This is a genomic window from Halioxenophilus sp. WMMB6, from assembly GCF_033283405.1.
GTDB lineage: Bacteria > Pseudomonadota > Gammaproteobacteria > Pseudomonadales > Cellvibrionaceae > Halioxenophilus.
The window spans coordinates 1-57,671 of record NZ_JAWMQR010000010.1; the positions used below are offsets into that span (position 1 = coordinate 1).

The 57,671-nt window shown below is 57.6% G+C and carries 50 protein-coding genes and 1 pseudogene; 28 read left to right on the plus strand and 23 right to left on the minus strand.

Going from position 1 to position 57,671, the window contains the following annotated elements:
• Positions 1-619 precede the first annotated feature (619 nt).
• The 3 genes from SBL51_RS19365 to SBL51_RS19375 all read right to left on the minus strand — a co-directional run bounded on the left by SBL51_RS19365 (position 620) and on the right by SBL51_RS19375 (position 4,039).
• Positions 620-2,425: a GGDEF domain-containing protein gene (locus tag SBL51_RS19365; protein ID WP_317932784.1), complete on the minus strand. Its 1,806-nt coding sequence runs from the start codon at positions 2,423-2,425 to the stop codon at positions 620-622.
• Positions 2,426-2,525: 100 nt separating this feature from the next.
• Positions 2,526-3,221 carry a thiol:disulfide interchange protein DsbA/DsbL gene (locus tag SBL51_RS19370; RefSeq protein WP_317932785.1) on the minus strand — a complete coding sequence of 232 codons (696 nt, stop codon included), beginning with the start codon at positions 3,219-3,221 and terminating at the stop codon, positions 2,526-2,528.
• Between the two features lie 170 nt (positions 3,222-3,391).
• Positions 3,392-4,039 (minus strand): c-type cytochrome, encoded by a 648-nt coding sequence (locus SBL51_RS19375; protein ID WP_317932786.1) that lies wholly within the window; start codon positions 4,037-4,039, stop codon positions 3,392-3,394.
• 237 nt (positions 4,040-4,276) lie between these two features.
• On the opposite strand from SBL51_RS19375, the gene yihA reads away from it, so the two are divergent.
• On the plus strand, positions 4,277-4,915 hold the full coding sequence (yihA, locus tag SBL51_RS19380) for a ribosome biogenesis GTP-binding protein YihA/YsxC (RefSeq protein WP_317932787.1): 639 nt from the start codon (positions 4,277-4,279) through the stop codon (positions 4,913-4,915).
• 277 nt (positions 4,916-5,192) lie between these two features.
• Here the strand turns inward: yihA and SBL51_RS19385 are convergent, their stop codons facing one another.
• The 3 genes from SBL51_RS19385 to SBL51_RS19395 form a co-directional block, all read right to left on the minus strand.
• On the minus strand, positions 5,193-5,768 hold the full coding sequence (locus tag SBL51_RS19385) for a glutathione S-transferase family protein (protein WP_317932788.1): 576 nt from the start codon (positions 5,766-5,768) through the stop codon (positions 5,193-5,195).
• Positions 5,769-5,865: 97 nt separating this feature from the next.
• A complete protein-coding gene (polA, locus tag SBL51_RS19390) occupies positions 5,866-8,583 on the minus strand; it encodes a DNA polymerase I (RefSeq protein ID WP_317932789.1) in 2,718 nt (905 codons plus the stop codon).
• A 49-nt stretch (positions 8,584-8,632) separates the two neighbouring features.
• Positions 8,633-9,547, minus strand: coding sequence for a metal ABC transporter solute-binding protein, Zn/Mn family (locus SBL51_RS19395; protein ID WP_317932790.1), 915 nt, complete (start codon positions 9,545-9,547; stop codon positions 8,633-8,635).
• 122 nt (positions 9,548-9,669) lie between these two features.
• On the opposite strand from SBL51_RS19395, the gene znuC reads away from it, so the two are divergent.
• Together znuC and znuB are read left to right on the plus strand one after the other, a co-directional pair.
• Positions 9,670-10,407 carry a zinc ABC transporter ATP-binding protein ZnuC gene (znuC, locus tag SBL51_RS19400; protein WP_317932791.1) on the plus strand — a complete coding sequence of 246 codons (738 nt, stop codon included), beginning with the start codon at positions 9,670-9,672 and terminating at the stop codon, positions 10,405-10,407.
• On the plus strand, positions 10,395-11,204 hold the full coding sequence (gene znuB / locus SBL51_RS19405; protein WP_317932792.1) for a zinc ABC transporter permease subunit ZnuB: 810 nt from the start codon (positions 10,395-10,397) through the stop codon (positions 11,202-11,204). The genes znuC and znuB overlap by 13 nt, the downstream gene beginning before the upstream one ends.
• A gap of 3 nt (positions 11,205-11,207) precedes the next feature.
• Here the strand turns inward: znuB and SBL51_RS19410 are convergent, their stop codons facing one another.
• From SBL51_RS19410 to def, 7 genes are all read right to left on the minus strand, one after another.
• Positions 11,208-11,801: a hypothetical protein gene (locus tag SBL51_RS19410; RefSeq protein WP_317932793.1), complete on the minus strand. Its 594-nt coding sequence runs from the start codon at positions 11,799-11,801 to the stop codon at positions 11,208-11,210.
• A gap of 170 nt (positions 11,802-11,971) precedes the next feature.
• Entirely contained in the window at positions 11,972-12,895 is a 924-nt protein-coding gene (locus tag SBL51_RS19415) for a LysR family transcriptional regulator (protein ID WP_317932795.1), read from the minus strand.
• Between the two features lie 11 nt (positions 12,896-12,906).
• Positions 12,907-14,355 (minus strand): TrkH family potassium uptake protein, encoded by a 1,449-nt coding sequence (locus SBL51_RS19420; protein ID WP_317932796.1) that lies wholly within the window; start codon positions 14,353-14,355, stop codon positions 12,907-12,909.
• Positions 14,356-14,385: 30 nt separating this feature from the next.
• Positions 14,386-15,771: a Trk system potassium transporter TrkA gene (gene trkA, locus SBL51_RS19425; RefSeq protein ID WP_317932797.1), complete on the minus strand. Its 1,386-nt coding sequence runs from the start codon at positions 15,769-15,771 to the stop codon at positions 14,386-14,388.
• A 127-nt stretch (positions 15,772-15,898) separates the two neighbouring features.
• Entirely contained in the window at positions 15,899-17,221 is a 1,323-nt protein-coding gene (rsmB, locus tag SBL51_RS19430; RefSeq protein ID WP_317932798.1) for a 16S rRNA (cytosine(967)-C(5))-methyltransferase RsmB, read from the minus strand.
• Positions 17,222-17,224: 3 nt separating this feature from the next.
• Positions 17,225-18,223, minus strand: coding sequence for a methionyl-tRNA formyltransferase (fmt, locus tag SBL51_RS19435; protein WP_317932799.1), 999 nt, complete (start codon positions 18,221-18,223; stop codon positions 17,225-17,227).
• An 84-nt stretch (positions 18,224-18,307) separates the two neighbouring features.
• Positions 18,308-18,814, minus strand: coding sequence for a peptide deformylase (gene def, locus SBL51_RS19440; RefSeq protein ID WP_317932800.1), 507 nt, complete (start codon positions 18,812-18,814; stop codon positions 18,308-18,310).
• Positions 18,815-19,381: 567 nt separating this feature from the next.
• Here def and SBL51_RS19445 point away from each other — a divergent pair.
• The 3 genes from SBL51_RS19445 (at position 19,382) to SBL51_RS19455 (ending at position 22,925) form a co-directional block, all read left to right on the plus strand.
• Positions 19,382-20,446: a LysM peptidoglycan-binding domain-containing protein gene (locus SBL51_RS19445; protein WP_317932801.1), complete on the plus strand. Its 1,065-nt coding sequence runs from the start codon at positions 19,382-19,384 to the stop codon at positions 20,444-20,446.
• 26 nt (positions 20,447-20,472) lie between these two features.
• Positions 20,473-21,603, plus strand: coding sequence for a DNA-processing protein DprA (dprA, locus tag SBL51_RS19450; protein ID WP_317932802.1), 1,131 nt, complete (start codon positions 20,473-20,475; stop codon positions 21,601-21,603).
• A 203-nt stretch (positions 21,604-21,806) separates the two neighbouring features.
• A complete protein-coding gene (locus SBL51_RS19455; RefSeq protein WP_317932803.1) occupies positions 21,807-22,925 on the plus strand; it encodes a carbohydrate porin in 1,119 nt (372 codons plus the stop codon).
• A 90-nt stretch (positions 22,926-23,015) separates the two neighbouring features.
• Here SBL51_RS19455 and SBL51_RS19460 read toward each other — a convergent pair whose 3' ends face one another.
• The 4 genes from SBL51_RS19460 to SBL51_RS19475 all read right to left on the minus strand — a co-directional run bounded on the left by SBL51_RS19460 (position 23,016) and on the right by SBL51_RS19475 (position 28,006).
• Complete coding sequence (locus tag SBL51_RS19460; RefSeq protein ID WP_317932804.1) at positions 23,016-23,615, minus strand: CBS domain-containing protein; 600 nt, start codon at positions 23,613-23,615, stop codon at positions 23,016-23,018.
• An 83-nt stretch (positions 23,616-23,698) separates the two neighbouring features.
• Complete coding sequence (locus SBL51_RS19465) at positions 23,699-24,010, minus strand: hypothetical protein (protein WP_317932806.1); 312 nt, start codon at positions 24,008-24,010, stop codon at positions 23,699-23,701.
• A 166-nt stretch (positions 24,011-24,176) separates the two neighbouring features.
• Positions 24,177-25,571 carry a PAS domain S-box protein gene (locus SBL51_RS19470; protein ID WP_317932808.1) on the minus strand — a complete coding sequence of 465 codons (1,395 nt, stop codon included), beginning with the start codon at positions 25,569-25,571 and terminating at the stop codon, positions 24,177-24,179.
• On the minus strand, positions 25,568-28,006 hold the full coding sequence (locus SBL51_RS19475; RefSeq protein WP_317932809.1) for an EAL domain-containing protein: 2,439 nt from the start codon (positions 28,004-28,006) through the stop codon (positions 25,568-25,570). Before SBL51_RS19475 ends, SBL51_RS19470 begins: the two co-directional genes overlap by 4 nt.
• Positions 28,007-28,355: 349 nt before the next feature.
• Here SBL51_RS19475 and SBL51_RS19480 point away from each other — a divergent pair, with 349 nt between their 5' ends.
• The 3 genes and pseudogenes from SBL51_RS19480 (at position 28,356) to aroE (ending at position 30,743) form a co-directional block, all read left to right on the plus strand.
• A complete protein-coding gene (locus SBL51_RS19480; RefSeq protein WP_317932810.1) occupies positions 28,356-28,925 on the plus strand; it encodes a Sua5/YciO/YrdC/YwlC family protein in 570 nt (189 codons plus the stop codon).
• 78 nt (positions 28,926-29,003) lie between these two features.
• Positions 29,004-29,906 (plus strand): annotated as a pseudogene (gene hemF, locus SBL51_RS19485) (oxygen-dependent coproporphyrinogen oxidase); the annotation flags it as partial.
• 33 nt (positions 29,907-29,939) lie between these two features.
• Positions 29,940-30,743, plus strand: a complete 804-nt coding sequence (gene aroE, locus SBL51_RS19490; RefSeq protein ID WP_317932978.1) for a shikimate dehydrogenase — start codon at positions 29,940-29,942, stop codon at positions 30,741-30,743.
• Between the two features lie 7 nt (positions 30,744-30,750).
• Here aroE and SBL51_RS19495 read toward each other — a convergent pair whose 3' ends face one another.
• Complete coding sequence (locus SBL51_RS19495; RefSeq protein ID WP_317932811.1) at positions 30,751-31,290, minus strand: gamma carbonic anhydrase family protein; 540 nt, start codon at positions 31,288-31,290, stop codon at positions 30,751-30,753.
• 85 nt (positions 31,291-31,375) lie between these two features.
• Between SBL51_RS19495 and SBL51_RS19500 the strand changes: the two genes are divergently transcribed.
• On the plus strand, positions 31,376-33,451 hold the full coding sequence (locus tag SBL51_RS19500; protein ID WP_317932812.1) for a M3 family metallopeptidase: 2,076 nt from the start codon (positions 31,376-31,378) through the stop codon (positions 33,449-33,451).
• An 11-nt stretch (positions 33,452-33,462) separates the two neighbouring features.
• The gene (locus SBL51_RS19505; RefSeq protein ID WP_317932813.1) at positions 33,463-33,735 is read left to right on the plus strand and encodes a YheV family putative zinc ribbon protein; all 273 of its coding nucleotides are present in this window, start codon (positions 33,463-33,465) and stop codon (positions 33,733-33,735) included.
• On the opposite strand, the gene SBL51_RS19510 is transcribed toward SBL51_RS19505, so the two are convergent.
• On the minus strand, positions 33,719-34,354 hold the full coding sequence (locus SBL51_RS19510) for a hypothetical protein (RefSeq protein ID WP_317932814.1): 636 nt from the start codon (positions 34,352-34,354) through the stop codon (positions 33,719-33,721). The genes SBL51_RS19505 and SBL51_RS19510 overlap by 17 nt on opposite strands.
• 183 nt (positions 34,355-34,537) lie before the next feature.
• Complete coding sequence (locus SBL51_RS19515) at positions 34,538-35,857, minus strand: MATE family efflux transporter (RefSeq protein ID WP_317932815.1); 1,320 nt, start codon at positions 35,855-35,857, stop codon at positions 34,538-34,540.
• Between the two features lie 433 nt (positions 35,858-36,290).
• Between SBL51_RS19515 and coxB the strand changes: the two genes are divergently transcribed.
• The 4 genes from coxB to SBL51_RS19535 all read left to right on the plus strand — a co-directional run bounded on the left by coxB (position 36,291) and on the right by SBL51_RS19535 (position 40,627).
• Positions 36,291-37,439, plus strand: coding sequence for a cytochrome c oxidase subunit II (gene coxB / locus SBL51_RS19520; RefSeq protein WP_317932816.1), 1,149 nt, complete (start codon positions 36,291-36,293; stop codon positions 37,437-37,439).
• Between the two features lie 38 nt (positions 37,440-37,477).
• A complete protein-coding gene (ctaD, locus tag SBL51_RS19525; RefSeq protein WP_317932817.1) occupies positions 37,478-39,031 on the plus strand; it encodes a cytochrome c oxidase subunit I in 1,554 nt (517 codons plus the stop codon).
• Positions 39,032-39,037: 6 nt separating this feature from the next.
• Positions 39,038-39,595: a cytochrome c oxidase assembly protein gene (locus SBL51_RS19530; protein WP_317932818.1), complete on the plus strand. Its 558-nt coding sequence runs from the start codon at positions 39,038-39,040 to the stop codon at positions 39,593-39,595.
• Positions 39,596-39,706: 111 nt separating this feature from the next.
• A complete protein-coding gene (locus SBL51_RS19535; RefSeq protein WP_317932820.1) occupies positions 39,707-40,627 on the plus strand; it encodes a cytochrome c oxidase subunit 3 in 921 nt (306 codons plus the stop codon).
• Positions 40,628-40,661: 34 nt separating this feature from the next.
• Here SBL51_RS19535 and SBL51_RS19540 read toward each other — a convergent pair whose 3' ends face one another.
• Complete coding sequence (locus tag SBL51_RS19540) at positions 40,662-40,916, minus strand: DUF2909 domain-containing protein (protein WP_317932821.1); 255 nt, start codon at positions 40,914-40,916, stop codon at positions 40,662-40,664.
• A 133-nt stretch (positions 40,917-41,049) separates the two neighbouring features.
• Here SBL51_RS19540 and SBL51_RS19545 point away from each other — a divergent pair, with 133 nt between their 5' ends.
• The 5 genes from SBL51_RS19545 to SBL51_RS19565 are packed head-to-tail and all read left to right on the plus strand — an operon-like array spanning position 41,050 to position 45,200.
• Positions 41,050-41,796 (plus strand): SURF1 family protein, encoded by a 747-nt coding sequence (locus tag SBL51_RS19545; protein ID WP_317932822.1) that lies wholly within the window; start codon positions 41,050-41,052, stop codon positions 41,794-41,796.
• 48 nt (positions 41,797-41,844) lie between these two features.
• The gene (locus SBL51_RS19550) at positions 41,845-42,456 is read left to right on the plus strand and encodes a hypothetical protein (protein ID WP_317932823.1); all 612 of its coding nucleotides are present in this window, start codon (positions 41,845-41,847) and stop codon (positions 42,454-42,456) included.
• A gap of 8 nt (positions 42,457-42,464) precedes the next feature.
• Positions 42,465-43,604 (plus strand): COX15/CtaA family protein, encoded by a 1,140-nt coding sequence (locus SBL51_RS19555; protein ID WP_317932824.1) that lies wholly within the window; start codon positions 42,465-42,467, stop codon positions 43,602-43,604.
• Positions 43,576-44,508: a heme o synthase gene (gene cyoE, locus SBL51_RS19560; RefSeq protein ID WP_317932825.1), complete on the plus strand. Its 933-nt coding sequence runs from the start codon at positions 43,576-43,578 to the stop codon at positions 44,506-44,508. The genes SBL51_RS19555 and cyoE overlap by 29 nt, the downstream gene beginning before the upstream one ends.
• Entirely contained in the window at positions 44,505-45,200 is a 696-nt protein-coding gene (locus SBL51_RS19565; RefSeq protein ID WP_317932826.1) for an SCO family protein, read from the plus strand. The genes cyoE and SBL51_RS19565 overlap by 4 nt, the downstream gene beginning before the upstream one ends.
• Before the next feature lie 818 nt (positions 45,201-46,018).
• On the opposite strand, the gene SBL51_RS19570 is transcribed toward SBL51_RS19565, so the two are convergent.
• Positions 46,019-46,969, minus strand: a complete 951-nt coding sequence (locus tag SBL51_RS19570) for a lysophospholipid acyltransferase family protein (RefSeq protein ID WP_317932827.1) — start codon at positions 46,967-46,969, stop codon at positions 46,019-46,021.
• Between the two features lie 280 nt (positions 46,970-47,249).
• Between SBL51_RS19570 and glyQ the strand changes: the two genes are divergently transcribed.
• The 7 genes from glyQ (at position 47,250) to SBL51_RS19605 (ending at position 55,562) form a co-directional block, all read left to right on the plus strand.
• Positions 47,250-48,224 (plus strand): glycine--tRNA ligase subunit alpha, encoded by a 975-nt coding sequence (glyQ, locus tag SBL51_RS19575; RefSeq protein WP_317932828.1) that lies wholly within the window; start codon positions 47,250-47,252, stop codon positions 48,222-48,224.
• Complete coding sequence (gene glyS / locus SBL51_RS19580) at positions 48,221-50,296, plus strand: glycine--tRNA ligase subunit beta (RefSeq protein WP_317932829.1); 2,076 nt, start codon at positions 48,221-48,223, stop codon at positions 50,294-50,296. The genes glyQ and glyS overlap by 4 nt, the downstream gene beginning before the upstream one ends.
• Positions 50,297-50,314: 18 nt before the next feature.
• Complete coding sequence (locus SBL51_RS19585; protein ID WP_317932830.1) at positions 50,315-50,860, plus strand: HAD-IIIA family hydrolase; 546 nt, start codon at positions 50,315-50,317, stop codon at positions 50,858-50,860.
• A gap of 79 nt (positions 50,861-50,939) precedes the next feature.
• A complete protein-coding gene (locus tag SBL51_RS19590; RefSeq protein ID WP_317932831.1) occupies positions 50,940-51,665 on the plus strand; it encodes a lysophospholipid acyltransferase family protein in 726 nt (241 codons plus the stop codon).
• Between the two features lie 1,085 nt (positions 51,666-52,750).
• The gene (locus tag SBL51_RS19595) at positions 52,751-54,358 is read left to right on the plus strand and encodes a sodium:solute symporter (protein ID WP_317932832.1); all 1,608 of its coding nucleotides are present in this window, start codon (positions 52,751-52,753) and stop codon (positions 54,356-54,358) included.
• Between the two features lie 45 nt (positions 54,359-54,403).
• Positions 54,404-55,207, plus strand: coding sequence for an enoyl-CoA hydratase/isomerase family protein (locus SBL51_RS19600; RefSeq protein ID WP_317932833.1), 804 nt, complete (start codon positions 54,404-54,406; stop codon positions 55,205-55,207).
• Positions 55,208-55,382: 175 nt separating this feature from the next.
• Positions 55,383-55,562 (plus strand): hypothetical protein, encoded by a 180-nt coding sequence (locus tag SBL51_RS19605; RefSeq protein WP_317932834.1) that lies wholly within the window; start codon positions 55,383-55,385, stop codon positions 55,560-55,562.
• 886 nt (positions 55,563-56,448) lie between these two features.
• Here SBL51_RS19605 and SBL51_RS19610 read toward each other — a convergent pair.
• Positions 56,449-56,808, minus strand: coding sequence for a GFA family protein (locus tag SBL51_RS19610; RefSeq protein ID WP_317932835.1), 360 nt, complete (start codon positions 56,806-56,808; stop codon positions 56,449-56,451).
• 640 nt (positions 56,809-57,448) lie between these two features.
• Between SBL51_RS19610 and SBL51_RS19615 the strand changes: the two genes are divergently transcribed.
• The gene (locus SBL51_RS19615) at positions 57,449-57,610 is read left to right on the plus strand and encodes a hypothetical protein (RefSeq protein WP_317932836.1); all 162 of its coding nucleotides are present in this window, start codon (positions 57,449-57,451) and stop codon (positions 57,608-57,610) included.
• Positions 57,611-57,671 lie beyond the last annotated feature (61 nt).

Here is a 57,671-nt window from a genome sequence, read left to right on the forward strand (position 1 = left end):
GGCGCGTCTAGCAGCCACCGTTTTGGCTTAAAAGCTCAGCTCTTAAGCCCGTTGCAGCTTCCTTTCTGACCCCAACCTTAAGGCCGATTCAGAACCCCTGCTCCAACGTAGGGATGCGCATTATACGTATCCAAAGCCTTTGTGCAAGCACCTAATTAAACTATTTTCGACTTTATTTAGACTTGCCTGAAATTTGCTCAAATTCTTCAATCATCAACTCTAACCAATGCCCTGATCGACTAAAAATTATCCGTCCATCGCCCGATTGATAGCCAGCTAATCCCTAACGCCTGACCACTGCTATAACCAGTAGTAAATGATTAAATTGGCGACAATCAGCACCAACATCAGTGGATAGATCCACTTTCTCAGCTTAGCGGTTGTCTCATCACTCATTGCCTTTGCGTTCTGTTCCAAGATTGGTACGAGCACTACCAAGGCAATCAGCAATACCACCAGTATCAATAGCAGTTTCATAAAGGCCTTTATTTGGAATGGGCTCAGCCATGAGTAATAGCGCTTCTATTGAACCAATAGCAATCCGCTGTTAGAACGTAGCGGCTAAATAAGACTCCAATAGATACCCAAAAGTGGGCTACTATCGCTGCCAATACCCTCACTAGCCAAGCACGATGCGGTTTCTTCCTTGCGCTTTCGCTTCATCTAGCGCTTTATCCGCCCTGGCAAAAGCACTTTCAGCGGTATCATCAGTTCGCAACTGCGTCAGCCCAAAAGATGCCGTTAACGACACTGGCTCCTCTTTAAATTTGAAGGGTGCCTGGGCCAGCGCACGGCGAATGGTATCCAACACCTGTGCGGCACTGTGTATATCGGTTTCAGGCAGCACCAATACAAACTCTTCACTACCAAAGCGGGCGATGAAATCTACCTCCCGCAGACGCTGCCGCAATATTTTGCCAATAATCTTTAACACCCGATCACCGGTCGGTTGGCCGTAGTTATCATTGAACTGTTTGAAATGGTCAATATCGACCACCGCCAGGGAGACCGGCCGCTGATAGCGCCGCCAGCGCAACAGCTCCTCGTGCACCTTTTGATTGTAGGCATCGCGATTGGGCAGCCCGGTAATTGGATCGTGCAGTGCACTGAGGTGCTGCTGTTCCAGCTCCGCCTGCAGTTGTTGATGCCTCTGTTGCAGGGCATCCAGTTGTGCCTGCATTGCCGCTAGCGCCTTAGTTTGGTCACCTTGGCGCAACTCCGCCTGGTGTACCACCGTTAACGTTGAGGCTAACTCCTTAATATGGCCCGCCACCGCGCTCTTTAACTGGTCAATCTCCTGCGTGGATGCCAGCTCCTGCTGCAGCTGTTCTTGCTGCCGGCTCAACTCTTGGCCTATCTGAACCTGGGTTAATCGTTGTTGGTCGCTCTTGCTAACTAGGTTGGTCCAGGCCTGCTTGATTTCAAGCAGCGCCTGATCGACCTGTTGCAGGTAATCGGCAAACTCCCGGTGGCTCACCAAATACGCCTGCAGGAAGAGATCCCGCACATCCTCCAAGGTGGCCACCAATTCATACCAGTTCAAGCCCGCATCAATGCGCGCTTTAGCATCGACAAATTTCTGCCGCACACAGCTGTCGACCACCACTCCGTCCAGCATCTCTTCCAATATGCGGGTCACCTTATCGCCAATTGAGGAGAACTTCGGTTCTGGCTGATCGCCGAGGGGGCGAGGTGTGATGGAGGGTTTAAATTCGTCTGATGAGATAGCCGCCGTATCGGTGTCATCCTCCTCCGCACCGTAAGGTTCATCCAATACCAGGAACTCCGCCTCGATGGGATCACCTGGCGCAGGTGGTTCATTCGCCACCACCGAGCCCGGTGCCTCACTCAGGCTGGCCCGCATTTCGCTCGCAGTTTCATTCACCACCGCTACCGTTTGCAGCGACTCTGCCGACTCGTCTTTAATTTGTGCCTTGTGGCCCATCATTCGCGCCATCCAGGATGGCCGACCGACGACGATATCGTTCAGTACCTTGCGGTGCAGCTCGGCTATTTCCCGCAACAATTGCGGATAAGCATGCTGGTTGCTCACCCGACGGCTGAGCAGTTTGCCGTAGTGTTTGAGTTCGGCTTGCAGCTTGTGGTTGGGGTTGAGCCGAATTAGCGCCTCTACCAGCGCCTCCAGCGCCTCCTGGCTGACGGCAACCCGGGTTGGTTTGCGCTCTTTGACCTTTTTCGCCGCCTTGGCGATCTGATCGGTGTTGACCGAGCGCGGAGTCCGGTTTTTGCCACCGCCCACCAACTCGGTGAGCAGGTCATCCAGCTCTGGGTCTGCGCCTAAAGCCACTTCGCTCAGCGCTTGTAGGCAACTTCGCAACTGCGCTATCTGCGACTGGCTGCGTTTGTCGCTGTTTTCCTGATCGGCCAACGCCTGAAGATATTTGTCCCGCCAGCTCGCTGCCACCTATCCTTCGCTCCAATTCGATTTACAGGGCTTAGATAGTATAGACAGCGGTATTAGCAGTAGGATGGACGCGACTGAGAACTCAGTCGCGTTAAGAGGATTAACTGCTTGTTTTTGTGGCCATAGCGGCAGCGGCGGAGTGTTCAGCACGGATTTTATCGACCAGGAACTGCGCCACCTTGAGCATGTTCTCCTGGGAACCAGCCAAGCGTGCACTGACCCGATACTGGCCATTCACAACCAGCTCTGGCGTACCCTCAACGCCGTAACCACGAGCTCTGGAGTTGGCAATATTGACCTGACTGACGACCCCAAAAGAGCGGAACGTCTTTTCAAAGGTGGCCTCATCGACACCAAAGTCAGAGAAGAAGACCGCCAGTGATTTCTCATCAGTCAGACGTTTTTTCTCCAGATTCAGCGCATTAAAGAGTGGCTGGTGCATCTCCTCCAGCTTACCCAGGGCCTTGGCGGTGTAGAAAGCCTTGGCATGAACCTCCATGGGCGCATTCCAGATGGCGGGCGACTGCACGAAGACAACATCGTCGGGGAGGGTTTTCTTCCACTGTTGCAGCATTGGCTCGAAGTGGAAACAGTGGCCGCAGCCGTACCAGAAGACTTCGGTCACTTCAATTTTGTTGGGATCAGAGGTGGGCACCGGCTGAGACAGCACTTGGTAGTGAACACCGGCCTGATAGGCCTCCTCGGCATTGGCAGATGGAGATTCCATCACCATAAAGGCCACAGTCGCCACAGCAAGGGTTGCGACCAGGCTAAATGTTGCCAGCATATAACGCATGCTTGTTCTCCTTATCGTTGAGGGCTTGGTTTAGACACTAACCGCCCTGTCAGTTCCACAGTGGCTTTCAACACCGGGGATGGGTCTTGGGTGTACAACGCCAAAATCAATACCAACAAAAAGGCGGCCTAAGCCGCCTCTTCTACTACTGCCTGATACTCGCTTCGAGCTTAATTGAGGCCCGAAATAAAGTTGGCCACAGAGATCAACTCGGCATCAGTCAGGTTGCGCGCCACAGAGCGCATGGTTTTTGCGTCGCCATCGTTGGTGCGCTCACCGGCACGGAAGGCACGCAGCTGTTTCTCGATGTACTCGGGGAATTGACCACCCAGGCGAGGGTAACCGGCGGGGGAGTTGCCTTGACCGGTGGGCGAGTGACAACCCATACAGGCGGGAATGGCGGTCTCTTTATTACCGGCGCGGAAGATGCGCTCACCCAGTATCAGGGTGTCCACCTCAACTCCGGCGTTGGTCAGAACCTTCTTCTCTTTGGCACCGGTCAACTGCATGGTCTGCTTGGCGAAGTAAGCGGCGATGTCGGCCATGTCTTCATCGGAGAAGGGTGTGAGGATACCGGTCATTTCCGGTACTACGCGATCACCGGCTTTGATGTCGTGCATCTGTTTCAGGATATATTTCTCACCCAAACCAGCCAGCTTGGGAAAGGTTGGCGCCAGGCTATTGCCATCTGCACCATGACAGGCGGCACACACCTGCACTTTCGATTCACCGGCGGTGGCGTCTCCCCCTGCGGCTGCAGCCTGTGCCAGGCAACATACTACAGCGGCCATGAATGCTTGCTTTACAAATTTGTACATGGGCTAATCCGTAAGGTCTGATGTATCTACGTATTTTCTGATGGGGTGCTTTTCAAACCACGCGGATTCTATACGGTAAGAACGAGGATTTATACACCCTGGCCAAGTTTCTGAAGGCCACCAAGGCTGGTTCCCCGCGGGACTCACCGTTACAATCCGCGCCTAAGGGCCGAATATTATATACGAAGCCTTTTCTTAGACACTATTTTTTCTAAGGACTTGGCCAGGTATCGATCTATGTCAAACCTCGATTTTCGCAAAGCCAGCTTTTTCCAAAGCGCCCCCACGCTGGCCACCTGCCCGCCGGAAACCGGTCGCGAGGTCGCCTTTGCCGGCCGCTCCAATGCCGGTAAATCCAGCGCGATTAACAGCCTCACCAACAACAGCAAGCTGGCCCGCACCAGTAAAACACCGGGCCGCACCCAGCTGATCAACTTCTTTCAGTTAAACGACGACTGCCGCTTGGTCGACCTGCCCGGCTACGGCTACGCCAAGGTGCCGCTGGCCACCAAGCAGGAGTGGGACCGCAACCTCTCGGAGTATCTGCACGAGCGCCAATCACTGGTGGGTCTGATCCTGCTGATGGACATTCGCCAGCCCATGAAAGAGTTCGACACCATGATGATCAACTGGGCGATTGAGATGGAGATGCCGGTCCACCTGCTGCTCACCAAGGCCGACAAGCTGAAAAAGGGGCCTGCCCGCAATACCCAATTCGCCATTGAAAAGCAGCTGCGCGAGGCCAACGTGGGTGATCTGGTGAGTGTACAGACCTTCTCTGCGCTGAAGCATCAGGGGCTGGAGCAGTTAAAAATGGTGCTCAACCAGTGGCTGCTGCCGGCGGAAGCGATAGAAATGGAAGCTGAAGAGGGTTAAACCTACTGCGCTAGCACAGGCTGCGCCCGATGTTGCCAGGCCAGTTTGCCCAGCCCAGAAAAAAGAAAACCCCGACCATAAATGGTCGGGGCACAACACACACTTTTTTAGGGAGAGCCCGCCGACAGCGAGTCGGAAACAGCTGTCGGTATCAAGCCATGAACCAGAATCACCACCATGACCCCAGTTCGTAGATTAAGACTCAACCACTAGGGGTTCGTTCCCATCCCGGCCAATATTTTTTCTCCTTTACATAAATTTACACTTTAGGGATCGACTACTCTGGCCGGGTATCCGTCACGGCCGGCCGCTCGGCAAACTGGCTGCACGCCGCCAACAGCGCCGGGTAGGCCGAGAAGTCGTAAAGACCGCGAAAAGCGACCCACTCCACCAGGGTGATCAGAGCGATCACCGGGTAGCCCCACTCATTGAATGCACCGGCTTCAGCCTGCCTCTCCAGCCAGGCGAGGCTGTCGGGAATACGCTCCAGCTGCAGCTTCCAGAGCAGACGCTCCGGGTCCACCTCCAGGTTAGAGTTTTTGGTCATCAGCATAATAATCAGCGAATCGGTGACCGCATCCACGGCACTGACCAGATTGTGCTCGGCCAGGGTTGGCTGGGGCTGGCCCAGGCGGTCGAACAGGTAGCTGGCAATCACGTGGGAATCAAAGATGGTCTCGCCATCGGCTACCAGAATGGGCAGCTTGCGAATCGGCGAGAGATCGGCGTACTGCTGGCGGGTGGCATCATCGTAGATATTGGTTACCCGAAATTCGTGGGGCTGGTCGGCCAGCAGCATGCGAATGCGGCGCACATAGGGCGAGGGCTTGGAGCCATAAACAATCAAACTCATGATCTCTTCTCTCTGCAGAACTCCGGTTTTTGGGCAGCCCCGGGGCCACCCTCGCAAGATCGATTATTGCCAGTGGCTGGGTTTAGTGGGGCTGTCCTTAATGGGCCTGATCCCAGTTATCACCCACACCGGCTTCAACAATCAGTGGTACTTTTAGGTTCATCGCCTGCGACATAATCCGGCACAGCTCGGCGGAGATAGCTTCAACCTCGGCTTCGGCCACCTCCAGCACCAGTTCATCGTGCACCTGCATAATGATGCGGGCGTCGGTGTTGCTGCCCTGCAGCCAATGGTGCACGGCAATCATGGCGGTTTTGATAATGTCGGCGGCGCTGCCCTGCATGGGCGCGTTGATCGCCGTGCGCTCCGCCGCCTGGCGGCGCATGCCATTTTTGGAGTTGATCTCCGGCAGGTAGAGGCGCCGCCCCATCAGGGTTTCGACATAACCGCGCGCGGCGGCACTGGCCCGAATCTCATCCATAAACTCCGCCACCCCAGGGTAGCGCTCGAAGTATCGGTCAATATAACCCTGGGCATCGGCCCGGCCGATATTGAGCTGCCGGCCCAAACCAAAGGCCGACATACCGTAAATCAGGCCGAAGTTGATCGCCTTGGCGCTGCGCCGCTGGTCGCTGGTAACCGCATCCACCGCCACGCCAAATACCTCCGCCGCGGTCGCCCGGTGCACATCCTGGCCATGGGAGAAGGCATCCAGCAACCCCTTATCACCGGAGAGGTGGGCCATAATGCGCAGCTCAATTTGCGAGTAATCGGCGGCCACAATCTTGTAGCCCTTGGGCGCCACAAACGCCTGCCGGATACGGCGCCCCTCGGCGGTGCGGATGGGGATGTTCTGCAGGTTCGGGTCGGACGACGACAGCCTCCCAGTGGCCGCTACCGCCTGGTGGTAAGAGGTGTGGATACGGCCGGTGTGGGGGTTGATCATCAGCGGCAGCTTGTCGGTGTAGGTCGACTTCAGCTTGGCCAGGCCGCGATACTCAAGCAGCAGCTTGGGCAGCGGGTAGTCCAGCGCCAGCTCCTGCAGTACCTCCTCCGCCGTGGAGGGGACCCCGGTTTTGGTCTTCTTCAGTGCTGGAATCTGCAGCTTCTCAAACAGAATATGGGCCAGTTGCTTGGGCGAGGCGAGGTTGAACGCCTCCCCGGCCAGGTCGTAGGCCGCTGCCTCCAGCTCCTTGAGCCGGCCGGCAATCTCGTCGCTCTGCGTATTTAACAGGCTGGCGTCCACCAGGGCTCCGGTGCGTTCAATGTCGGAGAGAATCGGCACCAGCGGCACCTCAATTTCGCTCACCACCCGCTTTAATCCAGCCTCGCCTTCCAGCATGGGCCATAGAGTCTGGTGCAGCTGCAGGGTGATGTCGGCATCTTCGGCGGCGTAGGGGCCGGCCTTGTCCAGCTCTATCTGGTTAAAGGTAAGCTGTTTGGCACCCTTGCCGGCGATATCCTCAAAGTGGATGGTATTTTTGTGCAGGTAGTACTCCGCCAGGCTGTCCATATCGTGGCGGGTGGCCACCGAGTTCCAGACGTAGGACTCGAGCATGGTGTCGTAGGCGATGCCGTCGAGCTTGACACCGTGGTTAAGCAGTACACTGCGGTCGTACTTGAGGTTCTGGCCGACCTTGGCCTTGGCTGGGTCTTCCAGCAGCGGTTTAAGCTGGGTCAGCAGCGTCTCCCGGTCGATCTGCGCCGGCGCCCCCAAATAGTCGTGGCCACAGGGCACATAGGCTGCCTCGCCCGGGGCCAGCGCAAACGACACCCCCACCACCTGCGCCTCCATGTAGTTGAGGCTGGTGGTTTCGGTATCGAAGGCAAACACCTCCGCCTGGGCAAGCTTGGCCAGCCACTGCTTCAGCTCGGCCAGTTCGGTCACCACTTGGTAGTTGGCCTCGGCCGCTGGTGCGGCGATGGCAGCGGGCGAATCCCCGGCGCTCTCCAGCTCGTTGACCCAGCTCTTAAACTCCATCTCTTTATAGAGCGCCAGCAGCTTCTCGTTATCGGGTGTGGCGTGGCTGATGTCGCCCAGGCCAATGGCCAACTCGACGTCGGTTTTGATGGTGGCCAGCTGGTAGGAGAGAAAGGCGTTATCGCGATTCTCCTCCAATTTTTTGGCCATGTTCTTGGCACCGCGAAAATCGAGATCTTTGATCTTATCCAGGTTGGCGTAGATCGACTCCAGGCTACCCAGCCCCTGCAGCAGCGCCAGTGCGGTCTTCTCGCCCACCCCGGGCACACCGGGAATGTTGTCGACCTTATCGCCCATCAGAGCCAGGAAATCGATGATCAGCTCCGGGCCAATGCCAAACTTTTGTGCCACGCCGGCTGGGTCCAGATGGCTGTCGGTCATGGTGTTCACCAGGGTCACATGGCTGTTAACCAGCTGCGCCATGTCTTTATCGCCGGTGGAGACCACCACCTCCAGCCCGTTATCGATAGCCTGGGCGGTGAGCGTGCCGATCACGTCGTCGGCCTCAACCCCTTCGATGATTAACAGCGGCACCCCCATGGCGCGGATGATTTCATGGATGGGTTCAATCTGGCTGCGCAGCTCATCGGGCATGGGCGGCCGGTTGGCTTTGTACTCGGCAAAGAGCTCATCGCGGAAGGTCTTGCCCTTGGCATCGAACACCACGGCTAACGGACTATCGGGAAAGTCCTTCTCCATCCGGCGCAGCATACTGATCACGCCGCGCACGGCGCCGGTCTCCTGACCTTTGCTGCTGGTCAGGCGCGGCATCGCGTGAAAGGCGCGATAGAGATAGGAGGATCCGTCAACAAGGACTAGGGGGGCATTGCTCATGGTGTTGTTCTTTTCTGTGGCTATTCGATTATGGCTGATGCACTGGCCGTCAATGGGCGGCAGGCCTTTGGGCGCGCAGGCATACACTAACGCGATCAACCAGATTGTGCATTAGCTGCGTGTAGTCGGCGGCCTCAACCCCCAGCGGGTCGAAGCTGACGCGGGTGAGCTGATACTCCTCAGCCAGCCGCTCTGCCTGGGTGGTGGGGTAGTACTCCTCCACCAGCAAACACTGGCCGCTCTGCAGCTGTTGGCGCAACTCATAGAGATGGCGCGCGCCGGGGCGCTGTTCCGGTGTGCGGGTGATCACCTGGTAGGGGTGCAGCTGAAAGTGCGCCTGAAAATGGTTAAGGGCATCGTGGTAGACCAACCACGGCACTTCACTCAGGGGCGCCAGCTGCTCCTGCCACTCGCGGTCGTTGGCGGCCAACTCGGCGCTGAAGCGCTCCAGCCGCGCCGCCCAGTCGGCCTTTTGCCCGGCGTCATCGGTTAAAACAGTGAGTGCTGCCACCAGACCCTCGGCAATCACCTGGCCGTTGGCCGGGCTCAACCAGAGGTGGGGGTCGCGACCAGTGTGTGCGTGCTCATCGTGGTCGGCCGCCTGGTGCTCAGCCGCGGCCTCTGGCCACTTGATGCCGGCCAGAGTATCGAGCTCCAGCGCGTTGCTGTGGCGCACCAGGGGGGTGAGGAAATTCTCCATGCCCGGCCCCACCCACACCAGCAGGTCGGCCTGCTCCAGCCGCCGCCGCTGGGAGACGTTCATCTGAAAGCCATGCGGCGAGGCCCCTGGCGGCAGCAGGTTATAAAGCGCTACGCTGTCGCCCAACAACTCTTTGGCGATCAGGTACACTGGCTGCACGCTGGTCACCACGGTTAGTGGCTCGGCCCACGCCAGCCTGGGCAACAGCGCCACCGCCAATAGCAGTAGGCCCGCCCGCCAGTGGTTAAACTTGTTTGTTGTCACTCGTTGGTATCCGCATTTACCCGGCTGTAATTGAATGGTCTAATAGCCGGCTTTTTGATCAGGCCCGCCCGCGACCGCTGGTTTGTTGCACAGAGCTTGGTCGCCACTCCTGGAGCACAGCTTTGACGCAACTTCTATCCGCAACCGATATCTGCTTTCAGCGGGATGATAAAGCCATCCTGCAGAATGTCAGCCTCGAGCTGCAGCGGGGCGAGATTCTAACGCTAATTGGCCCCAATGGAGCGGGTAAAACCACACTGGTGCGCATTTTACTGGGTTTACTGCACGCCGATTCCGGTTCGGTGCAGTTTGCGCCGGGGGTGAGCGTCGGCTATATGCCGCAAAAGCTCTTTATCGACAACACCATGCCGCTGTCGGTTTACCGCTTTTTGGCGCTCACCGGTAAAACCTGCCGGGCAGAGGTGGTCGCCGCCCTGCAACGGGTGGGGGTCAACGACCTGATCAACACCGAAATGACCCGCCTCTCGGGCGGCGAACTGCAACGGGTGATGCTGGCCCGCGCCATCCTGCGCAAGCCCGATCTGCTGGTGCTGGACGAACCGGTGCAGGGGGTGGATATCTCTGGCCAGTCCCAACTCTACCGGCTGATCGGCCAGCTGCGTACAGAGCTGGGCTCAGCGGTGGTGATGGTCTCCCACGATCTGCACCTGGTGATGGCGCAAACCGACACGGTAGTCTGCCTCAACCACCATATCTGTTGCCACGGCCACCCGGAGCACGTCAGTGTCGACCCCGCCTTTCTGGAGCTGTTTGGCCGGCAGCAGGATACCGGGGTTGCCGTCTACACCCACCATCACGACCACCAACACCGCCACGGCAGCGGCGAATGTCTGGATTGATAAACCCGATCATGCCCGAATTTCTGCTCTTATCTCTGTTCACCGGCCTCTCCGTGGCCGTCGTCGCCGGGCCGCTGGGCTGCTTTGTGGTGTGGCGCCGCATGGCCTACTTTGGCGATACCCTGGCCCACTCGGCCCTGCTGGGTGTCAGCTTCGGCTGGCTATTGTCGATCAACCTCAATATTGCCGTCACCTGCGGCTGCCTGTTGTTGGCGCTGCTGCTGGTGGTCGCCCAACAGAAACGTTTTTTAGCCACCGACACCCTGCTCGGTATCCTCTCCCACGCCACCCTGGCCTTGGGTTTGGTGATCGCCAGTGCCCAGAGCAACACCCGGCTCGATATCAGCGCCTACCTGTTTGGCGATCTGTTGGCGGTTACCCGGGGTGATACCCTCACCATCGCGCTATTGAGCGCCCTGGTGCTGGCCGCTATCAGCTATCTGTGGCGGCCTCTGCTGGCCATCACCGTGGATGAGGATCTCGCGAAAGTGGAGGGGGTGTCGGTATTTTGGGTACGCACCAGTCTGATGCTGTTGATGGCGCTGGTGATTGCCATCGCCATGAAGGTGGTGGGTGTGCTGCTGATTACCGCGCTCTTGATTATTCCCGCCGCCGCCAGCCGCCGGTTGAGTAAAACCCCGGAACAGATGGCTATCTACGCCAGCATTCTAGGCATGTTGGCGGTGTGTGGCGGCCTCACCTCCTCCTTCTGGTGGGATACCCCGGCCGGGCCCTCCATTGTCCTGTGTGCCGCCCTGCTCTTTTTGGCCAGCCTGCTGCTCAGTCGCGGCCGCTGAGGCTTAAGCGCCGCGCAGCATGGAGGTAAAACGCAGGGGCGTCTCAGCGATCTGCCACTCGTCAATCACCTCAAAGCCCAGCGAGCGATAGAGGCCTACATTCTTCGCCTTGGCGGTTTCCAGATAGACCGGTTCCCCGGCCGCCTCGGCCAACTGTAAGCCTGCACGAATTACCACACCGCCCTTCCCCAAACCCTGGGCGTCGGGCGCCACACCGGCAAACTGCAAATAACGGAAGGGCATAGTCGGCCAGTGCTCACGTACGGCCCGGCTCATCACCTTGGCGCGCTCGCCAGCGCAACCGAGCATGGGTAGCATCCTGGGCAGATTGCAGAGGGTCTCCCAGAGGCCGGGAGCGGACCGCCCCGGCAAGCGCCACAGGGTAATCGCCTGGTTGTCGGGAGTCTGTAGCGCCAGCCCGTGGCGCTGGCTGCCCGAGACAATGGCGTAAAAAAAGCGGGTGTAGGTTCGCTGCCGATCGGCTTGATTGGGCACCATCCAGCTTAACGCCGGCTCATCCATAAATGCCTGCGCCAACACCTCCGCCAGCAGATAGCGCTTATCGCGCTGCACGCGAATAACAGCCGTCTCCGTCATCGTCCTCTACGCCTCCCAGCTAACCCAGCTAACCCAGTCAAATTGACTGGCCTAACTTAGCGATTTGCACGACGCGAAGATAATTCAAAATCTGATTCAAGATGAGAGTAAAAATTTATCTTGTGCCAGCAATCGCGCCCAATTGCTGGCGGGATGGCGCTGATTGCCAGTTACAGCAGTGGTTCGCCGAGTCCGCTGGCCAACTGCAGGCCGGCGTTCCAAATCGACCGGGCCACCGGCCCCAGTGATTTCTCCTGGTGCCGCCAGAGATAAAACGGGTGTCGACTGCGGGCGGGGAAACCCTGGTAATCGAAGGCGACCAGCTCGCCACTGGCAAGCTCCCCAGCCACCATCCAGCGCGGCAGCGAGCCCCAGCCAAAGCCCGAGAGAATCAGTTGCGCTTTGGCGCGGTGATCGCTGACACACCAATAGCTGTGCCCCTTAGCCACGCCGAAGGCGGGCTCCGGGTCGCCGAAGTCGACAATGCGAATTTGCGGTAGACCGGCCAGCCCCTCTGGCAGATTGCCCGGCTCCTGGTGACCCTCTTTTGCCGCTCCGCTGAGACGATCCGCGCGCACCACGTGGACAAATTCCACCTCACCCAGCGCAACCCGGGCAACCTCCCTCGCCAGATGATCGACCGGTGATTTAATGGCAAACGCCAACTCCGCCTCGCCCGCCACCAGCGGCGCCAATACCCGATTGCCATCACACACCTGCAGCTCCAGGGTGACGTCTGGAAACTGTGTTGGCAGGTGCTCGATCAACGCGGCCACCGCGGCCTGAGGAATGGGCCCGTGCACAACCATACGCAGGCGCGCTTCGTGCTCTTCCGACAAACTGTTGGCATAGCGCTTTAACTCGTTCATTTGCTGAACCAGCGGCCGCGCCCGCTGCAGAAAACAGTCACCCTGAGCCGTTAGCGACAGCCGGTAACCGGAGCGGTCAAAGAGAGCGAAACCCAAGTGTTCCTCCAGCCGGCGTATAGACTGACTCACCGCCGGCTGAGTGCGATTGATTACCAGCGCCGCCCCCCTCACCGACCCGGATTCAGCAACCGCGATAAAGGTGGTGAGGTCGTGGACGGAAAACATACCAGCGCCGGTTAGCGTCGCCAGAAGGTTGGGGTAAACAGCACCAGCAGGGTGAACACCTCTAGCCGGCCCAACAGCATGGCAAAGCAGAGCACCCACTTAGCGGTGCCGCTAATATCGCCATAGTGCACCGATACCTCACCCAGGCCCGGACCCAGGTTATTGATGCAGGCCCCCACCGCCGAGAAGGAGGTGGTGAAGTCCAAACCGGTGGCGAGCAGCACCAGAAACATAATGGCGAAGCTCACCACATAGACGGCAAAGAAACCCCACACGGAATCAACCACCCGGTCCGGTACCGCCTTGCTGCCCAATTTAATGGCAATCACCGCGTTGGGGTGAATCAAGCGGGCAATTTCCCGCATCCCCTGCTTCCAGACCAACAGCATGCGAACCATCTTCATTCCGCCACCGGTGGAGCCGGCGCAGCCGCCAAAAAAGGCGGTATAGAAGAGCAGGAAAGGCAGAAATGCCGGCCAGATGGTGAAATCGGCCACGCCAAAACCGGTGGTGGTGAGGATCGACACCAGCTCAAAACTTCCGTACAGCACCGACTGATACCAGGGGTAGACGCTGGTGTAGGTGAGGTAAGCAGCGGTGATGACAATGGCCGCCACCGTCACCCGAAAGTAGAACCGGCACTCCGGATCATTGATGTAGTGCAGTACATTCTTCTCCCGCCAGGCGAGAAAATGGAGGGCGTGGTTGATGCCGGCCATCAACATAAAGAAGGTGGAGATCATGATAATGGCGGGGCTGTCGAAGTAGCCGATACTGGCATCGTGAGTCGACAGGCCACCGGCCGAGACCGTGGCGTAGGAGTGGCCAATGGCATCAAACAGCGTCATGCCCGCCGCCCAGTAGGCGAGCGTGCAGGCCACCGTCAGGTAGGAGTAGATCAAAAACAGCGCCTTGGCGGTTTCGGTAATGCGCGGCGTTAGTTTGGAATCCTTAATCGGCCCCGGCGCCTCCGTGCGATAGAGCTGCATGCCACCGATGCCCAGCATGGGCAGAATGGCCACGGCGATCACGATAATCCCTATCCCCCCCAGCCACTGCAGCTGCTGCCGGTAGTAGAGAATTGACTTGGGCAGGTGGTCGAGGCCGGTAATCACCGTAGCGCCGGTGGTGGTGAGGCCGGAGAGCGACTCAAACAGCGCATCGGTGAAGGTGAGATTGGGGCTTTCGGCAAAGACAAAAGGCAGGCTGGCGAATGAGCCCAGTACCGACCAGAAGAGCGCGGTAATCACAAAACCATCGCGCGTGTGCAAGTCCTGCTTGATGCTGTAAAACGGCAACCACAGCATCAGGCCAGTAACAAAGGTAATAAAGAAGGCGAGTAAAAAGGCGGGGTAGCTGTGGTCCTGGTACCAAAGGGAGACTGCTACCGGCGGCATAAGGGTGAGGCTGAAGACCATCAGCAGCACCCCCAACACCCGAAAAATTAACCGTAAATGCATAGCCTGTTCGTTCCGCCGGGCGCCCGCCTATTAAAAGAAACTGAAGCCCACCTGGAACAACTTTTCCACGTCGCGGGTATATTTTTTATCGACCAGAAAGACAATCACATGGTCGCCACTTTGGATGATGGTATCGTCGTGGGCAATCACCACCTTAGTGCCGCTTTCACCCTCACGGACAATAGCGCCGATGGTCGCCCCCTGGGGCAGATCGACGGCATCCACCGCTTTACCCACCACCTTCGAGTTGCTCTTATCGCCGTGGGCGACCACCTCAATGGCCTCTGCCGCTCCCCGGCGCAGGGAGTGGACATTGACCATATCGCCGCGCCGCACGTGAGTGAGCAGGCTGCCGATGGTGGTTAACTGGGGTGAGATGGCGATATCAATTTCGCCGCCCTGCACCAGATCGACATAGGCCGGGTTGTTGATCAGCGTCATCACTTTGCGCGCGCCCAGCCGCTTGGCCAGCATGGAGGACATGATGTTGGCTTCATCGTCGTTGGTGAGCGCCAGAAAGACATCGGTATCTTCGATATTCTCCTGCAGCAGCAGATCCTGATCGGAGGCGCTGCCGTAGAGGATAATGGTGTGGCGCAGCTGCTCCGCCAGCTGTTGGGCGCGCTCGCGGTTGAATTCGATAATCTTCACCGAGTAGGAGCGCTCCAGCTTACGTGCCAGGCCAGCGCCGATGTTGCCGCCGCCGGCGATCAGAATACGGCGGTAGGGGCGTTCCAGTTTGCGCAGCTCGCTCATCACCGCGCGAATATCATTGCGCGCGGCAATAAAAAAGACCTCGTCATCGGCTTCGATAACGGTTGAACCCTCGGGCATGATGGCGCGGTTGCGGCGGAAGATCGCCGCCACCCGGGTTTCGACCGAGGGCATATGCTGGCGCAGAAAGCGCAATTCCTGGCCCACCAGCGGCCCGCCATAGTAGGCACGCACAGCCACCAGCTGTGCCTCACCACCGGCAAAGTCGAGCACCTGCAGGGCGCCCGGCTGGTGAATCAGGCGGGAGATGTAGTCCGAAACCAACTGCTCCGGGCTGATCAGCACGTCGATGGGGATGCGTTCGTTTTGGAAGAGTTCCGGCTTTTCGAGGTAGGCCTTGGCGCGTACGCGGGCAATTTTGGTAGGCGTGTGGAACAGGCTGTGGGCAACCTGGCAGGCGATCATGTTGATTTCGTCGTTGTTAGTCACCGCAATCAACATTTCGGCATCCTCAATGCCGGCCTGAATCAGGGTACGGGGGTGTGACCCGGCGCCGGTCACCACGCCAATATCAATGCGGTCGCGCAACTCCCTCAGCCGGGTCTCATCAGTATCGATCACAACAATGTCGTTGGCTTCACTGGTGAGCGTCTCCGCCAGCGTACCACCCACCTGGCCTGCACCCAGAATGATAATTTTCATTTAATTGGCTGTACCTAAATCCACACAGGGGCAATTCTGGGGTATTTGCTGCACCAGCTCAACAAACTTGGATTAATTCTCTTTTGTAACTGGCGGTGGGCAGCCCGGTATTGGCGGGTGACTGGGGCTAGGCGGCGGTGGATTTGCTCAACACCGCGTAGAAGAATCCGTCGTGGCCACCGATTTGCGGCAACAGCTGGCGGCCAGCCGGCTGGGGCAGACCCCACGCCACCGATAAGGGCTCCAGCTTGGCGCTGGCCTCGGTGGCCAGAAACTGTTCAATCACCTGGCTATTTTCCGCCGGGAAGATCGAGCAGGTAGCGTAGACCAGCCGGCCACCGGGTTTGAGCTTGGGCCAAAGGCGCTGCAGCAGTTGCAGTTGCAGCTGGGACAGCTGCGTAATCTGGTTGGCCAGGCGCAGCAGTTTGATATCCGGGTGGCGGCGAATCACGCCGGTGGCGGAACAGGGGGCGTCGAGCAGAATGCGGTCGAAGCTTTCACCCGGTTGGCACCATTGCTCAACAGCCAGTAAGTCACTGGCTTGCAAGCGCACCTGGCCGATACGCTTGGGGTGTATGCGGTTGAGGTTCTCGGCCACCTTTTGCAGGCGCCGGGCAGAGATATCCACCGCCACCAGGGAGATTTCCGGCTCCACCTCCAGCAGATGGCAGGTTTTACCACCCGGCGCGGCACAGGCATCCAGCACATGCTGGCCCGGTTGCAGCTGCATCAGGCCTGCGGCCAGCTGGGCGGCCTCATCCTGGACACTGGCCCAACCTTGACTGAAGCCCGGCAGCTGCTCAACGGCGGTGGGCTGCGCCAAGGTAACCCCCCAGGGGGAGTATGGGGTGGCGGTAGCGGCAATACCCGCTTCCGCCAAGGCCTGCAGATAGCCTGCGCGCGATTGTTGCGCAGCGTTAACGCGCAGGGTAAACGGCGGGTGTTGGTTGTTGGCGGCAAAGATCGCTTCCGCCTGCTCCGGCCAGGCTTTATTGATGGCCTTGATCAACCAGTTGGGGTGCGCCAAACGCCCCTGGTCACTGGTTTGCGCCTGCTCGAGCAGCTCGTCCAGCTGGCGCTGACCATTGCGCAATATGGCGTTGATCAACTTCACCGCCCAGGCTTTGCGCAAGCGCTTGGCGCACTCCACGGTATCGTGAATGGCGGCGTGGGCCGGCACCCGGGTGAAACAGAGCTGGTAGAGGCCGAGCATAATCAGCGCTTCGATATCGGTGTCTTTGGCCTTGAGCGGTTTGTCGATCAACGCCAGGTAGATCTGTTTCAGGCGTGGATACCAGCGGCAGGTACCAAAGCAGAACTCTTGCAACAGCGCCTGATCGCGTTTGTCCACCTCGCTCAGCGCCTTGGGCAGCAGCTGGGAGAGGGTCTGCCCCTCGCTCAACACCTGGGCCAGAACGCCCGCCGCCACCTGGCGCGGATTGGCGCTCACCCCCTACTCCGCAGCCAGGTGCGTGCCCGGCGCAAATTTATCACCGTAGCCGTTGAGCACCTGGGTCACGGCCATCGGCTTTTTGCCGGGCATCTGCAGCTCGGTGATGGCCAGGCTGGCGCTGCCACAGGCGACGACAATGCCCTGTTTGTCGGCGCGGACAATTGCGCCCGGCGCGGCAGCCGACGACTCGGCCAAGCACTGGGCGCGGTAAATTTTGATGCGCTCACCGGCCAGATGGGTAAAGCAGACCGGGAATGGGTTGAACGCCCGAATACGCCGCTCCAACACTTCGGCCGGCTGCTGCCAATCGAGATTGAGATCGGGCTTGTCGATCTTATGGGCGTAGTTGGCCAGGCTGTCATCCTGGGCCTCGGCCACCGCTTTCCCGGCGGCCAGGGCCGTTAGCGTCTGCAACAGCGCCGATGCCCCCACCGCCTGCAGCTTGTCGTGCAGACTGCCGCCGGTTTCATCCGTCGCCAGCGGGCAGTGCACCTTGGTAAACATCGGCCCGGTATCCAGCCCCTTTTCCATCTGCATGATAGTGACACCGCTCTCGGCGTCGCCCGCTTCCACAGCCCTTTGAATGGGCGCCGCGCCCCGCCAACGGGGCAGCAGTGAAGCGTGCACATTGATGCAGCCCAGGCGCGGAATATCGAGCACCGCCTGGGGCAGAATCAAGCCGTAGGCAACCACCACCATAACGTCGGGCTGTAGCGCCGCCAGCTCTTCACGCGCCTCCGGCTGTTTGAAATTGAGCGGCTGGTACACCGGTATTTCATGGGCCACCGCCAGCTGTTTAACGGGGCTTGCCTGCAACTTTTTACCGCGCCCGGCGGGGCGGTCCGGCTGGCTATAAACCGCGACTACACGATGCTCGCTGGCAAGCAGCGCCTGCAGGTGGTGAGCGGCAAAATCGGGGGTGCCGGCAAAGACTATTTTGAGCGGTTGCCGGGTGCCAGGTGTACTGGAATCGGCGCTGGGGGAGGCGGAATTAGACACGGACAGGAGTTCTCTTTGAGTAGGCACCACCTATGGCAGCAGCGCTCACCATCAGTAGCAAGCACTTACCAACAGACAGGTGGATCAGGCTTGAGCGCGGTGCTGTTTTTCGAGTTTCTTGCGGATGCGCTGGCGTTTGATGGGCGAGATGTAATCGACAAACAACTTGCCGTTAAGGTGGTCGATTTCGTGTTGAACGCAGACCGCCAGAAGCCCTTCCGGCTCCAGTTCAAAGGCGTTGCCATCGCGGTCCAGAGCCCTAACTTTAACGTGGGCGGGGCGCTCCACACTCTCGTAAAAACCGGGTACCGAGAGGCAGCCCTCGTCGTAGCTGAACAGCTCGCCATCCTCGACTTCGAGCTCCGGATTGATAAACACCAAAGGCTGGTTTTTCTCTTCGCTGACATCGATCACGATGATGCGCTGGTGGATGTTCACCTGCGTCGCCGCCAAGCCAACCCCGGGTGCTTCGTACATGGTCTCGAACATGTCGTCGATAATTTTACGAATATTGTCATCCACAACAGATACCGGCTTGGCCACTGTGCGCAGGCGCGAATCCGGGAATTCCAATATCTCCAACTTTGCCATCTATCTACAACCTAATTCTCTGGGTGTTGAGCGTTTCAAAACCGGTGCTTAAGGGTTGGCTGGGTGCAGCTCGACCCAACCTTTGTGACAAACCTCTAGCAAATCCGCAACAAGCGCTGCTAACATTATGAACATTCGACAGTTTTTCTGCCCAAATCCTATTGTTTCGCGGCCGTCACCTACGCCAATTTGGGCTAAAATCAAAACAGGGCAGTACCTGCGTAGGTATATTAGGCCCCAGTTAAGACCCGTATTACCCGTATTAATAGTCCGTGTTAATAAATGTGTTGCTGCGAGGTGCCCAAGTAACCGCGCTTTGCTTTAGCGAACCAGCGAAAGCTGACACACAATAGGGAACAACCAACGCGGCTGCCGGCTAAAACAGCTGTTCAACAAAATAGGCAAAATCCGTGCACAGCCGCTTTGCACAGAGCGTGAGCCCGGTCACGAAAAACGGCCAGAGACAGCAACGATAAGGGCCAGACCGCGGCAAACACCTACTACCAGCGTCAAATAGGCTATTATAACCCTGAAACAAGGGGCAAGCCGAGTACAGGATAGGATTCTATGAAAAACATCTTTACCCGCATGATGGCCACGCTGTTGCTGTTTTCAGCAATAGTCAATTGGGCACAGGCCGAGGAGATTCAACTGCGGGAAGACCACCCCGATGAGTACATCGTGGTGAAGGGCGATACCCTGTGGGATATCTCGGAGACATTCCTCAAAAACCCCTGGATGTGGCCCGAACTGTGGCACGCCAACCCCCAAATTGACAACCCACACCTGATTTTTCCCGGCGATGTTATCTCTCTTATCTATCTCGACGGGCGGCCACGCCTGACCATCAGCCGTCGCACCGAAAAACTCCAGCCCGGGGTTACCAAGCTCTCCCCCGCCGTGCGCGTGGTGCCACTGGCCGACGCCATTCCCGCCATTCCGCTGGATGTGATCGACGCCTTCCTCAACAAAAACCGCATCGTCGATAAACGAGAGATGGAAGCAGCGCCCTATGTGGTGGCCGGCGAGGAGCAGCGTCTGATTCTCGCCAATGGCGATCGCCTCTACGCCCGCGGCGCCCTGGACAGTTCAATCACCAACTACAACCTCTACCGTCTGGGCCAACCCTACGTTGATCCAAAGACCAAAGAGGTGCTCGGTTATCAAGGGCTGGATATCGGTTCGGTGCGCGTCACCGCCGCCAACAGCGATGTCTCAACCCTGGCCGTGACCCGCTCCACCGAAGAGGTGCGTATTGGCGACCGCCTGCTGCCCGACGAAGAGCGCGCCATTGAGTCCACCTTCTTCCCCAGCGCACCCGCCAACGAGGCGATTGAAGGCCTGGTACTGGCTATGGATCAGGGTCTCACCCACGCCGGCGCCATGGACGTAGTGGTAATCAACCTGGGCGAACGTGAAGGCATTGAAGCAGGCGACGTGCTCGCCATCTACAAAGAGGGCAAGCTGATCAAAGACACTGTTGCCGGCGGCAAGGTACAGCTACCCGAAGAGAAAGCCGGCCTGCTGATGGTGTTTCGCACCTTCGAGAAGCTCAGCTTTGGTCTGATTCTGGAGTCCAGCGTGCCGGTTAATTTGAACGACAAGCTCTACAGTCCGGCCAGCACTCACTAAACAACCAAATTAGACAACAGCCACGGATGGCGACCTTGTCTACCACCGCGATTGAGGGCCTGAGCGCCGCTCTGGCCCTATCGCTCGTTAAACCCCACTCCCCCCGACAACTTCATCAAGCCGTCATCCAGGCGGGCTCTGCCCAGAATCTACTGCTCGACTTCGAAACGCAGCAGGCGCTCTTCCCCAAAGCCGAATGCGATAAGCTCCAGCAGCTGCTCAGCTGCCCCAACGCCTCCAGCCTGGCGGAGGCCGTCAATCACATTCGTGAGCAGCTACAGGCGCTCGGTGCCCAAGCCATCGCCTATGGCAGCAGTGACTATCCGGCCCTGTTGGCACAGATAGCCAACCCACCGCTGCTGATTTACATCCGGGGTAACCAGCACTGCCTGCACCTACCAGCCATTGGCGTGGTCGGTGCCCGCCACTGCACCGCCCAGGGTGGCAAGAATGCCAGCCAGTTCGCCGAGCAGCTGGCCCGCGGCGGCTTCACCATCACCAGCGGTTTGGCGCTGGGCATCGACAGCCACGCCCACCGCGGCGCGCTGGCCGCCGGGGGCTTTACCACAGCGGTAATGGCCACCGGCATCGATCGGCTCTACCCCGCCCGCAACCGGCAGCTGGCCGAAGCCATTCTGGCCAACAACGGCTGCCTGGTGACCGAGTTCCCGCTCACTACCGCGCCGGTGCGCGCCAACTTCCCCCAGCGCAACCGGATTATCAGCGGCCTGAGCCTGGGGGTTTTGGTGGTCGAGGCCAAGGTGAAGAGCGGTTCACTCATTACCGCCTACCTCGCCGCCAAGCAGAACCGCGAAGTGTTTGCCCTGCCGGGCTCGATTCACAACCCGCTGGCGCGTGGTTGCCACCAGCTCATCCGCGAAGGCGCCAAACTGGTGGAGACCACCGCCGACATCACCGAGGAGCTGGTCGGCCCGCTTGCCTACAAGCAGCTGGAACTGGACACAACCGAGCCGGAAACCGCCACCGCCAAGCCACATCCCATCCTGGATGCCCTCGGCCATGAGCCCAAAAGTGTCGATGAACTGTTGCCACTGGTGGGAATGGGAGTCGACGAGCTGTTGGTGGAGCTGCTCAACCTGGAGCTGGATGGCCAGGTGAGCCAAATTGATGGTGTGGTCGAGCGAATTTATAACTGAATTACACCTCTTGCAGTCGCCCCCTGCGATTGCGATATAAATTGAAACCTATCGATCTAAAATTTCAAATTTCTATGTATTTTCCATGGGTTAGCGTATTTTTTTAAACAAATTTCCAATTTAGTCTGTACCAGGCTGCGGTTAATCAGCTACATTAAAAAGAGGTCACTGTATTAACCCACTGAAATAATCGGATCGTTGTTTTGAAACGTGTAGTATCGATTCTTAGCTTAATGACAGTCAGCTGTGGCAGCTTCGGCAGCGCCGAAACCTACATGGCACCCACCAATATTCTGTTGTCCGGCAATCAACTCCTGGCCAGCAACAACACCGCCAGCGATGAGTCCAGTATCAACCTCGCTAAAGATGCTCTCGCCACCCAATTTACCTTTCAACTAAAAACCGAAAATCTCGGTCTTTGGCAGCACGGCGAGCTGTTTGCCCGGGCATCTGCCGACTATGGCGTCGATCCCAATGAGCTGATCAGCTGGAGCAAAACCGCCGATATGAACCGCTGGGCGGGTATTGATACCGAGGGCGCCACCCGCTTGGACCGGCTGGTTTACCGGCAGGAATTCGATGAGTTTCACGCGGATGTGAGCGTCGGCCTGCAGGATTTCAGCAATGCCTTCTATCGTCTGAGCGCCACCCGTAATTTTGCCATGACCAACCTGCAGAACGGGCCGGAGCTGGCGCTACCAGGCGGCATGGCTTTTGCCAACAGTGCAGTGGGAGTTAAATTCAACCTGCAACAGGACAACTACTACCTGCGTGCCGCCAGTTATGACAGCTCATCGGCACTCGATACCACCGAGCTCTCGTTCAATGTCTCCGACGGACTGTTCACCGCTCTGGAGAGTGGCTTCAACAGCCAGCATGATTTCAAGATAGCGGCCGGCACCTGGAATCACTCGGCAGCCAAAGAGCTGCACCAGCAACTACCCCAAGCCGACCAGAAAGGGTTTTATCTTATCGCCGAGAAACGTTACCGCGACCGCACCTCCCTGTTTGTACAGATGGGGCTTTCGGAAAGCGGCTCGGAACAGGTCTCCGACTATCGCAGTGCTGGGGCTGTCATCAGCGAGATTTTCAGCAGCGATGACAGCCTCGGCCTGGCGGTAGCCAAGGTCGTTAAAGATGAAGGTTATGAAGCGGGTGGCAGCACGCCATCGGCGCTCGCCTGGGAAGTGACCTATCGCACGCCGTCGTTATTGACCACGCAGTTCGAAACCAGCGTCTACTATCAGTACAACCCCAATCTCGATACCGGTGACAATGCCGACCGGGTTGTGGGCTTACGAATTTTCCGCATTATCCAGTAGCACACCTCAACAAAACCAGGCCCCGGCGCTGTCCGGGCCCGGTCCGCAACTGGCATCCTCCGCCACCAGTTATTGTGAGTAGCAGCGCCGTTAGTTAACGCCAATGCAGAGCGGCGTGCGCGGGTTCACCTGGCGGTAGACCGCACTGCAGATCTGCCCAAAATTGGGCTCGCGAATCAGGTTGAGCGGCAATCCCAGTTTCTGGGCAATTTCATAGGCCGAGATAACCCCGCGAATTTTATGTGTTTGGGTGTCGATCACCAAACAGTGGTGTAGGCCGCTGCTATCCAAGGTGTAGAGCACCTCTTGTAACGTGGCCTTGGCAAATTGATCATAGGCCAGCGCCTTCAACTCACTTTTCGGCGTCATAAACTCAGACACCGTCAGTTCATCGCGGTGATAACCCGACGAAATTTTTCGGATCAGCTCCTGCCCATTTAAACGGTCAAAGCCAACCACACCCACCAGGTGATCATCCTTACCCAGCACCATCAATAAGCGAACGCTGGCGCGTCGTAAAATTTCAATTGCCTCCGCCGCAGGGAAATTGACATCAACAAAGACCGGCGCCTCTTTACTAAAATCGGTCAACAAATCCACAGCCGGTGTTGTTAAGCTCCAGTGGCCGTCTACGTAGGGGCTGGCCAAATCCTGACAACAGGAAGAATCCAGAAGGGCTAATTTCTGCATAATAATACTCCACAGATCTTTCGGCATTGATAGCAATGCTCTGATCACAAGTTTGTGATTAAAAAAGAAAAATTGGTTTACAGCTAACTGGGCAAACCACGTGGAGGGGCACGAATGGCGTACCAGCGTGCAACCAACCGGGGGATTTGGGTCTGGCCAGTGAACGCCGGCACCGGAGGATGTGCTGGGATGAAAGTTGGGAAGGTTTGACTGGGAATAGCCTGATCACAATCAGGGGAGTCTGAATCGTTTTGGATAAGAGTAACGGCGCCGTCGAGGTTGGAGAAACCATCGCCGATACTCTGCACGGAGCCTGCACACACCGCATAGACCGAGAGCACCAGCATAACGCTGTGCATCAGGGCTATTAATTTAGCGGGGCGAGGAGAGAGCATTTATACCTGTTTTTCTAAAGGATATTAAACCCGGCCAGCCGCCGGAGACTTCAGCTATGACTGTCTATTTAACACCCAGTTCCGGGAAATAGCCACCAGCCACGCCTATTTTCTCTACGTTCATCCATCGCCCATCCAGCCGCTATTAATCAACGCCCGCTTTTGATCAACCAGCCTCTTGCAGATTAAAGGCAAACTCGAAGCGGGTGGGGAAACGGTCAATGGCCACCACCTCTCCGCCAAGCTGATCGACCAACGCAAATATCAGCCGCAACCCCAACGACGGGTTATTGTAAAAGTCGACACTGCCGTCAATACCGCGCCCGGTATCGGTAACCAGCAGTTGGATATTGCCAATGTCACCGGCCAGAGTGACCGATACCAATCCTGTGGCTTTGGGTTCGAAGGCGTGCTTCAGGGCATTAGAGATCAGTTCATTAATAATGAGCGAAAGAGGAATACTGCTATCGATGGGCAGTAGTATCGGGGCTAGGTTGAGTTCTATCTCGATTAAGTCGGCACCGTACGACATCAACAGATTTTCGCGCAGGTTGGTTATCACCGTGGCCATATCCACCCGCGACAGATCTTTCGACTGGTACAACGCCTGGTGTATTAATGCCATCGATTTCACCCGATTTTTACTTTCGATGATAGCGTTAACTTCCCGCTCAGACTCCAGCGTATCGAGCTGCATACCCAATAAGCTATCGATAATCTGTAAATTGTTTTTCACCCGGTGGTGAATTTCCGACAACAGCACCTCTTTCTCTTTGATGGCTTTCAGCAGCTCCTCCTCCTGCTGTTTGCGCTCGGCAATATCCACCACCGAGGCAAGAATCATGGTGCCATTTGGGGTATTGATGGGGTTGATACCAATCTCCACTGGAATCTCGCGGCCATCTTTGTGCACCGCATAGAGATCGCGCCCCTTGCCCATGGCCCGGGAGATCGGATTATCGTAATAATCCTTACGCAATTTTTTATGGTTTTCGCGAAACCGTTGTGGCACCAGCCAACTGATCTCTTTGCCGACCAGCTCCTCACGGCTATAACCAAACAGCCGCTCGGCAAAATTATTCACCAAAATAATCAGACCATCGGCGTCGGTCATAATCATGCCGTTGGGTGCCGCCTCCACCGCCAGGCGCATCATGTCATGTGCCCGTTTGCGCTCGGTAATATCGGTAATGGCGGCAATCACAAAGGATTTACCATCGGCAATAATCGGGTTTAATCCAATTTCCAAAGGAATTTCCGATCCATCTTTATGCAAGCCGTAGAGTTCCATACCACTGGCCATGGTGCGCGCAATCGGTCGTTTGAAGTAGGCACTGCGTTGATGCGGGTGGTGGTGACGAAAGCGCTCCGGCACCAACAGATCAATCGACCGATCCATTAACTCATCGCGCTGGTAACCAAACAGCGACTCCAAACTGGAGTTGACCAACAAGATTTTGCCGTCGTGATCGATCAACACCATGGCATTGGGCGAGGCCTCCAAGGTCAAGCGGATCATCAGGTCATCGCGACTTTGATTGGTAATCGGCAGGCTGTTCACGGCAATGCCCACTTCGATTGATTTAATTGTGCCAGCAGCTGCTCAAACTCCTGCACTGCAACCGGGCGGCCCAAATAATAGCCCTGCAAATGGTCACAGCCGATATCCAGTAAAAAATCCATCTGCTGCCGGTTTTCAATACCCTCGGCCACCACTTTCAAATTGAGCTGTTTACCGAGGGCAACAATCGCCTTAACAATGGAGCAGTCGTTCATATCCTCGGGAACATCGCGAATAAATTTCTGGTCGATTTTAATTCTGTCGAGCGGCAGATACTTTAACGAACTCATACAGGAGTAGCCGGTGCCGAAATCGTCGATGGCAATAGCCAAACCTTTATTGGCCAATTCGTTCAGAGTTAACACCACCTGCTCGTTGTCCTGCAGGCAGGATTCAGTCACTTCAATTTCAAAATCACTGGCGTTGAGTTGCAACTGGGCCAGGCGTGTCATCAGCTTGTAGGTAAAAGAGCGATCCTCCAGCTGCGGTACCGAAATATTAATTCCCACTATCGGCACTGGGACATTGCCAGTACGCCATTCACGCATTTGCCGTGTTGCCTCATCAATCACCCAATTGCCCACATCCAATATCAGCGAGCTGGCTTCAGCGTAGGGAATAATTTCATTGGCGCCCAGCAGGCCTTTCTCCGGGTGCTGCCACCGCAGTAAGGCTTCACAACCGACACACTCACCGCAGGCGGCATCAATCTGTGGCTGGTAATGGAGCCGAAATTCATTCTGCTTTAAGGCCCGGCGCAACTCCTGTTCGCGACTGAAATATTTAGTGGTGTAATCGCTCATCTCCGCTTTAAAAAAGGTAAATTTATTGCGTCCGGCGGTTTTCGCGGCGTACATGGCCATATCCGCCGATTTGATCAGCTCCTCAGCCGTTTGCGCATCCCGGGGGTAAACACCGATACCAATACTGCCACCAATGGTAACTTCAATACCCGCCAGCATTACCGGCTGTGCCAGGGTCGCCAGCAGTTTTTCACAGAGAAACTCCAGGTGCGTGTCCGACTGCACACCCTCCAACAACAGAATAAATTCATCGCCACCGATTCTGCCCAGGGTATCGGTGGCACGAATCTCACTTAACAGCCGCTTGGTTATAGTTACCAGCAGCGAGTCGCCCACCTGATGGCCCATGGTGTCGTTGATGCGTTTAAAGTGGTCCAGATCCAAAAAGAGCACCGCTAGCGAACTCTGATCGCGTTTAGCCTTACTGATGGCATGGTTTAAACGGTCGCGCAGCAGGCTGCGGTTAGGCAGGCCGGTTAAGGTGTCGTGATAGGCAATGTGGGCCAGTTTTTCATGGGCATCGTGGACCTCGGTAATATCCGATAGCACAACCACAAATTTACCAAACTGATCACTGGCATCTTTAACGGCGGCAATGTTGGCCCACACATGACGCAGGGCGCCGTTTTCACAAAACATACGTAGCTGCCCCTGCCAGGTGTGCTCTGCCTCCGCGTCGGCCCATATGGTGGTGTAGGTCTTCTGGTCGATATTATGTCGGCTGAGCACCGGCAGTTCGCGCCCAAGCAGGTCGCTCTCACTGTAGCCCGTCATTTGATGAAAGGCGGAATTAACACTGATCACCTTTTTCTCTGCATTCAGTACCACAATGCCCTCAGCACTGTGATCAAACACCAACGCCGCCTGCTTCAATTTTGATTCGACCTGCTTCTCTTTGGTGATCTCCTGAATAACGCCAATAGCCCGATAATCGGCATGGTCATGATCAAAATAACTTTTGCCATTTAGCTTAAACCAGCGATTACAACCATCTTCGTCAACACAGCGAAACTCCAGGGTCAGCTCGCTGTTCTCTTCAGTCAGCTTGGCCATTTCACTTTTAATTCGTTTTCTATCCAGGGGTACGATGCTGCGATAGAGGGTCTGCCAATCCGACATCACCGCTAATTTGGCCTCGGGGATGTACCCAAAAATAATCGGTGCCGCGGCCGAGGCCATCTCCCAAGTTCCGGCCTGAGTTGAGTCCAGCGCCAAGCGCAGGTGATTCTCCTGGTGCTTGATTAACTCGTCGTGTTTGAATCTTTCCAGAGCAACCTGTATGGCAACGTGCAAATCGCGTTCGGCAAAAGGTTTTAACAGGTAACCGTAGGGTTTGACCGCTTTCGCCCGGGAGAGGGTGGAGTCTTCGGCATGGGCGGTGAGAAAGATAATCGGAACGGGATAGACGCTCTGGATTTTCGCCGCCGTATCAACACCATCCATCTCACCTTTGATACGGATATCCATCAGAATAATATCCGGCGACGTGGCCAACGCCAGCGCCAATGCTCTATCGCCGCGCGCCGCGGTGCCCTCAATTTTGTAGCCCAAGCGCGCCAACTGACGCGACAAATCCATTGCCACAATGCTCTCGTCTTCGACAATCAATATGCTCACTGTGTTTTCAATCATGTTCGAAGCGGTAATCCGTTATCGTCGGTCAATGTATTTATGGCAGCATTTGATCGTCGGCTCTACTCATAAAGCACCGTCGCTGGCTGAAACAATTGCTTAAAGTGGCAGGGGTAATCACGAAATAGAGATTCTAATTTTTAGCGTAGACGAGATTAAACTTTTCAACTAACAATCTTCTTCTCTAAATATTTGTTTTTAATAACCAAATGCTGAGTCTATTTTTCTTCAACATTTCTTTACATGGCTTCGCCAGCAGCTGCGGTGATCAGGCGGATTACGCTGTTCAAAGCCAACCAATTTTTTTACCATGCGCCTTCTCTTTTATTACTCCTTATCCGTTTTATTCATGGATCATTGGCTTTACAACACAAAGGTTATTCACGCCGCGCGAGCGCTACAGCAGGGCTCGGTAATCGCCTACCCCACCGAAGGGGTTTGGGGTTTGGGTTGTGATCCCGCCAACGAGCAGGCACTGCTGAAAATCTTATTACTGAAAAATCGCCCCATTAACAAAGGGGTTATTTTAGTGGCGGCCAATATCGGTCAGTTCACTCCTTACCTGGCCGGCCTCAGCGACGCCGAACGCGCTACCCTGGCCGCCAGTTGGCCCGGCCCCAACACCTGGGTGATCCCCCATAACGGTTTTGCACCATCCTGGATTCGCGGTGATCATCAATCGCTGGCGGTGCGCGTCAGCGACCATCCGGTGGTGGCGGCGCTCTGCCACCTTTTCGGGGGACCGATAGTCTCCACCTCGGCCAACCCCGGCGGCCTACCCCCGGCGCGCACCCCAACCCAGGTACGCCGCTACTACCGCAACGAACCCATTGTCTATGCCCCCGGCAGCGTGGGCAGCAATGGTCAGCCCACCCAAATTCGCGATCTACGCAGCGGCCAGATACTGCGCTCCGCTTGATTTCTGATCTCGCCGCTATAAGCTTGCCCGCTGTAACAGGCGGCCCCTGTCGGCTGCCGCTAGCGCGAGGATCAGGTGATGGAAGGCGTCGATAAGCACGCGGTAAAGCAATTTTTGTTGGATCTGCAGGACCATATCTGCCAGGCACTGGAAGGTGTCGACGGCAAGGCCCAGTTCCAGGAAGAGAGCTGGCAACGGGCCGAGGGCGGCGGCGGCCGCTCGCGAGTGATGACCAACGGTGCGGTCATCGAAAAGGGGGGCGTTAACTTCTCCCATGTGACCGGCCACCAGCTGCCCGCCTCCGCCACTGCCCACCGACCGGAGCTGGCCGGGCGCCGCTTTGAAGCCATGGGCGTCTCCCTGGTGATTCACCCGGAAAACCCCTACGCCCCCACCAGCCACGCCAACGTCCGCTTTTTTATCGCCGAAAAAGAGGGCGAAGATCCGGTCTGGTGGTTTGGCGGCGGTTTCGATCTCACCCCCTACTACGGTTTCGACGAAGATTGCATCCAGTGGCACCAGGTGGCCAAAGCCGCCTGCGACCCCTTTGGCGAGCAGGTCTACCCACGCTACAAAAAGTGGTGCGACGACTACTTCTACCTCAAACATCGCGACGAGCCCCGCGGCGTTGGCGGCCTCTTCTTCGACGACCTCAACCAGTGGCCCTTCGAGCGCTGTTTTGCCTTTATGCAGGCCGTCGGTAAGGGCTACACCGACGCCATCTGCCCCATCCTCAACAAGCGCAAAAACACCCCCTATGGCGAACGCGAGAAGCAGTTCCAGCTCTACCGGCGCGGGCGCTACGTTGAGTTCAACCTGGTCTGGGACCGGGGCACCCTGTTCGGCCTGCAGACCGGCGGCCGCACCGAATCGATTCTGATGTCGCTGCCACCCCTGGTGCGCTGGGAGTACAACTACAGCCCAGAAGCGGGCTCCGAAGAGGCCAAACTCACCGACTACTACCTGCAAAGCCGCGATTGGCTGGGGCTTGGGCCAGACAAGGCGCGCTACGCCGTGTTCGGCAACCCCATTGAGCACTCCAAGTCACCAGCCATTCATCAGCAGTTCGCCGAACAGACCGGCGAGGCGATTGACTACAGTAAGCAGCTGGTGGCGGTGGATGGTTTCAGTGAGGCGGTGGAGCACTTCTTTGCCGAGGGCGGCCAAGGGCTCAATGTGACGGTGCCATTTAAGGTTGAGGCGTTTGAGCTGGCCCACACCTTGAGCCCACGGGCGCAAACCGCCGGTGCCGTCAACACCCTGTGGCTGGATGCCAACGGCCACCTCTTGGGTGACAACACCGACGGCCTTGGCCTGGTTAGTGATATCACCGGCAACCAGGGCTGGTCCATTGCCGGCAAACGCGTGCTGGTACTCGGTGCCGGCGGCGCGGTGCGGGGTATTTTGCAGCCTCTGCTGGAACAGCAACCGGCGGCAGTGGTGATCGCCAATCGCACCTTCAGCAAGGCCGACGATCTGGCCCGGCAGTTTCAGGTCTTTGGCGCCATCAGTGCCGCGCCGCTGGCGTCACTCAGCGGCAGCTTTGACCTGATTATTAACGGCACCTCGGCCAGCATTGGCGGTGAGCTGCCGGCTATTCCCGCTTCTGTGCTCGCTGCCGACAGCTGCTGTTACGACATGATGTACGGCGCCCAGCCGACGGTGTTTCTCAGCTGGGCCGCCGGCCAGGGATGCACCCGCCTGGCCGATGGCCTGGGTATGTTGGTGGCCCAAGCGGCGGAGTCCTTCCGCCTGTGGCGTGGTATCAGCCCTGAGCTCGGGCCGGTGATCGCCGCGGTGCGTCAGCAGTTGGCTTAAGCGGCGCCTACTCCGCCGCCAGGTACTCGTCTTTCAGGCGCACATAGTTGCCGGCGGTGTAGGTAAAGAAGTTGAGCTCCTTCTCTTTCAACGGCCGGCGCTGTTCCACCGGCGATCCCATATAGAGGTAGCCACTGACCAACCGCTTGCCGGGTGGTACCAGCGAACCGGCACCAATCACAACCTTGTCCTCCACCACGGCACCATCGAGCACGGTGGAGCCGATGCCGATTAAAACCTGGTTGCCAATGGTACAGCCGTGTAGAGTCACGCCATGACCGATGGTGACATCCTCACCGATGGTGAGCGGCCAGCCATCCGGGTTAAACGGGCCGGCGTGGGTGATGTGCAGAGTGCTGTTGTCCTGCACACTGGTGCGCGCACCGATGCGGATACGGTGCATATCGCCGCGTACCACCGTGCAGGGCCACACCGAGACATCGTCGCCCAACTCAACGTCGCCGATCACCACCGCGGCCGGGTCGACGTACACCCGCTCGCCCAGTTTTGGTTCGATGCCCCGCAGCGCCCGTATTGAATTTGTCATGCTCTACCCTCAAATTTAAACTTTTGTGTCCTGTCGAATGTGATCAGTCGTGATGAGCGTTTAACGCTATCAATTTGGAGTCCTCATGAGCAAGCCTTTAACGCCCAACCCACTGTTAGAAAGCCACACACTCCCCCCTTTTGCCGAGATCAAACCCGAACACGTGGTGCCGGCCATCGAGCAGTTGATCGCCGATAACCTGTCCGCCCTGGAGGCGCACCTGGCCAACAACAGCCACTACACCTGGGCCAATCTTATCGCCCCCACCGAACAGGAGGACGACCAGCTGAGCCAGGCCTGGTCGCCGGTGGGCCACCTCAATGGTGTACTCAACTCCGAGCCGCTGCGGGTGGCCTACAACGACGCCCTGCTCAAACTTACCGAATACAGCACCAAGCTCGGCCAGCACCAGGGGCTCTACCAGGCCTATCAGCAGATTGCCGCCAGCGCTGAGTACCCCCAACTGAGCCAGGCGCAGCAGCAGAGCATCAACAACGCCCTGCGCGATTTTACCCTGTCAGGCATCGGCCTGCCCGAGGCTCAACAACAGCAGTTCGCCGCCAACAGCCGTCGTCTCTCCGAGCTCTCCAGCAAGTTCTCCAACAACGTGCTGGATGCCACCCACGCCTGGTACGTGCATATAGAAGAGGCGGCCGAACTGGCCGGCCTGCCGCAGTCGGCCCTGGCCATCGCCCAGCACGCCGCCGAAGAGCGCGAGCTGGCCGGTTATGTGATCACCCTCGATATCCCCGCCTACCTGGCTGTGATGACCCACGCCGACAACCGCAGCCTGCGCGAGGCGGTCTACCGCGCCTACTGCACCCGTGCCAGCAGCGAGGGCAGCAAGGCCGATGGCAGCAGCGCCGCCGAGTGGGACAACAGCGAACTGATTCTGGAGACCCTGGCCCTGCGCCAGCAGCAGGCCGAACTGCTCGGCTTTGGCAACTATGCCGAGCTCTCCCTGACCCGCAAAATGGCCAAGAGCCCGGCCGAGGTAGAGGAGTTTCTGCTGACCCTGGCCGACCACAGCAAAGCCATGGCCAACCAGGAGCTGGCCGAACTGCGCCAGTTTGCCGCCAAAGATGGCATCAGCGAGCTGCAGGCCTGGGATGTCAGCTACTACTCCGAGAAGTTAAAACAGGAGCAGCACGCCATCTCTCAGGAGGAGCTGCGCCCCTACTTCCCGGTTGAGCGGGTGATCAGCGGCCTGTTTGCCGTCGCCAAGCGGCTATTTGACCTCGACATCGAAGCCGACGACAGCGTCAGCACCTGGCACAAAGACGCCCGCTACTACCGGGTGATGCACCAGGGGCGCGAGCTGGCCGGCTTCTATTTTGACCTCTTTGCCCGCGCCCACAAACGCGGTGGCGCCTGGATGGATGTCTGTCGCGTGCGCCGCCAGACGCCAACCGGCCTGCAGCTGCCGGTGGCCTACCTCACCTGCAACTTCAACCCACCGAGCAAAGATATCCCCTCACTGCTCACCCACAATGAGGTGACCACCCTCTTCCACGAGTTTGGCCACGGCCTGCACCATATGCTCACCAAGGTCGATGTCGCCGCGGTGAGTGGCATCAGCGGCGTGGAGTGGGATGCGGTCGAATTACCCAGCCAGTTCCTGGAGAACTGGTGCTGGCACCCGGAGGTGATCGGCCTGCTCTCCAGCCACTACCAGACCGGCGAAGCCCTACCCCAGGCGCTGTTGGAGCGGATGCTGGCGGCCAAGAACTTCCAATCCGGCATGATGATGCTGCGCCAGATCGAATTCGCCCTGTTCGACCTGCGCCTTCACTGGCACTACCCAGAGAGCACGCCGGTGTCGGTGCACGGCGTGCTGCAGGCAGTGCGCGACCGGGTGGCGGTGTTCCAGCCACCGGCCTTCAACCGCTTTGAAAACAGCTTCACCCACATCTTTGCCGGCGGCTACGCGGCCGGCTACTACAGCTACAAGTGGGCCGAGGTGCTCTCGGCGGACGCCTTCAGCGTGTTTGAGGAGAAGGGTATTTTCGACCACGACAGCGGCCAGCGCTTCCTGACCGAAATTCTGGAACAGGGTGGCAGCAAGGCGGCCAACGAGCTGTTTGTCGCCTTCCGCGGCCGCGAGCCCAGCACCGAGGCGCTGCTGCGCCACAGTGGCATTGAAGCCGCCAAGGCGAGCTAGAGGAGAACACCATGAACGATGCCAAACCCCCAGTCACCAAGCGCTTTATCGCGGGGGCGGTCTGCCCCCGCTGTGGCGAAATGGACAAATTGATGATGTATCGCCAGGACGGCGCCGATTTCCGCGAATGCAAAGCCTGTGGCTTCAACGACCAGCTGCACATTCAACCGCAGTTGCGCGAGCTGGAGACCCGGGTCAATACCCCGGAGGAGGTGAAAGAGGCGGAGACCCAGGTGGTGACACTATTGCCACTGAGCAACAAGCCACCTAGTAGTGAAACTTGACCCCCACCGAGAGATCCTCTCCAAACACCGGCCAATTCTGAGCGGCATCGGCCAGTTCGTGCAGCGGCGCCGGCTGCAGGCCGCTGAGCACGTTCTTCTCCAGCTCACCATTGGCTTCTATCGCATACTGCACCGCCATATCCAGCTCATTGGCGTAGGCTTCGCCAATGATGCTGTGCATGATCAGATTGGCAAAGGCGGTATCCGCCGGCATCGCCGGGCCACCCAGGTAGCGCAGGCAGCGGTCGTTTAACTCCTCCAGCAGACGGTGCGCCATATAGGCTTCGTCGATCAGATGGCCGTAGGAGTGCAGCTCCACCCCTTCGGGCTGGGAGAGCAGAAAATCGATGGCTAGGTCGAGGAAGAGCCCGGTGTATTGGCTGATGTTGGCGCGTTCGGCCAGGGCGTGAAAGTGTTCCAGGCAGTCGGGTAGAAAATCGATATAGCGTTCAACAAACAGGCGCAGAGCCTCCGCCTCGTTACCGGGGGGCAGCTCGATTAAGTGGTGCAATCTGGCAGAACGCTCCAAATACCAGAACTCCAGGCCAGTCGAATCCCGTTGGGCCGATTTACCCGACGCGATCACGGCTCTGATCTGGGCAATTTTATCCGGATCCATAAGTAACATACCGGCGATGGTTAACCCTATAGCTTCCCTTTGTGTGGCTGCGCTTATCTCAAGCGACTGCTGGCTATTGCTTATTCTAGTCACCACTGGTGCGGTGCGTTTTTATTATAGACACAAGATCTCAACACGCTGCGCTTTATTCGGATAGTCGATCAAAACTGCCGACTCAAACCGCTACTCCCAAATGGCGCCCTTTACCAACTTATGACCCAGATATCCCGAAAGTAAAATTCCGCGACTCAGGTTGAAAGCGACGAACGCCAGCCAGAGTGCGGTGTTGCCGCTGCCCAGCCACCAGACAGGTAAAAAGACAAGCAGTGCCGATGCCAACATGGTGTATTGCATGACATCCGGCCGTCCCCAACCAATATAGATGCCATCCATGTGGTAGGCCGCCCCCGCCAACAGTGGAAACAGCGGCAGCCAGATAAAATAGTCCCGAGCGAGGGCCGCCACCGGGGCGAGGTCGGTAAACAGGCTGATCAGATTGGGGCCCAACAGCCACAGCACTAACGCCGTTACCAGGGCGGTAACCGCGGCCCACTGCCCTGTGATACTGCACGCCAAGACAAACTGGCGCCGTTGACGGGCGCCGGCGGCGCGCCCCACCAAGGCTTCGGCGGCGTGGGCAAAGCCATCCAAACCATAGGAGACCACTCCCACCAGCTGCATCAGAATGGCGTTGGCGGCCAACACCGTCTCCCCCAGGCGCGCCCCCTGGCTGGTAAAAAAGAGGAACACCAGCAGCAGCGCTGCGGTGCGCACAAACAGATGGCTGTTGATAATGATCAGCGGCCGAAACTCACGCCAGCGCAGAGTCAAACCAGCAACGACAAACCCACTCTTAAGCGCGCGCCGCAATAACTGCCAGCCAACCAACAACGCCAACAGCTCGGCCGTCAGGCTGGCCCAGGCAGCACCGGCACTGCCCCAACCCAACCACCAGACCAACACCAGGTCAAACACCACATTGGCGACATTGAGCACCACCATCAGCAGCAGTGGCACGCGGGTGTTCTGGCGGCCAATAAACCAACCCACCAGCACGTAGTTGATCAACACCACCGGCGCCGCCAACACGCGAATGCGGCTGTAGTCCAAAGCCAGGTTCTGCACCTCGCCAGCTTGCGACAACCAACCCAGCAGCAACGGCAGCAGTGGCCACTGCAACAACCACAGCGCCACGCCAATGGTCACCGCCAAAACGGCGCTGCGTGCCAGGGTTGCCTGTTCCAGTAGCGCATCACCCGCGCCCACCGCCCGGGCGGTCAAACTGGTGGTGCCCATGCGCAAAAAGCCAAAACTCCAAAAAATAAAAGTGACCAGCGACGAACCGAGAGCAACGGCGGCGAGATGAGTGGCCTGGGGCAGGTGACCGAGAATCGCGGTATCGACAATACCGAGCAGTGGCGTGGAGAGATTGCTGAGGATCATCGGCCAGGCCAACTGCCAAACTCGTCGATGGCTGATGTTTTTAGCGCTGGCGGTTGTCATTAATTGAGCCCATAAGTGCGGTGGGACTCTGCTGTTGAATCCTCTAAAAATTAATTGCAGTCGAACGACATTAATTAATGCCTTGGTATAAAACCTGATTTAAGGCGCTGGGATTATGCCAATTTAAAATAAATTCGTTGACTTCTGTTCGCGCCTGTGGCTTCTTTACTGCTCTGCAAACCCCGCTCGAAAAAAGTTTATTTTCAATCGGTTTGCAGCACTGTAAGCAAAAATCATAATAACAACAGATCTTAAAATAAAGATACGAAATAAATAATTTTTGTGTTGGGGGCTCGCTGTCTGGAACAAACCCAGGGCTCACGCTCGGCATCGACAGTATTAATTACCGACCTTACTCGCCCTACTCTTAGCCCCAACTGTAGTTCACCGGCTGTTGTAAAAAAATAATAATCACGACACGGAGAATTGGGCAATGCTCACACTCTTTAGAAAATACTGTTCAAGCCTTTTTGCTGTACTCCTATGCTTTGGAGTCAGCGCGGTCTATGCCGATATCGGCGACCGTTGGCACACTAATATGACCGAAGGGGTAACACCGGTCAGCCGCCAAATCTACAGTTTACATATGGATATTTTTTGGTGGTGCGTCGCTATCGGCGTCGTGGTTTTTGGTGTGATGTTCTACACCATGATCGCCCACCGAAAATCCCGTGGCGCCGAGGCGGCCAATTTTCATGAAAGCACCGCGCTCGAAATTCTCTGGACCATTATCCCGTTTGTTATTCTGATTATTATGGCGGTGCCGGCCACTAGCACCTTGATAAAAATCTACGACACCAAAGAGGCCGACCTCGATATCGTCATTACCGGCTACCAGTGGAAATGGAAATACGAATACCTCAATAAGGATGTCAGCTACTTCTCCAACCTCTCCACCCCCGACGATGAAATTCACAACCTGGCCGAGAAAAACCCCAACTATCTGCTGGAAGTGGATGAGCCACTGGTGATTCCCACCAACAAAAAAGTGCGCTTTTTAATTACCGCCAACGACGTGATTCACGCCTGGTGGGTGCCGGCCCTGGCGGTTAAAAAAGACGCCATTCCCGGTTTTATCAACGAGACCTGGACCTACGTCGAAGAGCCCGGCATCTACCGTGGCCAATGCGCGGAGTTGTGCGGTAAAAACCACGGCTTTATGCCGATTGTGGTGGAAGCCAAGCCCGAGGCTGAATACCTGGCCTGGCTCGAAGATAAACAGGCCACCGCCGCCAAACTGCGCGAACTCACCGAAAAGACCTTCACCTTTGAAGAGCTGATGACCATGGGTGAAGAGGTTTATCAAACCACCTGTGCCCCCTGTCACCAGGCCAACGGCCAGGGCGTGCCGGGCGCCTTCCCAGCCATCGCCGGCAGTGCCGTCGCCACCGGCGATATTGCGCAGCACATGAACATGGTGGTCTTTGGCAGCCGCAAAAATCCAGCCATGCAAGCCTTTGGCGAGCAGCTCTCCGAAGTCAAAATCGCCTCGGTGATCACCTACCAGCGCAACTCATTCGGCAACAACATGGGCGATAGCCTGCAGCCCATCGATATTCTTAACTTTAAAGAATCCAAATAATCGAACCCAACATTAAAACAATATAAGGGAGTCCAACCATGGCACATGGTCCCGCATCCGGCATCGGCCGTTGGTTATTTACCACCAACCATAAAGATATTGGCACACTCTATTTGTGGTTTAGTTTTTTAATGTTTTTTATTGGTGGCATTTTTGCGCTGGTGATTCGCGCAGAACTGTTTGAGCCCGGCCTGCAGATTGTGCAACCGGAATTTTTTAACCAGATGACCACCATGCACGGTTTGGTAATGGTCTTCGGCGCGGTGATGCCGGCCTTTGTTGGCCTGGCCAACTGGATGGTGCCGATTATGATTGGCGCGCCCGATATGGCACTGCCGCGTATGAACAACTGGTCGTTCTGGATTCTGCCTTTTGCCTTCTCAATTATGGTGTCGACCCTCTTTATGGAAGGCGGTGCACCCAATTTTGGCTGGACCTTCTACGCCCCGCTCTCCACCACCTACGCCCCACCCAGCGTCACTTTCTTTATCGTCGCGGTGCATATCATGGGGGCCAGCTCAATTATGGGGGCCATTAATATTATCGCCACCATCCTCAATCTGCGCGCACCCGGCATGACCATGATGAAAATGCCGCTGTTCGTCTGGACCTGGTTAATCACCGCCTACCTACTGATTGCCGTGATGCCGGTACTGGCCGGGGTGGTCACCATGATGCTGATGGATATTCACTTCGGTACCAGCTTCTTTAGCGCCGCCGGTGGTGGCGACCCGGTACTCTTCCAGCATGTGTTCTGGTTCTTTGGCCACCCCGAAGTCTACATTATGATTTTGCCGGCCTTTGGTATCGTCAGTGCCATTATTCCCACCTTCTCGCGCAAGCCGCTGTTTGGCTACTCGTCGATGGTCTACGCCACCGCCTCCATCGCCTTTTTAAGTTTTATTGTTTGGGCACACCACATGTTTACCGTGGGCATTCCGCTGTTTGGCGAACTCTTCTTTATGTACGCCACCATGCTCATCGCCGTGCCCACCGGTGTAAAAGTCTTTAACTGGGTCACCACCATGTTCCGCGGTTCACTCAGTTTTGAAACGCCCATGCTGTTTGCCGTCGCCTTTGTCATTCTGTTTACCATTGGCGGCTTCTCCGGTTTGATGCTGGCCATTGCCCCGGCCGACTTCCAATACCACGACACCTATTTTGTGGTGGCCCACTTCCACTATGTATTGGTGCCGGGCGCCATCTTCTCCATCACCGCCGCCGTCTACTATTGGCTGCCGAAGTGGAGCGGCAAGATGTACAACGAGACCATGGGTAAAACCCACTTCTGGCTGGCCTTTATCGGCCTCAATTTAACCTTCTTTCCCATGCACTTCGTCGGTCTGGCTGGCATGCCGCGACGTATTCCCGACTACGCCCTGCAGTTTGCCGACTTCAACATGATCTCCAGTTGTGGCGCCTTCCTGTTTGGCGCCGCCCAAGTGCTGTTCCTCTTCAATATTATTCGCACCCTTAACAGCAGCCACAAAGCCACCGATCAGGTGTGGGAAAATCCTCACGGCCTGGAGTGGACACTGCCGTCGCCACCGCCCTACCACAGCTTCACCACGCCACCGGCTATTCAGTCGTAAGCCGCCATGAGTAACGCCAATAAAAACGTCAACCGGCTGGTAATCAAGTTATTGATTACCGGCGTTGGCATGTTCGCCTTTGCCCTGTTTGTTTTGCCACCCATGTACGAGGTGTTCTGCGATATTACCGGGCTCAACGGCAAAACCGGCGAGCGCTATGAACAGAGCACGCAAACGGTCAACGAGCAGCGGACCATTCGCGTGCAGTTTATTGGCAAAAATAATGAGGCCATGCCCTGGCAGTTTCGGCCCAACCAAACCGAGATCAAAGTCCATCCGGGGCAGGAGGTGCAGGTGAGTTATTACGCCCGCAACCCCACCGAAAATTATATGGTGGCCCAGGCGGTGCCCAGCTTGGTGCCCTATGATGCCACCGATTATTTTCATAAAACCGAGTGTTTCTGTTTTAGCAATCAGCCATTGGAGGGTGGGCACGAAGCAGAGTTGGTGTTGCGCTTTATTGTCGACAAAGATCTGCCCGAGCATATCCACACGCTCACCCTGGCCTACACCATGTTTGACATAACCGAATACAGCGATGCCGCCAAGGCAGCGGCGCGCTAGTAATAAACCGCGAGTAGTCGCAACCACAATAACAACAAAGTTAACCAACAGCGCTTATCATCGGACTGAAGTGAGTGACCGCAACCAAGCGCCAACAGTATGGGACCGCTTATGTCTAGTCACAGCAATTATTACGTACCGGAGCAGAGTAAACTTCCGATCTTTGCCTCCATTGGCCTGGCCACCACGGTTTACGGTTTGGCCAGCACCCTCAATGGCCGGGAAAATGGCACCACCATTTTATTTATCGGCTTTATGATTTTTGCCTTTGTGCTGTTTCGCTGGTTCAGCATTGTTATCAACGAAAATATACAGGGGCTAAACAATGATCAGCTGAAACGCTCGTACGTGTGGGGTATGGGCTGGTTTATTTTTAGTGAGGTGATGTTTTTTGCCGCCTTCTTCGGTGCGCTCTTTTATGTGCGCAACTTTGCCCTGCCTTGGCTGGGTGGCGAAGGCGCCCACGACAGCGCCACCAACAATCTGCTCTGGCCCGGCTTTGAAACCGAGTGGCCGCTGATGGTTACCCCCGACATGGCCACCAACGGCGAAGCCGCCAAGCGACTCGGCCCCGGCGAGAGCATGAGCTTTGGCGAAGCCGGTTCCATTTGGGGTTGGTTGCCCTTCTGGAACACGGTGGTGCTGCTCTCCTCCAGCGTTACCGTGCATCTGGCCCACACCTTTTTGAAAAATAACAAGCGCGTCGGCTTTAACTTGTGGTTAGGCATTACCGTACTGCTGGGCTGCATCTTCCTCTTTTTGCAATCCAAAGAGTATCTCGAAGCCTACCACCATATGGGCTTAACGCTGGAGAGCGGCATCTACGGCACCACCTTTTTTATGCTCACCGGCTTTCACGGCGCCCACGTTACCCTGGGCACCTTTATGTTGCTGGTGATGTTTTTGCGGGGTTCGCTCAAGGGCCACTTTAAACACGACGACTGCTTCGGATTTGAGGCCGCCAGTTGGTATTGGCACTTTGTGGACGTGGTCTGGTTGGGGCTGTTTGTCTTCGTCTACGTGTTGGGTTAGCGGCCGGTTTCTACAGCTTATTAGTTACCATTTATTAATTATTAGGGCCCGGCACGTTTTCGGTTTCGTCCGGGCCTTGATCCCAGGGGGCGTTGCTGCGCAGCTGGCCGGTGTAAAAGCCGTAAAAGAGGCAGAGCAACAACAGCATAGCCAGACTAATGCGTACCCCCAAGGCATAGAGCACACGCTTACGTGGGCTGCCCTGGTCTTTAATTAAATAGAAGAGTGCCCGGCTCAGGCTGGCAACCACGGCGATAAAAAGAATTACGATAATGGCCTTCAATAACATGATGTGCCCCAAACAGATAAGATGCGCTAGACGCTGTGCGGTTAATAATTATTAATAAATTCGCCAGTAACTGCGGTGTTGGCTTTTCACAACAAACAATTACAACAATCGTGAAGCAGTAGCAAAGTAACTTATGCCTGGAATTGCAGCAATAAGAAATATCCAGTGGCAGATTAACAAAACTGCAGCGCTCTTTTTTTGCTGTTTTTTTGTAATGTTTATTGGCCTGGGTTTTTGGCAGATTGAACGCGCCGGCCAAAAAAAAGTGTGGCTCGAGACACGCGGGTTTAACGCTGCGATTGAACCACAACAGGTCAGCTGGTTAAGTGACTTTACCGGCGGCGAATTTTCCCGGGTCTCGCTGCGCGGCCATTATGATCTTACGCACTACTGGCTGTTACAAAATCAGGTGCTCGACGGCATCGTCGGTGAGGATCTGTTGGTGCCGTTTATCACCGGCGCGGGTGAGGCGGTGCTGGTTAATTTGGGCTGGCGGGAAGAGAGTGTCTGGCGGAAAAACAGCGGCCAACCGCAACATCTGCCCTCCGGGGCCGTGACCATTACCGCGGTATTGCGCAAACCCTTCGATCTGCCTTTCGTCAGTAATATTTTTGAAGGCGGGCAGGCGTCGGTGTTAGAGGTGGTGCCCGGCGATTTTCCCTATACCAATCTGGAAGCCAACTGGTATCTGCAGCTGGACCCAAGCCAACCGGAAGCCTTGCTTACCCATTGGCAAATGAACACCATTACCCCCGCCAAACATATCGGCTATGCCGTGCAGTGGTTCACCATGGCGGCGGTACTGCTGTTCGCGTTTTTAGTCACCAACAGTAATCTGGTCAGTTTGTGGCGTGTCCCCAAACAACAGCGTCAGCGCTAACTATTGCCGGATCTTTTTGCTAATCAACTATAACGATAAGGCGCAATTATGGCATTAAACCCCACACTCCCCGCCAGCGAGACCGCCAAGGGCCCCGGCCGGCTAACCCTATTTTTCATCTGTTTAACGGTGATGGCGCCGATGATCGGCGCCTACTGGATTTACGAAAGCGGCCGCGGCATTCCCCAGTCGACCATCAATAAAGGCCAGCTAATTGCTCCGGCGGTGTCGATTGCCGGGCTCACCTTTTTCGACCAGAACCACACCGCCCTGCCCTGGACCGACGCCCACCAGTGGCGCATGGTCACCGTCAGCCAGGGCGGCTGTGACAAAGGCTGCCAGGATAACCTCTACGTCACCCACCAGGTGCACGTGCGCCTGGCGAAAGAGGCGCACCGCATTCAACGGCTGTTGCTGTTGGTCAGCAACAGTCCCGATTTCACCCAGTTGCCGGAAGCGGCCCTGGTCGACTCCGGCCTGACGGTGGTTTCGATCAGCCCCGAAGCCTGGGCCGCTGCCAACCTGCAACGCTCCGATAACGCCAGCGATATCGTGATTGTTGACCAGGAGGGGTTTGCCATGATGCGCTACGACAGCCGCCACACCGGTAACGATCTGCTGGCCGATCTCAGCCGCCTGCTCAAGTACTCCTACGAGTGAGGGCCGCCATGCAAGCATCGGATCGCACCCTGCAACTGGCCCTTAAACTGACCACCGCCGCGGTGCTGCTCGCCTGCCTGGTGGTCAGCCTGGGCGCCTTTACCCGCCTCTCTCACGCCGGCCTCGGCTGCCCGGACTGGCCCGGCTGCTACGGCCATCTCACCTGGCCCAGCTCCGCCGAAGAGGTGGCCAGCGCCGAAGCGCGCTTCCCCGAATCACCCGTCGAGCAGGATAAAACCTGGCCGGAGATGGTACACCGCTACTGCGCCGGCACACTCGGCCTGCTGGTAATCGCCATCACCCTATTAATCTTCCGCGCCGCCTATCGCCAAACCGACGACGGGCCGACACCGCCGGTAAAACACGCCCTGCTGATCTGCGCGGTGATCGTGCTGCAGGCGCTGTTTGGTATGTGGACGGTGACCCTCAAGCTCTGGCCGCAGGTGGTCACCGCCCACCTGCTGGGCGGCTTTACCACCCTCACGCTCATTTGGCTGTTGCGCCTGCGCCTGAAGGCCCTATGCCAGGGCCAGACGGCACCGGTTCCCGCCCAGCGCGTACACAAAGGGCCGCTGCTAGCCGCTCTCTCGGCACTGGCGGTGGTGGTGCTGCTGCAGATCGCCCTGGGCGGCTGGACCAGCGCCAACTACGCCGCCCTGGCCTGCCCGGATCTGCCCACCTGCCACAACCAGTGGTTGCCGCAAACCGACTTCAAAGCCGGCTTCAATATCGCCCAGGCGATCGGTCCCAACTACCTGGGCGGCCAGCTGGAGGGGCCGGCGCGCACCGCCATTCATATCACTCATCGCGCCGGCGCCGTGCTGGTTACCGGGTTGATGCTGGTCTGCTTATGGCTGCTGGCGGCGGTACCCCGGTTGCAGCGCCACGCCTGGGGGCTTGCCGGGTTGTTAACGCTGCAGGTGAGTTTGGGCATCGGTAATGTGCTGCTGTCGCTGCCGCTGGCTATCGCCGTGGCCCACAATGGCGTCGCCGCACTGCTGCTGATGACCGTGCTCACCACCCTCTACCGTTTGCAGGTGCCGGCCGCCGTCAATGCACCCGGCCGCGCGCACTCATCACAACCAAACTTATCACAATCACACATCGGAGGTGCTCGCCATGAGCCAGTCAACCAGCCTGCTGTATAGAATCGGTGCCCGCTCCGGCGAGTGGCGCAACTACTGGGAGCTGTGCAAACCCAACGTGGTGATGGTGATGCTGATTACCGTGGTGATCGGCATGCTGCTGGCCCGCACCCAGCTGCCGAGCCTGTGGCTGGTGCTGGTGGCCAACCTGGGCATCGGCTTTTGTGCCGCCTCCGCCGCCGTGGTCAACCATGTGGTGGACCGCCATATCGACCTGAAGATGGTGCGCACCAGCCAGCGGCCGGTAGCCACCGGCAAGGTGGAGCCAGCCCGGGCGCTGGCCTTTGCCGGCCTACTGGGGCTGGTCGGCATGAGCGTGCTGCTCACCTGGGTGAATGCGGTTACCGCCTGGTTAACGCTGGCTTCCCTGCTCGGCTATGCGCTCATCTACACCCTCTTCTTAAAGCGCGCCACGCCGCAAAATATCGTTATTGGCGGCATCGCCGGCGCCGCGCCGCCGCTGCTGGGCTGGACGGCCGTGACCGGCTCCATCGACGGCCCGGCGCTGCTGCTGGTGCTGATTATCTTCGCTTGGACGCCACCCCACTTCTGGGCTCTGGCCGTGCACCGCAAAGACGACTACGCCAACGCCGGCATCCCCATGCTGCCGGTCACCCACGGCATCGGCTACACCAAGATCCACATCCTGCTCTACACCCTGATTCTGCTGTCGGTATCACTACTGCCCTTTGTCACCGGTATGTTGGGTTGGCTCTACCTGCTGGCGGCGGTAAGTCTTGGCGCCGGCTTTATCGGCTATAGTCTGTTGATGCTGAAAGCGCCGGGTAAAGAACACGCCATGGCCACCTTCAAGTACTCCATCATCTATTTGCTAGCGCTGTTTGTCGCCATGCTGATGGACCACTACCTGATCGCCAAACCCGAGCTCTACACAGGTGCCCTATGACCGCTGTTGTTGAAACCTCTCCCCTGCCCACCCGCACCCGGCGCGGGGTCTGGCTGTCGGTGGCCAGCTCGGTGCTGTTTATGGCCATGGTGCTGTTACTGTTTTTAAACCGCTTTCTGCTACCCACCCACCTCACCGCCGAGCAGCTCTCCAACGACGCCGTGCGCGTGCTGCAGGAGCCTCGGCCACTGGTGTTGGGCAACCTGCAAAATCAGCTGGGCGAGCCGGTGACGCCGGCCTTCTTCCAGGGCCACTGGAGCCTGCTCTTCTTCGGCTTTACCCACTGCCCAGACATCTGCCCCACCACCCTCTATGAGCTCAACCGCGCCATCAAACAGCTGCCTCCCCAGTTGGCCGCCAAGGTGCAGGTGACCCTGGTCTCGGTCGACCCGGCGCGCGACACCAGCCAAGTGATCGCCGACTATGTGCAACAGTTTAACGACGGCTTTACCGGCATTACCGGCGAGTTTGTCGACCTCAAGCTGTTTGCCAACAGCGTCAGCGTGCCCTTTGTGAAGGTGCCGGTGACCGGCCCCCACGCCCAGCACATGGGCGCCAACGCCTACCAGATCGACCACGGCGCCCAGCTGGTGGTGGTCAATCCGGACGGCAACTACCACGCCTTTTTCAAGGCGCCCATCGAGGGCGATGTGGTCGCCAAGCAGCTGCCTGCCATCGTTAACGCCTATTAATCGCCCAATGGGGTTGGGTTTAACCCCGTAATCCATTTAACCCGCGCATGGGCGACCACCGGTCGCCCCTACGGGGTGGGCTTTACTGCGGGGATTACATATTGCCTGCGGTGGGGCGATCGGCGATCGCCCAGGGGGTTGGATTTAACCCCGTAATCCATTTAACCCGTGAATGGGCGACCACCGGTCGCCCCTACGGGGTGGGCTTTACTGCGGGGAGTTACATATTGCTTTCGTAGGGGCAATCGGCGGTCGCCCAATGAGGTTGGATTTAACCCCGTAATCCATTTAATCCGAGAATGGGCGACCACCGGTCGCCCCTACGGTGTGGGCATTACTGCGGGAGTTAAATATTTGCTTTCGTAGGGGCAATCGGTGATCACCCAAAGGGGTTGGAATTAACCACGCAATCCATTTAATCCGCGAATGGGCGACCGCCGGTCGCCCCTACGGTGTGGGCATTACTGCAGGCGTTAAATATTTGCTTTCGTAGGGGCGATCGGCGATCACCCAAAGGGGTTGGGTTTAACCCCGTAATCCATTTAATCCGTGAATGGGCGACCACCGGTCGCCCCTACGGGGGTGGGCATTACTGCGGAGGTGACATATTGCCTGCGGTGGGGCGATCGGCGATCACCCAAAGGGGTTGGGTTTAACCCCGTAATCCATTTAATCCGTGAATGGGCGACCGCCGGTCGCCCCTACGGTGTGGGCATTACTGCGGGCGTTAAATATTTGCTTTCGTAGGGGCGATCGGCGATCGCCCAAAGGGGTGGGTGTAACTCCGCAATTAATGAATCCGCGGATGGGCGATCGCCCTAAAAACGGTAGGGCCGCTCCACACCGGGCGGCTGCTTGCGGTAGCGTTTGTACTGCCACTGATACTGGCTGGGAATCTGGTCGATACAGGCCTCCACCGATTCATTCAAACCGCGCAGGGCCACGGCCATCTCCTCGGCGTAGATGGCCGGTTCCGGTTCGGCAAAGACGATGCGATAGCCCTTCTTCACCCGCTCGCAATAGGCCATCACCATCAGCGACCGATGTTTCTTATAGAGCTGGTGGATCATGGTCATGGTCAGCGCCGGCTTAGTGTAGAAGTCGGCGAACTCACCGGCGCCCTCCATCGGCACCTGGTCCGGCAGAATTCCCACCACCTGGCCGCTCTTCAGCGCCTTCACCACCTTGGCCACACCGCCGCGGTCGGCGGCGGCAATATTGACGTTGCGCAGGCGGGCATTGGCGATCATGGCATCGACGCTGGGCGATTGCGCCGGCTGGTACATCACCGTCGTCCCCGGTGCCACCACACCCAGATAGCGGCCGAGCACCTCCCAGTTGCCCAAGTGCGGCGCCAGCACAATTACGCCCCGGCCAGCCTTCTGGGCGCGCTCCAGCAGCACCTCGTTGGCCACCTCCACCACCGCGCTCCTCAACCACTGGTTTTCGCGGAACCATACCGCCGCCATCTCCAGGGCGGTTTCGGCGCTGGCGATCATATTGGCTTTGGCCAGCCGCTCGCGGGCGGCTTCCTCCAACTCGGGGTAGGCGTAGCTGAGGTTCTCCCGGGTCACCCTGGCCGCCTGAATATCGAGTGCCCACAGCAACCGGCCCAGGCAGTGGCCAAACAGGCGCAGCATGGTGAAGGGGAAGAGCGACAGCAGGCGCATGGCGACCACCAGCAAGCGCCCTTTCACATCCCAGCCAGCGTTGGTGCGCTTGGCGAGTCGCTTCTGTTTGCGTCCGGGTGGATTGGCTGGTTGCTGCATAGCTGATCGTGGCTACCTGATAAGAGGGGGGCGCCAAGCCTACCCCAGGTGGGGTTGGTGGCTCAAATATTTGTTGGCGGCCCGGTAAAACCCGAGCCTGGCCAGCCGGCGATGGCTTATTTTAGAGTAGAACCGTCCATTCTGCGCTAAATGCCCGGAAATTAAGCGATTTGCGAGATGAGATATTAGTCTGAGCCGTCTATAATCCGCCCTCCAGATTGTGACACCCAATCAAACAGCAATACCCAGTCAAACAAACCGCATAACAGGGGCGATAGCCGTGGCCGAAAGTAACAGCGCACCCAGCGCCGACGTCAGCACCTTCCAGGGGCTAATCTTTGCATTGCAGCAGTTCTGGTCTGAACAGGGCTGTGTGATTTTGCAACCACTGGATATGGAAGTGGGCGCCGGCACCTTTCACCCCGCCACCGTTCTGCGCGCCCTCGGGCCAGAGACCTGGAACGCCGCCTACGTACAGCCCAGCCGCCGCCCCACCGATGGCCGCTTTGGCGAAAACCCCAACCGTCTGCAGCACTACTACCAGTTCCAGGTGGTGATGAAGCCCTCCCCGCTCAATATTCAGGAGCTCTACCTGGAGTCGCTCAAGCGCATGGGCGTCGACCCGCTTACCCACGACATCCGCTTTGTTGAAGATAACTGGGAGTCGCCCACCCTTGGCGCCTGGGGCCTGGGTTGGGAGGTATGGCTGAACGGCATGGAGGTGACCCAGTTCACCTACTTCCAACAGGTGGGCGGCATTGAATGCTACCCGGTCACCGGTGAGATCACCTACGGCCTGGAGCGTATCGCCATGTACCTGCAGGGAGTCGATACCGTCTACGACCTGGTCTGGGCGGTCAGCCCCAATGGCGACAAGGTCACCTACGGCGACGTCTTCCACCAAAACGAGGTGGAGATGTCGCACTACAACTTTGAAGAGGCCAAGGTGCCCTTCCTGTTCCAGTGCTTCGACGAGTACGAGAGCGAGAGCAAGCGCCTGGTCGAAAAGGGGCTGCCCCTGCCCGCCTATGAGATGGTTATGAAAGCATCGCACACCTTTAACCTGCTCGACGCCCGCCACGCCATCTCCGTGACCGAGCGCCAGCGCTACATTCTGCGCGTGCGCACCCTGGCCCGCGAAGTGGCTCAGGCCTACTTCGACCGCCGCCTGGCACTGGGCTTCCCGCTGGCGCCGGAGGCGCTGCGCAACGAGGTGATCGCCGCCCACAGTAACAACCAAGGAGAGTCCGCATGAGTTTCGATTTCCTGGTTGAACTGGGCACCGAAGAGCTTCCACCCAAGGCCCTGAAGAGCCTCTCGGCCGCCTTTTTGGAGGGCATCTGCCAGCGCCTGGTCGCCCTCGACCTCAGCTTTGACGCCAGCCAACCCCTGGCCGCCCCCCGCCGGCTGGCGGTGATTATCACCAACCTGGCCGAAAAGACCCCGGAGAAAAGCCAACAGATCTGGGGGCCACCGGCCAATATCGCCTTCGACGGCGATGGCAACCCCACCAAGGCCGCCCTCGCCTTCGCCAGTAAGAACGGCGTGGAGGCCAGCGCCCTGGCCACCGCCAACGACGGCAAGGTCGACAAGCTGGTGGTCAACAAGAGCGTCGGTGGCGAGGCCACGGTTGAGCTCCTGGCCGGCGTGGTGGAGCAATCCCTGGCCGAGCTGCCTATCCCTAAACGCATGCGCTGGGGTGCCAGTCGCACCGAGTTCGTCCGCCCGGTGCACTGGCTGGTAATGCTCTACGGCGACGAAATTGTCCCCGGTGAGGTATTGGGCCTGAGCGCCAACCGCCAGACCTACGGCCACCGCTTCCACTACAACCAGCCACTGTCGCTGCAGACGCCGCAGGAGTACACCAAGCTGCTGGCCGACCCAGGCTACGTGCTGGTCGACTTCGAAGCGCGCCAGGCCACCATTCGCGAGCAGGTTAACGCCGCCGCCGCGGCCATTGGCGGTAACGCCGTCATTGAAGACGATCTGCTCGATGAGGTGACCGCCCTGGTCGAATGGCCGCACGCCCTCACCGGCCAGTTCGACGCCGAGTTCCTGGCGGTACCGGCCGAGGCGCTAATCTCCTCTATGTCGGAACACCAGAAGTATTTCCACGTGGTCGATGGCGACGGCCAGTTGATGCCCTACTTCATCACCATCGCCAATATCGACAGCCGCGACCCGGCGGCGGTGATCGCCGGTAACGAACGGGTGATCCGCCCGCGCCTGGCCGACGCCGCCTTCTTCTTCGAAACTGACAAAAAACAGCCCTTCGACAGCTTCCGCGAGCGGCTACAGACTATCGTCTTCCAGGCCCAGCTCGGCAGCCTCTATCAGAAGAGCGAGCGCATCGGCAAACTGGCCGCCGCCATCGCCGACAAGCTCGGCTACGACGTCGCCATGGCCATTCGCGCCGGCGAGCTGTGCAAGTGCGACCTGGCCTCGGAGATGGTGCTCGAGTTCGACAAGATGCAGGGCATTGCCGGTAAGTATTACGCTGCCGCCCAGGGTGAGCCGACCGAGGTGGCCGAGGCCCTGGCCGAGCACTACCTGCCCAAGTTCGCCGGTGACACGCTGCCCACCACCCACACCGGCCTGGCCGTGGCCCTGGCTGACCGCCTCGACACCCTGGTCGGTATCTTCGGCATCGGCCAGCAACCCACCGGCTCCAAAGACCCCTTCGCCCTGCGCCGGGCGAGTGTCGCGGTGCTGCGCCTGTTGATTGAAAAGCAGCTGCCGCTCGACCTCTCCGAGCTGGTCGCCATCGCCGGCGGCCAGTACGCCGACCTGCCCAAGTGCGAAGGGCTGTTGGACCGGGTCCTGGGCTATATGCTCGAGCGGCTGCGCAGCTGGTATGAGGATCTGGGTATCTCCGCCGAGGTGTTCCTGGCGGTGGCCGCCAAGCAGCTGACCACGCCACTGGATATCGACCAGCGCATCTACGCCGTGGCCGCCTTCACCCAGATGGAAGAGGCCGAAGCCCTGGCCGCCGCCAACAAACGGGTCTCCAATATTCTCGCCAAAGAGGCGGTCGATACCACCGAACTCAAGGCCGAGCTGCTCACTGACGCCGCCGAACAGGCCCTGGCCGCCGCTCTGGCCGAGGTCACCGCAGAGGTGGCGCCACTGCTGGCCGAGGCCGACTATCAAGCGGCGCTGCAACAGATGGCCGCCCTGCGCCAGCCGGTGGACGCCTTCTTCGACCAGGTAATGGTAATGACCGACGACCTGGCGGTGCGCAACAACCGCCTGGCGCTATTGAGCCAGCTGCGCGATCTGTTCCTGCAGGTGGCCGATATCTCCCTGCTTGTACCCGCCAAAAGCTAGCGCCGGCACCGCTGCCCGATGAGATTGGTGGTTCTTAACCGCGAGGGGGTATTGCAGCCCTACCAGACGGGTGTCCAGGCCGGTGCCCAGGCGGAGCCGGCGGCGAACTATGCCGCCACGGCCGACGCCCTGGCGCGCCTCAGCCAAGCCGGCTTCACCCTGGTGGTGGCCAGCAACGAGCCGGGTATCGGCCAGGGCCTGCTCGACCTCGACGACCTCGAGCAGAGCCACGCCCGGCTTAACGACCAGGTCGAGAACCGCGGTGGCAGCCTCGCCGCCTTCTTCTACTGCCCACACGCACCGGGGCAGAGCTGTAACTGCCGCAAGCCGAAAACCGGTCTGATCGACGCCATAGAACTGGAGTTCGCCTACCCGGCCGACCAGATGCTGCTGGTCACCGATAACGGCGACGACATCGAACTGGCGCGCCAGGTGGGCGCCACCGCGCTGTTGGTCACTACCGGGTTGGGTACCGCCACCCTGACCGAACTGGCCGAGGCCGAGCGGCCGGCCAACTTCACCAATCTGACCGCCGCCGCCGACCATATTTTGCGGCACTATTAATAAAGCGATGACAATCACTAGCCGCTTTGATAATCCATAAACCCACGAGCAAGCGACCAAGGCCGACCTCTGCGACTCCATGAATCTGATCCGATCGACCCTCTTTAATGTCTACTACACCATCATCACCATCACCATTGGCCTGCTGGCGCTGGTCGCCTACCGCCTGCTGCCCAAACGCGCCAGCAGCGCGGTGCTGCTCAGCTGGAACCACGCCGTTATCCACGGCCTGCGCCTGCTCTGTGGCGTGCGCTTTGTGCAGCACGGGCAGCTGCCGGCAGGCAAGCAGAACTACGTGATCATGGCCAAACACCAGAGCGCCTGGGAGACCTTCTACCTGCAAACCCAATTCCCGCCACTCAGCACCATCCTCAAACAGGAGCTGCTGCGGGTGCCGATCTTTGGCTGGGGACTGCGCCTGCTGGAGCCGGTGGCCATCGACCGCGCCAACCCCATACAGGCACTGAAGCAGGTGAAGGAGCAGGGCATCGACCGCATTCGCCGAGGTCGCAACCTGATGGTCTTCCCCGAGGGCACACGCATGGCCCCCGGCGAGAACGGCAAGTACGCCCGCAGCGGCGCCGAGATCGCCATCGCCACCGGCGTGCCGATTATCCCCGTGGCCCACAACGCCGGCCACTGCTGGCTCAACAAACGCTTTGTAAAACAGCCCGGGCTGATCACCGTGGTGGTGGGCCCCCCCATCCCCTCCGAGGGTAAAACCTCCCGCCAGCTAACCGACGAGGTGCGCCACTGGATAGTCACCGAACAGGCCAAGATCGAGCCGCCGGCGGCCGGCGAATAGCCTGCGCCCCTCTTGCCTCCGTTCTAACCAACCTCCGTATCCATTTAACCAGCCGATGGGCGACCACCGGTCGCCCCTACGGGGGTGGGAATAACGGCAAAGGTGAAATATCACCTACGGTGGGGCGATCGGCGATCGCCCAAAAGGGTTGGGTTTAACCCCGCAATCCATTCAATCCGCAAACGGGCGACCACCGGTCGCCCCCACGGGGGCCGGAATAACGGCGAAGGTGAAATATCACCTACGTAGGGGCGATCGGCGATCGCCCAACGGGGTTGGGTTTAACCTCGAAATCCATTAACCCACAAACGGGCGACCGCCGGTCGCCCCCACGGGGGCCGGAATAACGGCGAAGGTGAAATATCACCTACGGTGGGGCGATCGGCGATCGCCCAAAAGGGTGGGTTTAACCCCGCAATCCATTTAATTCAACAGCGGGCGACCGCCGGTCGCCCCCACGGGGCCGGAATAACGGCGAAGGTGAAATATCACCTACGGTGGGGCGATCGGCGATCGCCCAACGGGGTTGGGTTTAACCTCGAAATCCATTAACCCACAAACGGGCGACCACCGGTCGCCCCCACGGGGGCCGGAATAATGGCGACGGTGAAATATCACCTACGGTGGGGCGATCGGCGATCGCCCAACGGGGTTGGGTTTAACCTCGAAATCCATTAACCCACAAACGGGCGACCACCGGTCTCCCCCACGGGGGCCGGAATAACGGCAAAGGTGAAATATCACCTACGGTGGGGCAATCGGCGATCGCCCAACGGGGTTGGGTTTAACCTCGAAATCCATTAACCCACAAACGGGCGACCACCGGTCGCTCCTACGTGGGTGGGAATAACGGCGAAGGTGAAATATCACCTACGGTGGGACAATCGGCGATCGCCCAACGGGGTTGGGTTTAACCTCGAAATCCATTAACCCACAAACGGGCGACCACCGGTCGCCCCTACGGGGGTGGGAATGACGGCGGAGGCGTAATCTCGCCCCTACCCACCCCCTTTTCAAACCCTCCAAACTTGATCTCTCGCCCTGGTGCTTTAAGGTAGACCCTTAAATCATGCCAAGGAGAGACCATGGTTCAGGCACTGCACTGGCTGGATTGGCTGGTGATCGGCATCTACCTGGTCGGGCTGATCGCCTGGGCGGTCTACCTGTCCAAGGGCCAGGAGGACCGCGCCGACTACTACCTGGGCGGCCGCAAACTGGGCGCCTGGCCGGTGGCCATCTCGATTATGGCCACCCAGTGCTCCACCAATAGCATTCTCGGCGCCCCCGCTTTCGTCGCCTTTTCCGCCGCTGGCGGCCTGCTCTGGCTGCAGTATGAGCTGGCTCTGCCGCTGGCGATGATTCTGTTGATGCTGGTGGTGATGCCGGTGTTTCGCCACTTCCGGCTGGTCTCCGTCTACCAATTTCTCGAGCAGCGCTACAACCTCTCCACCCGCCTGCTGTTGAGCGGCCTGTTTCTCTTTATTCGCGCCTTTGCCACGGCCGTCACCGTCTACAGCATTGCCATTGTCATCGACCTGATCACCGGTATCGGCTTCTTCTGGTCGGTGCTGCTGCTTGGCGCCTTTACCGTGCTCTACGATGTGTTTGGCGGTATGCGTGGGGTGGTTTACAGCGATATTTTGCAGATGGCCATCTTAGTGGCGGTGCTGGCGCTGCTGTTCTGGCTGCTCACCAGCAACGCCGGTGGCTTGGCAGCCATGTGGCAGCAGCTCCCCGCCGAGCGCCAGACAAGCCTCGACTTTCGCCACCACGGCCTCGGCGACGGCTATACCTTCGCCTTCTGGCCGATGCTGATCGGCGGCTTTTTCCTCTACCTCGCCTACTACGGCTGCGACCAGAGCCAGGTGCAGCGCGAGCTCTCCACCCGCGATATCGACGCCACCAATCAGGCGTTGCTGCTCAACGGTCTGCTGCGCTTCCCGCTGGTGCTGCTCTACTGCCTGGTGGGGGTAGGCATCGCCGTCTATGCCGCTAACCACCCGGGCTTTTTAACCGCCCTGCCCGGCGCGGCCGAGGGCAGCCCCCAGTACAACCTGGCGGTGCCACTCTACATGGTTAACTCCCTGCCGCCGGGGGTGGTGGGGCTGGGGCTGGTGGCGCTCTTTGCTGCAGCCATGTCGTCGCTCGACTCTGTGCTCAACTCACTCAGCGCCACCACCATGGAGGACTTTATCGTCCGCTTCCGCGCCGAGCCCTTCAGCGACCACCAGGAGATCTGGGCCTCACGCGGGGTGACCACCCTCTGGGGGGTGATCACCCTGTCCATGGCCTTCTTCGTCGGCGACATCGCCCCCACGGTGCTGGAGGCGATCAACAAGATCGGCTCGTTGGCCAACGGCTCCATTCTGGCGGTGTTTATCGTCGGCCTGTTCAGCCACCGCATCACAGGCTGGGGTGTCTGCCTGGGGTTGATTGCCGGCATTGTCGTCAACGCGCTCTGCTGGCAGTTTCTGCCGGCCCTCTCCTGGCTCTGGTGGAACCCTTTAGGCTTTGCCGTCACCGCCCTGGTAGCCAGCAGCAGTTTGCTGGTGCCGAGCGATAGCACTAAAATCGTCCACCTCGCCACCGCCGCCCGGGTACTGCGCGAGCAGGCGCGCTACAACTGGTGGTGGTTAAGCCTGCTGCTGGTGCTCTGGTTTGTGGTGCTGCTGCTCTTTCTTCTGTGGCTGTAACGCTCTTGTGGCGATAGGCCCGCCCCACTCGCTTAGGAGTTAGCCATGGCCTCTATTAACACAAGCAAAGTTGCCACCGAACGCCTCGGTCCGGTGACCCTGGTGGAGCTGCAAAACCCACCTCACAACTTTTTTGATATCGACATCCTTACCGAGCTCGCCGATACCATTCTGGCGCTCGACGACGACCCCGACTGCCGCGCCATTGTGCTCGCCTCTCAGGGCAAGAACTTCTGTGCCGGCGGTAACTTCGGCACTGGCGCCGCCGGCAGCGGCTACGACACCTTCAACCGCGACAACTTCGCCAGCGAGATCGGCAAGGTCTACGGCCAGGGGGCGCGCATCTTCGCCAATAAGAAGCCCATCGTCGCCGCCGTACAGGGCAGCGCCACCGGCGGCGGCCTGGGCTTGTCGCTTACAGCCGACTTCCGCGTCGCCAGCCCGCAGAGCAAATTCTGGGCAAACTTCACCAAGCTCGGCATCCACACCGGCTTTGGTGCCACCGTCACCCTACCCCGCGTCATCGGCCTGCAGGCCGCCCACAAATGGTTGATGACCGGCCGCCGCATTGGCGGCATCGAGGCCGAGAAGATCGGCCTGGTCGACCACCTGACCACCAATGAATTGATTCGAGCCGACGCCATCGTCCTGGCGCAGGATATCGCCGGCAACGCCCCCCTGGCGGTAGCCTCCATCCGCGCCGCCGTGCGCGAAGGGCTGCAAGCGGCGGTAATGGCCGCCATTGAGGTGGAGGTGCGCGAGCAGAGCCGCTTGCGGGTAACGGAGGATGCTGAGGAGGGGATTCGATCGATTGCCCAGAAGCGGCCTGGGAGGTTTTTGGGGCGGTAGTTTTTTCTATCTTTGGATCTCTGGTTCGATTGCCATTGAGGGTAGTTGAGTCCCGCTTTCTAGGCATATTACATTGAGGGTTACTCCTGCTGGCATCTGGCGAAATCATTACCCTTGATTGGTTTCGATTGCCGTCGGGGGTTCCGGGTCCCGCCGATGGCAATCGAAAACACCTATGCCTAAGCATCGCTATTTTTTCAGTGACGCCGGCCATTTGGAAACTTTTTTGGCATCATTTAGGCGGGATGGTGAACTAGCAGCTATGGAGCAGATGCAAAAAGAGAAGGATATTTATGAGCGCAGTGTTTTGCCTGAGTATTGCTTTGAAAGCTCTGAACACCCCGAGAATCTTTAACTTCCTTTAGATTGATTTTTTATTGTTATCTTTAACCTGAGCTAGCTTCTAAGGTCTTATCTTATATATTACAGAACTGTATTCTACGGGCGTGAAATGCAAGACTTAGCCCCGATATTTTGTTTTGGTTCACTGCACAAAGGCGCGATAGATTAATGATCCGACACCAAACAACAGCCAAGGCCAAATGGTAATTTGTAGAAAAACACATAGACGTTTTGTCGATTTATCGATCTCATATTGAAAGTATTGGCCTAAACCTATAAAGCCTAGTGTAAAGCTCCACTGGGAGAATCCGTTAACAAAGGGAATGGGCTTCCAGCATTTTTATAAATCTCGGGATACTGGCTCTCCAACCTCAACACAACGATTGTGTTGAGAATCCAGAAAATAGGTAAATATCCAATAATCATCCAGACCATACTTAATTTGTATAACGCTCGTTATATTGGCTAATCGAGGCTACTTATTGGGTAGTCCATCGGCATTCAACGCTGTGACTATTGTTGCGATTATTGGGTTTATATTCGAGGCGTGACAAAACATTCCTTCAACTTCGCCTGATCTATACCTGACCGTGTGATTACGTGATCAACTCGGCTATTTATACTCAAGTTAAAATCACTTTCTTCCGCTAGCTCTTGGTATGTGTGATTCCTAATAGCTAAACTGCAGTGCAATGACCTTTCGAAATAGGTATCTCCAGCTGCATAGTCTTCTGCAAGTGTAAGCAACTCTAAAATGACCACGCCTTCCATTTCCAACCGATAGGCATCACTTTGTTCATTATCTAAGTGGAAAAAATATAACCACAAAGAGCTGGCTATCAATGCACCAAGTCCGAATACGATTAAATATCTACTTATATTTATGAGATTCATCTGCCTTATTCGGCCTCATCATGCTCAGGCAATAGCTTATTGATGGTATACCAGCTAGCCTTTTGCGACACCCAGATATGGGCTTGCTCCTGCGCTTGTGGATCATCGTCCAGTGATCCAAGGCGCAATATCACGTGCTGGGCGCTAGCTCTTTTAGCGTAAATCTGGGTACCGCAGTTGCAACAGAAATATCGCCTTTTGCCCGGAGAAGATTCAAAGGATTGCAAAAAGTCTACACCGGAAACCTTGAAATCCTCTTCTGCCACCGCCGCCACACTGGAAAATGCAGCGCCGTGCGCCTTTCTACAGGTCTGGCAGTGGCAATGAACAATGTCACCCACCTTACCGGAGATTTGGTATTTCACTTGGCCACAAAGGCAACTGCCAGTAATCATTGGAACCTCGATCTGTGTTTAGGCCTCGTCCAGCTTTATACCGCAGTGCTGGCAATACCTAGGTACTAGTGGCCAGATAAATAAACTATAAATTACGCCATATGGTTTATGGCAGGAACGACACCGAATCTGATTGACTTTGAATAACATCAAAAGAAGCATAACCATGTAACTCAATACGAGTACTATGATGGCAAAGGCCCCTAGCCCAAAATGGCCGGCGGCTTTCAAGAGGAGCCACTGACCACCAACACACAACAAGCCAGAGGTATACAGAAGTAGATATGCTCGTTGCTTAACATTCATTTGACCAGGCCTCATACGCGCATTGGGGTCAGGCATAGCGTTACCCGTTTTAGATACGGATTCAAACCTCACCGCCGTGGTTTTACCAGCGATTAAATATCAATAAATTTATTCAATGGCATGAAAATTTGGGGTCGAGTCTCCTCTTTTGATCGTTAAATTAGGCAAAAGGCAGAACTTGACCCCTGAATTCGTTCGTGTCCTGTTAGCTAGCTATCTTCCGTTCAAAAAACAGGAAATTCCACATAATTGATCTAAACTTTTAACAGTTACTATTTCATACAACCTTATGGAATGCACTGTTATGGAAAAGAAGAAAAAATTCGTTATAGAACAATTAGATGAGGCCCTGGAAGAGCGGCAGCAGCCGGATAGACGGGTAAGTAACCAGGGCTTTGAGAACCATGCCCCAGAGGAAAGACGAAAATACGACCGACGTGGCGCCAGCAAGAACCCCGAAAAATAGCCACACCACTTGCAGCCCTGAACAGGGCTGTGAGCGCCCGCCTCATAGGGTATAGATAACA

Excerpts from the sequence above, each read along its gene's own strand:
- SBL51_RS19370 (WP_317932785.1), bottom strand. The coding sequence starts at position 3,221 with ATGCGTTATATGCTGGCAACATTTAGCCTGGTCGCAACCCTTGCTGTG.
- SBL51_RS19375 (WP_317932786.1), bottom strand. The coding sequence starts at position 4,039 with ATGTACAAATTTGTAAAGCAAGCATTCATGGCCGCTGTAGTATGTTGC.
- yihA (WP_317932787.1), top strand. The coding sequence starts at position 4,277 with ATGTCAAACCTCGATTTTCGCAAAGCCAGCTTTTTCCAAAGCGCCCCC.
- SBL51_RS19385 (WP_317932788.1), bottom strand. The coding sequence starts at position 5,768 with ATGAGTTTGATTGTTTATGGCTCCAAGCCCTCGCCCTATGTGCGCCGC.
- polA (WP_317932789.1), bottom strand. The coding sequence starts at position 8,583 with ATGAGCAATGCCCCCCTAGTCCTTGTTGACGGATCCTCCTATCTCTAT.
- znuB (WP_317932792.1), top strand. The coding sequence starts at position 10,395 with ATGTCTGGATTGATAAACCCGATCATGCCCGAATTTCTGCTCTTATCT.
- SBL51_RS19410 (WP_317932793.1), bottom strand. The coding sequence starts at position 11,801 with ATGACGGAGACGGCTGTTATTCGCGTGCAGCGCGATAAGCGCTATCTG.
- SBL51_RS19415 (WP_317932795.1), bottom strand. The coding sequence starts at position 12,895 with ATGTTTTCCGTCCACGACCTCACCACCTTTATCGCGGTTGCTGAATCC.
- SBL51_RS19420 (WP_317932796.1), bottom strand. The coding sequence starts at position 14,355 with ATGCATTTACGGTTAATTTTTCGGGTGTTGGGGGTGCTGCTGATGGTC.
- trkA (WP_317932797.1), bottom strand. The coding sequence starts at position 15,771 with ATGAAAATTATCATTCTGGGTGCAGGCCAGGTGGGTGGTACGCTGGCG.
- def (WP_317932800.1), bottom strand. The coding sequence starts at position 18,814 with ATGGCAAAGTTGGAGATATTGGAATTCCCGGATTCGCGCCTGCGCACA.
- SBL51_RS19445 (WP_317932801.1), top strand. The coding sequence starts at position 19,382 with ATGAAAAACATCTTTACCCGCATGATGGCCACGCTGTTGCTGTTTTCA.
- dprA (WP_317932802.1), top strand. The coding sequence starts at position 20,473 with ATGGCGACCTTGTCTACCACCGCGATTGAGGGCCTGAGCGCCGCTCTG.
- SBL51_RS19460 (WP_317932804.1), bottom strand. The coding sequence starts at position 23,615 with ATGCAGAAATTAGCCCTTCTGGATTCTTCCTGTTGTCAGGATTTGGCC.
- SBL51_RS19465 (WP_317932806.1), bottom strand. The coding sequence starts at position 24,010 with ATGCTCTCTCCTCGCCCCGCTAAATTAATAGCCCTGATGCACAGCGTT.
- SBL51_RS19475 (WP_317932809.1), bottom strand. The coding sequence starts at position 28,006 with ATGATTGAAAACACAGTGAGCATATTGATTGTCGAAGACGAGAGCATT.
- SBL51_RS19480 (WP_317932810.1), top strand. The coding sequence starts at position 28,356 with ATGGATCATTGGCTTTACAACACAAAGGTTATTCACGCCGCGCGAGCG.
- SBL51_RS19495 (WP_317932811.1), bottom strand. The coding sequence starts at position 31,290 with ATGACAAATTCAATACGGGCGCTGCGGGGCATCGAACCAAAACTGGGC.
- SBL51_RS19500 (WP_317932812.1), top strand. The coding sequence starts at position 31,376 with ATGAGCAAGCCTTTAACGCCCAACCCACTGTTAGAAAGCCACACACTC.
- SBL51_RS19505 (WP_317932813.1), top strand. The coding sequence starts at position 33,463 with ATGAACGATGCCAAACCCCCAGTCACCAAGCGCTTTATCGCGGGGGCG.
- SBL51_RS19510 (WP_317932814.1), bottom strand. The coding sequence starts at position 34,354 with ATGGATCCGGATAAAATTGCCCAGATCAGAGCCGTGATCGCGTCGGGT.
- SBL51_RS19515 (WP_317932815.1), bottom strand. The coding sequence starts at position 35,857 with ATGACAACCGCCAGCGCTAAAAACATCAGCCATCGACGAGTTTGGCAG.
- coxB (WP_317932816.1), top strand. The coding sequence starts at position 36,291 with ATGCTCACACTCTTTAGAAAATACTGTTCAAGCCTTTTTGCTGTACTC.
- ctaD (WP_317932817.1), top strand. The coding sequence starts at position 37,478 with ATGGCACATGGTCCCGCATCCGGCATCGGCCGTTGGTTATTTACCACC.
- SBL51_RS19530 (WP_317932818.1), top strand. The coding sequence starts at position 39,038 with ATGAGTAACGCCAATAAAAACGTCAACCGGCTGGTAATCAAGTTATTG.
- SBL51_RS19535 (WP_317932820.1), top strand. The coding sequence starts at position 39,707 with ATGTCTAGTCACAGCAATTATTACGTACCGGAGCAGAGTAAACTTCCG.
- SBL51_RS19540 (WP_317932821.1), bottom strand. The coding sequence starts at position 40,916 with ATGTTATTGAAGGCCATTATCGTAATTCTTTTTATCGCCGTGGTTGCC.
- SBL51_RS19545 (WP_317932822.1), top strand. The coding sequence starts at position 41,050 with ATGCCTGGAATTGCAGCAATAAGAAATATCCAGTGGCAGATTAACAAA.
- SBL51_RS19550 (WP_317932823.1), top strand. The coding sequence starts at position 41,845 with ATGGCATTAAACCCCACACTCCCCGCCAGCGAGACCGCCAAGGGCCCC.
- SBL51_RS19555 (WP_317932824.1), top strand. The coding sequence starts at position 42,465 with ATGCAAGCATCGGATCGCACCCTGCAACTGGCCCTTAAACTGACCACC.
- cyoE (WP_317932825.1), top strand. The coding sequence starts at position 43,576 with ATGAGCCAGTCAACCAGCCTGCTGTATAGAATCGGTGCCCGCTCCGGC.
- SBL51_RS19565 (WP_317932826.1), top strand. The coding sequence starts at position 44,505 with ATGACCGCTGTTGTTGAAACCTCTCCCCTGCCCACCCGCACCCGGCGC.
- SBL51_RS19570 (WP_317932827.1), bottom strand. The coding sequence starts at position 46,969 with ATGCAGCAACCAGCCAATCCACCCGGACGCAAACAGAAGCGACTCGCC.
- glyS (WP_317932829.1), top strand. The coding sequence starts at position 48,221 with ATGAGTTTCGATTTCCTGGTTGAACTGGGCACCGAAGAGCTTCCACCC.
- SBL51_RS19585 (WP_317932830.1), top strand. The coding sequence starts at position 50,315 with ATGAGATTGGTGGTTCTTAACCGCGAGGGGGTATTGCAGCCCTACCAG.
- SBL51_RS19590 (WP_317932831.1), top strand. The coding sequence starts at position 50,940 with ATGAATCTGATCCGATCGACCCTCTTTAATGTCTACTACACCATCATC.
- SBL51_RS19595 (WP_317932832.1), top strand. The coding sequence starts at position 52,751 with ATGGTTCAGGCACTGCACTGGCTGGATTGGCTGGTGATCGGCATCTAC.
- SBL51_RS19600 (WP_317932833.1), top strand. The coding sequence starts at position 54,404 with ATGGCCTCTATTAACACAAGCAAAGTTGCCACCGAACGCCTCGGTCCG.
- SBL51_RS19605 (WP_317932834.1), top strand. The coding sequence starts at position 55,383 with ATGCCTAAGCATCGCTATTTTTTCAGTGACGCCGGCCATTTGGAAACT.
- SBL51_RS19615 (WP_317932836.1), top strand. The coding sequence starts at position 57,449 with ATGGAAAAGAAGAAAAAATTCGTTATAGAACAATTAGATGAGGCCCTG.